Source organism: Chryseobacterium sp. HNCC26DJ239 (genome assembly GCF_057180445.1).
Genome location: NZ_JBXUGJ010000007.1, coordinates 1 through 57,671, shown reverse-complemented (window position 1 = coordinate 57,671; position 57,671 = coordinate 1). Strand labels below are relative to the sequence as shown.

At 34.0% G+C, this 57,671-nt stretch carries 52 protein-coding genes, 2 tRNA genes and 1 other RNA gene; 31 read left to right on the top strand and 24 right to left on the bottom strand.

What is annotated here, in order from left to right; genetic code table 11:
* The first annotated feature begins 366 nt into the window (after positions 1-366).
* The 4 genes from AC2A1D_RS15445 to AC2A1D_RS15430 all read left to right on the top strand — a co-directional run bounded on the left by AC2A1D_RS15445 (position 367) and on the right by AC2A1D_RS15430 (position 3,469).
* A complete protein-coding gene (locus AC2A1D_RS15445; RefSeq protein WP_484044473.1) occupies positions 367-2,025 on the top strand; it encodes a ribonucleoside-diphosphate reductase subunit alpha in 1,659 nt (552 codons plus the stop codon).
* 188 nt (positions 2,026-2,213) lie between these two features.
* Positions 2,214-2,669, top strand: a complete 456-nt coding sequence (locus AC2A1D_RS15440) for a hypothetical protein (RefSeq protein WP_484044472.1) — start codon at positions 2,214-2,216, stop codon at positions 2,667-2,669.
* Positions 2,666-2,866 carry a helix-turn-helix transcriptional regulator gene (locus tag AC2A1D_RS15435; protein WP_484044471.1) on the top strand — a complete coding sequence of 67 codons (201 nt, stop codon included), beginning with the start codon at positions 2,666-2,668 and terminating at the stop codon, positions 2,864-2,866. The genes AC2A1D_RS15440 and AC2A1D_RS15435 overlap by 4 nt, the downstream gene beginning before the upstream one ends.
* A gap of 3 nt (positions 2,867-2,869) precedes the next feature.
* Positions 2,870-3,469 carry a hypothetical protein gene (locus AC2A1D_RS15430; protein ID WP_484044470.1) on the top strand — a complete coding sequence of 200 codons (600 nt, stop codon included), beginning with the start codon at positions 2,870-2,872 and terminating at the stop codon, positions 3,467-3,469.
* A gap of 191 nt (positions 3,470-3,660) precedes the next feature.
* Here the strand turns inward: AC2A1D_RS15430 and AC2A1D_RS15425 are convergent, their stop codons facing one another.
* On the bottom strand, positions 3,661-5,409 hold the full coding sequence (locus AC2A1D_RS15425; protein WP_484044469.1) for a T9SS type A sorting domain-containing protein: 1,749 nt from the start codon (positions 5,407-5,409) through the stop codon (positions 3,661-3,663).
* 249 nt (positions 5,410-5,658) lie between these two features.
* On the opposite strand from AC2A1D_RS15425, the gene AC2A1D_RS15420 reads away from it, so the two are divergent.
* From AC2A1D_RS15420 to AC2A1D_RS15410, 3 genes are read left to right on the top strand one after another with little or no spacing between them, the layout of a single operon-like run.
* Complete coding sequence (locus AC2A1D_RS15420; protein ID WP_484044468.1) at positions 5,659-7,248, top strand: helix-turn-helix domain-containing protein; 1,590 nt, start codon at positions 5,659-5,661, stop codon at positions 7,246-7,248.
* Positions 7,245-8,378 (top strand): tetratricopeptide repeat protein, encoded by a 1,134-nt coding sequence (locus AC2A1D_RS15415; protein WP_484044467.1) that lies wholly within the window; start codon positions 7,245-7,247, stop codon positions 8,376-8,378. Before AC2A1D_RS15420 ends, AC2A1D_RS15415 begins: the two co-directional genes overlap by 4 nt.
* A gap of 35 nt (positions 8,379-8,413) precedes the next feature.
* The gene (locus AC2A1D_RS15410) at positions 8,414-9,304 is read left to right on the top strand and encodes a DUF72 domain-containing protein (RefSeq protein WP_484044466.1); all 891 of its coding nucleotides are present in this window, start codon (positions 8,414-8,416) and stop codon (positions 9,302-9,304) included.
* Here the strand turns inward: AC2A1D_RS15410 and AC2A1D_RS15405 are convergent.
* The 5 genes from AC2A1D_RS15405 to AC2A1D_RS15385 form a co-directional block, all read right to left on the bottom strand.
* Positions 9,301-9,894 carry a hypothetical protein gene (locus AC2A1D_RS15405; RefSeq protein WP_484044465.1) on the bottom strand — a complete coding sequence of 198 codons (594 nt, stop codon included), beginning with the start codon at positions 9,892-9,894 and terminating at the stop codon, positions 9,301-9,303. The genes AC2A1D_RS15410 and AC2A1D_RS15405 overlap by 4 nt on opposite strands.
* Positions 9,895-9,931: 37 nt before the next feature.
* The gene (locus AC2A1D_RS15400; protein ID WP_484044464.1) at positions 9,932-10,576 is read right to left on the bottom strand and encodes an HD domain-containing protein; all 645 of its coding nucleotides are present in this window, start codon (positions 10,574-10,576) and stop codon (positions 9,932-9,934) included.
* The gene (locus AC2A1D_RS15395; protein WP_484044463.1) at positions 10,573-11,418 is read right to left on the bottom strand and encodes an alpha/beta hydrolase family protein; all 846 of its coding nucleotides are present in this window, start codon (positions 11,416-11,418) and stop codon (positions 10,573-10,575) included. The genes AC2A1D_RS15400 and AC2A1D_RS15395 overlap by 4 nt, the downstream gene beginning before the upstream one ends.
* A 315-nt stretch (positions 11,419-11,733) precedes the next feature.
* On the bottom strand, positions 11,734-12,369 hold the full coding sequence (locus tag AC2A1D_RS15390) for a DUF4241 domain-containing protein (protein WP_484044462.1): 636 nt from the start codon (positions 12,367-12,369) through the stop codon (positions 11,734-11,736).
* Between the two features lie 69 nt (positions 12,370-12,438).
* Positions 12,439-15,069: a valine--tRNA ligase gene (locus AC2A1D_RS15385; RefSeq protein ID WP_484044461.1), complete on the bottom strand. Its 2,631-nt coding sequence runs from the start codon at positions 15,067-15,069 to the stop codon at positions 12,439-12,441.
* Positions 15,070-15,196: 127 nt separating this feature from the next.
* On the opposite strand from AC2A1D_RS15385, the gene AC2A1D_RS15380 reads away from it, so the two are divergent.
* Both AC2A1D_RS15380 and AC2A1D_RS15375 read left to right on the top strand, forming a co-directional pair.
* Complete coding sequence (locus tag AC2A1D_RS15380; RefSeq protein WP_484044460.1) at positions 15,197-15,691, top strand: DUF1573 domain-containing protein; 495 nt, start codon at positions 15,197-15,199, stop codon at positions 15,689-15,691.
* An 80-nt stretch (positions 15,692-15,771) separates the two neighbouring features.
* Positions 15,772-16,641, top strand: coding sequence for a PPK2 family polyphosphate kinase (locus AC2A1D_RS15375; RefSeq protein ID WP_484044459.1), 870 nt, complete (start codon positions 15,772-15,774; stop codon positions 16,639-16,641).
* 88 nt (positions 16,642-16,729) lie between these two features.
* Here AC2A1D_RS15375 and rnpB read toward each other — a convergent pair.
* An RNA gene (rnpB, locus tag AC2A1D_RS15370) (RNase P RNA component class A) lies at positions 16,730-17,057 on the bottom strand.
* Positions 17,058-17,212: 155 nt separating this feature from the next.
* Between rnpB and AC2A1D_RS15365 the strand changes: the two genes are divergently transcribed.
* On the top strand, positions 17,213-17,701 hold the full coding sequence (locus AC2A1D_RS15365; RefSeq protein WP_484044458.1) for an RNA polymerase sigma factor: 489 nt from the start codon (positions 17,213-17,215) through the stop codon (positions 17,699-17,701).
* On the top strand, positions 17,694-18,368 hold the full coding sequence (locus AC2A1D_RS15360; protein WP_484044457.1) for a beta-carotene 15,15'-monooxygenase: 675 nt from the start codon (positions 17,694-17,696) through the stop codon (positions 18,366-18,368). Before AC2A1D_RS15365 ends, AC2A1D_RS15360 begins: the two co-directional genes overlap by 8 nt.
* Positions 18,369-18,419: 51 nt before the next feature.
* On the opposite strand, the gene rpoN is transcribed toward AC2A1D_RS15360, so the two are convergent.
* The 3 genes from rpoN to AC2A1D_RS15345 all read right to left on the bottom strand — a co-directional run bounded on the left by rpoN (position 18,420) and on the right by AC2A1D_RS15345 (position 22,366).
* Positions 18,420-19,883 carry an RNA polymerase factor sigma-54 gene (gene rpoN / locus AC2A1D_RS15355; RefSeq protein ID WP_484044456.1) on the bottom strand — a complete coding sequence of 488 codons (1,464 nt, stop codon included), beginning with the start codon at positions 19,881-19,883 and terminating at the stop codon, positions 18,420-18,422.
* Between the two features lie 300 nt (positions 19,884-20,183).
* Positions 20,184-21,632 (bottom strand): asparagine--tRNA ligase, encoded by a 1,449-nt coding sequence (gene asnS, locus AC2A1D_RS15350; protein WP_484044455.1) that lies wholly within the window; start codon positions 21,630-21,632, stop codon positions 20,184-20,186.
* 134 nt (positions 21,633-21,766) lie between these two features.
* Complete coding sequence (locus AC2A1D_RS15345; protein WP_484044454.1) at positions 21,767-22,366, bottom strand: CDP-alcohol phosphatidyltransferase family protein; 600 nt, start codon at positions 22,364-22,366, stop codon at positions 21,767-21,769.
* Positions 22,367-22,475: 109 nt separating this feature from the next.
* Here AC2A1D_RS15345 and AC2A1D_RS15340 point away from each other — a divergent pair, with 109 nt between their 5' ends.
* On the top strand, positions 22,476-23,408 hold the full coding sequence (locus tag AC2A1D_RS15340; protein WP_484044453.1) for an XRE family transcriptional regulator: 933 nt from the start codon (positions 22,476-22,478) through the stop codon (positions 23,406-23,408).
* Positions 23,409-23,463: 55 nt separating this feature from the next.
* Here AC2A1D_RS15340 and rimM read toward each other — a convergent pair whose 3' ends face one another.
* The 5 genes from rimM to AC2A1D_RS15315 all read right to left on the bottom strand — a co-directional run bounded on the left by rimM (position 23,464) and on the right by AC2A1D_RS15315 (position 26,930).
* Positions 23,464-24,006, bottom strand: a complete 543-nt coding sequence (gene rimM / locus AC2A1D_RS15335) for a ribosome maturation factor RimM (protein WP_484044452.1) — start codon at positions 24,004-24,006, stop codon at positions 23,464-23,466.
* Positions 24,007-24,096: 90 nt separating this feature from the next.
* Positions 24,097-24,654 (bottom strand): 30S ribosomal protein S16, encoded by a 558-nt coding sequence (locus tag AC2A1D_RS15330; RefSeq protein ID WP_484044451.1) that lies wholly within the window; start codon positions 24,652-24,654, stop codon positions 24,097-24,099.
* Between the two features lie 327 nt (positions 24,655-24,981).
* Positions 24,982-25,506 (bottom strand): nitroreductase family protein, encoded by a 525-nt coding sequence (locus AC2A1D_RS15325; protein WP_484044450.1) that lies wholly within the window; start codon positions 25,504-25,506, stop codon positions 24,982-24,984.
* Positions 25,507-25,807: 301 nt separating this feature from the next.
* Positions 25,808-26,257 (bottom strand): hypothetical protein, encoded by a 450-nt coding sequence (locus AC2A1D_RS15320; protein WP_484044449.1) that lies wholly within the window; start codon positions 26,255-26,257, stop codon positions 25,808-25,810.
* 142 nt (positions 26,258-26,399) lie between these two features.
* Complete coding sequence (locus tag AC2A1D_RS15315; RefSeq protein ID WP_484044448.1) at positions 26,400-26,930, bottom strand: SRPBCC family protein; 531 nt, start codon at positions 26,928-26,930, stop codon at positions 26,400-26,402.
* Between the two features lie 176 nt (positions 26,931-27,106).
* Between AC2A1D_RS15315 and AC2A1D_RS15310 the strand changes: the two genes are divergently transcribed.
* The 6 genes from AC2A1D_RS15310 to AC2A1D_RS15285 all read left to right on the top strand — a co-directional run bounded on the left by AC2A1D_RS15310 (position 27,107) and on the right by AC2A1D_RS15285 (position 34,501).
* Positions 27,107-29,161 (top strand): M3 family metallopeptidase, encoded by a 2,055-nt coding sequence (locus AC2A1D_RS15310; RefSeq protein ID WP_484044447.1) that lies wholly within the window; start codon positions 27,107-27,109, stop codon positions 29,159-29,161.
* A 312-nt stretch (positions 29,162-29,473) separates the two neighbouring features.
* Complete coding sequence (locus AC2A1D_RS15305) at positions 29,474-30,442, top strand: hypothetical protein (RefSeq protein WP_484044446.1); 969 nt, start codon at positions 29,474-29,476, stop codon at positions 30,440-30,442.
* Positions 30,443-30,592: 150 nt separating this feature from the next.
* Positions 30,593-30,847: a GNAT family N-acetyltransferase gene (locus AC2A1D_RS15300; protein ID WP_484044625.1), complete on the top strand. Its 255-nt coding sequence runs from the start codon at positions 30,593-30,595 to the stop codon at positions 30,845-30,847.
* A gap of 39 nt (positions 30,848-30,886) precedes the next feature.
* The gene (locus AC2A1D_RS15295) at positions 30,887-31,270 is read left to right on the top strand and encodes a hypothetical protein (RefSeq protein ID WP_484044445.1); all 384 of its coding nucleotides are present in this window, start codon (positions 30,887-30,889) and stop codon (positions 31,268-31,270) included.
* Positions 31,271-31,360: 90 nt separating this feature from the next.
* A complete protein-coding gene (alaS, locus tag AC2A1D_RS15290; RefSeq protein WP_484044444.1) occupies positions 31,361-33,964 on the top strand; it encodes an alanine--tRNA ligase in 2,604 nt (867 codons plus the stop codon).
* Between the two features lie 297 nt (positions 33,965-34,261).
* Entirely contained in the window at positions 34,262-34,501 is a 240-nt protein-coding gene (locus AC2A1D_RS15285; protein WP_484044443.1) for a hypothetical protein, read from the top strand.
* Between the two features lie 105 nt (positions 34,502-34,606).
* On the opposite strand, the gene AC2A1D_RS15280 is transcribed toward AC2A1D_RS15285, so the two are convergent.
* Complete coding sequence (locus tag AC2A1D_RS15280) at positions 34,607-35,029, bottom strand: hypothetical protein (RefSeq protein ID WP_484044442.1); 423 nt, start codon at positions 35,027-35,029, stop codon at positions 34,607-34,609.
* Positions 35,030-35,308: 279 nt separating this feature from the next.
* Here AC2A1D_RS15280 and AC2A1D_RS15275 point away from each other — a divergent pair, with 279 nt between their 5' ends.
* A complete protein-coding gene (locus AC2A1D_RS15275) occupies positions 35,309-37,765 on the top strand; it encodes a DUF5686 family protein (RefSeq protein ID WP_484044441.1) in 2,457 nt (818 codons plus the stop codon).
* Between the two features lie 184 nt (positions 37,766-37,949).
* Positions 37,950-40,097: an outer membrane beta-barrel protein gene (locus tag AC2A1D_RS15270; RefSeq protein ID WP_484044440.1), complete on the top strand. Its 2,148-nt coding sequence runs from the start codon at positions 37,950-37,952 to the stop codon at positions 40,095-40,097.
* 115 nt (positions 40,098-40,212) lie between these two features.
* Here the strand turns inward: AC2A1D_RS15270 and AC2A1D_RS15265 are convergent, their stop codons facing one another.
* The 6 genes from AC2A1D_RS15265 to AC2A1D_RS15240 are packed head-to-tail and all read right to left on the bottom strand — an operon-like array spanning position 40,213 to position 47,472.
* The gene (locus AC2A1D_RS15265; RefSeq protein ID WP_484044439.1) at positions 40,213-40,575 is read right to left on the bottom strand and encodes a response regulator; all 363 of its coding nucleotides are present in this window, start codon (positions 40,573-40,575) and stop codon (positions 40,213-40,215) included.
* Positions 40,576-40,600: 25 nt separating this feature from the next.
* Positions 40,601-41,179 carry a chemotaxis protein CheB gene (locus AC2A1D_RS15260; protein WP_484044438.1) on the bottom strand — a complete coding sequence of 193 codons (579 nt, stop codon included), beginning with the start codon at positions 41,177-41,179 and terminating at the stop codon, positions 40,601-40,603.
* Entirely contained in the window at positions 41,179-42,009 is an 831-nt protein-coding gene (locus tag AC2A1D_RS15255) for a CheR family methyltransferase (protein ID WP_484044437.1), read from the bottom strand. Before AC2A1D_RS15255 ends, AC2A1D_RS15260 begins: the two co-directional genes overlap by 1 nt.
* The gene (locus AC2A1D_RS15250) at positions 42,009-42,374 is read right to left on the bottom strand and encodes a response regulator (RefSeq protein ID WP_484044436.1); all 366 of its coding nucleotides are present in this window, start codon (positions 42,372-42,374) and stop codon (positions 42,009-42,011) included. The genes AC2A1D_RS15255 and AC2A1D_RS15250 overlap by 1 nt, the downstream gene beginning before the upstream one ends.
* Before the next feature lie 12 nt (positions 42,375-42,386).
* Entirely contained in the window at positions 42,387-45,998 is a 3,612-nt protein-coding gene (locus AC2A1D_RS15245; protein WP_484044435.1) for a response regulator, read from the bottom strand.
* Between the two features lie 4 nt (positions 45,999-46,002).
* Entirely contained in the window at positions 46,003-47,472 is a 1,470-nt protein-coding gene (locus tag AC2A1D_RS15240) for a hybrid sensor histidine kinase/response regulator (protein WP_484044434.1), read from the bottom strand.
* Between the two features lie 174 nt (positions 47,473-47,646).
* On the opposite strand from AC2A1D_RS15240, the gene AC2A1D_RS15235 reads away from it, so the two are divergent.
* The 3 genes from AC2A1D_RS15235 to AC2A1D_RS15225 all read left to right on the top strand — a co-directional run bounded on the left by AC2A1D_RS15235 (position 47,647) and on the right by AC2A1D_RS15225 (position 51,616).
* On the top strand, positions 47,647-48,945 hold the full coding sequence (locus AC2A1D_RS15235) for a DUF389 domain-containing protein (protein ID WP_484044433.1): 1,299 nt from the start codon (positions 47,647-47,649) through the stop codon (positions 48,943-48,945).
* 70 nt (positions 48,946-49,015) lie between these two features.
* Positions 49,016-51,241 (top strand): hypothetical protein, encoded by a 2,226-nt coding sequence (locus tag AC2A1D_RS15230; protein ID WP_484044432.1) that lies wholly within the window; start codon positions 49,016-49,018, stop codon positions 51,239-51,241.
* 138 nt (positions 51,242-51,379) lie between these two features.
* Complete coding sequence (locus tag AC2A1D_RS15225; protein WP_484044431.1) at positions 51,380-51,616, top strand: hypothetical protein; 237 nt, start codon at positions 51,380-51,382, stop codon at positions 51,614-51,616.
* 25 nt (positions 51,617-51,641) lie between these two features.
* On the opposite strand, the gene folP is transcribed toward AC2A1D_RS15225, so the two are convergent.
* A complete protein-coding gene (folP, locus tag AC2A1D_RS15220; protein ID WP_484044430.1) occupies positions 51,642-52,493 on the bottom strand; it encodes a dihydropteroate synthase in 852 nt (283 codons plus the stop codon).
* A 113-nt stretch (positions 52,494-52,606) separates the two neighbouring features.
* Between folP and AC2A1D_RS15215 the strand changes: the two genes are divergently transcribed.
* From AC2A1D_RS15215 to tpiA, 4 genes are all read left to right on the top strand, one after another.
* Positions 52,607-53,146, top strand: coding sequence for a DUF1599 domain-containing protein (locus AC2A1D_RS15215; protein ID WP_484044429.1), 540 nt, complete (start codon positions 52,607-52,609; stop codon positions 53,144-53,146).
* Positions 53,147-53,172: 26 nt separating this feature from the next.
* Positions 53,173-54,285: a BT_3928 family protein gene (locus AC2A1D_RS15210; RefSeq protein WP_484044428.1), complete on the top strand. Its 1,113-nt coding sequence runs from the start codon at positions 53,173-53,175 to the stop codon at positions 54,283-54,285.
* A 33-nt stretch (positions 54,286-54,318) separates the two neighbouring features.
* Positions 54,319-54,672: a TerB family tellurite resistance protein gene (locus AC2A1D_RS15205; RefSeq protein ID WP_484044427.1), complete on the top strand. Its 354-nt coding sequence runs from the start codon at positions 54,319-54,321 to the stop codon at positions 54,670-54,672.
* Between the two features lie 64 nt (positions 54,673-54,736).
* The gene (gene tpiA / locus AC2A1D_RS15200) at positions 54,737-55,495 is read left to right on the top strand and encodes a triose-phosphate isomerase (RefSeq protein WP_484044426.1); all 759 of its coding nucleotides are present in this window, start codon (positions 54,737-54,739) and stop codon (positions 55,493-55,495) included.
* 75 nt (positions 55,496-55,570) lie between these two features.
* On the opposite strand, the gene AC2A1D_RS15195 is transcribed toward tpiA, so the two are convergent.
* Positions 55,571-56,392 (bottom strand): peptidoglycan-binding domain-containing protein, encoded by an 822-nt coding sequence (locus AC2A1D_RS15195; protein ID WP_484044425.1) that lies wholly within the window; start codon positions 56,390-56,392, stop codon positions 55,571-55,573.
* Between the two features lie 445 nt (positions 56,393-56,837).
* Between AC2A1D_RS15195 and AC2A1D_RS15190 the strand changes: the two genes are divergently transcribed.
* The 4 genes from AC2A1D_RS15190 to AC2A1D_RS15175 form a co-directional block, all read left to right on the top strand.
* Positions 56,838-56,915: transfer RNA gene (locus AC2A1D_RS15190), tRNA-Pro, on the top strand.
* A 98-nt stretch (positions 56,916-57,013) separates the two neighbouring features.
* Positions 57,014-57,087 (top strand) — tRNA-Arg (locus AC2A1D_RS15185).
* Positions 57,088-57,109: 22 nt separating this feature from the next.
* Positions 57,110-57,388 carry a GIY-YIG nuclease family protein gene (locus tag AC2A1D_RS15180; RefSeq protein ID WP_484044424.1) on the top strand — a complete coding sequence of 93 codons (279 nt, stop codon included), beginning with the start codon at positions 57,110-57,112 and terminating at the stop codon, positions 57,386-57,388.
* A 72-nt stretch (positions 57,389-57,460) separates the two neighbouring features.
* Positions 57,461-57,671 (top strand): GIY-YIG nuclease family protein (locus AC2A1D_RS15175; RefSeq protein WP_484044423.1); only part of this gene is annotated, 211 nt, incomplete at its 3' end.

Genomic DNA, 57,671 nt, shown 5'->3' with positions numbered 1-57,671 from the left:
AATGTAGAAAAAACATCATTAGGAACGGGCTTTAGCCCGTTTTCAATGATATAAAAAGTGAATTTGGCTTTAGCCAAAATAAAAAAGACAACTTCCTTTCCCTTGAAAAGATAAACGGAAACGTCTTTTTAGCCCCGATGGAAGTGGCATCCTTTTTTCTTGGTGACCGAGCACACTTTCGCGGTGACTGAGCGTACTTTCAAATTGATTGAGTGTACTTTCACGGTGACTGAGCGTAACCGAAGTCACCAAGAAAAAAGATAAAACGGACAGCGGGACCGACAGTGAAAAGAGAAACTACAATTTCTCGCTCCTAAAAAAATAAAAAAACAGTGTACATCGTACATTTTGATAATTGAGATGAATATGGAAGAACAAAATACAAATATTTGGTGGCTCAACGAAGAATCTGAGCAAATGTTGAACAGAGGTTACCTTCTAAAAGGTGAAACCGTAGAAGGAGCCATCGACAGAATTACCACTGCAGCGGCAAAAAGACTTTACAAGCCTGAATTACAACCGGCTTTCAAAGAAATGATTACCAAAGGATGGATTAGTTTCTCTTCTCCGGTTTGGGCAAATATGGGAACGCAGAGAGGTCTTCCAATCTCATGCTTCAACGTACATATTCCAGACAGTATTGAAGGAATTACCCACAAAATGGGCGAAGTGATTATGCAAACCAAAATTGGTGGCGGAACTTCTGGATATTTCGGAGAACTTCGTAACCGTGGAACTGCGGTAACAGACAATGGTAAATCTTCAGGAGCAGTTTCTTTCATGAAGCTTTTTGATACTGCGATGGATGTGGTTTCTCAAGGTGGGGTAAGAAGAGGTGCTTTTGCTGCATATTTGGATATTGACCACGGCGATATTGAAGAATTTTTATCAATTAAAGATATCGGAAGCCCAATTCAGAACTTATTTACCGGTGTTTGCGTTCCAGATTACTGGATGCAAGACATGATTGACGGTGATATGGAAAAACGTAAAGTTTGGGCAAGAGTTTTGGAAAGCCGCCAACAAAAAGGTCTTCCTTATATTTTCTTTACCGACAATGTTAACAGAAACAAACCTCAAGTTTATAAAGACCTTGGTTTAGCGGTTAATGCAAGTAATTTGTGTTCAGAAATTATGCTTCCGTCTACAAGAGAAGAATCTTTCATTTGCTGTCTTTCTTCTATGAACTTAGAATTGTACGACGAGTGGAAAGATACAGATGCCGTAAAATTGGCAATCTATTTCTTAGACGCTGTTTTATCTGAATTTATCGACAAAACCGAAGGAAACTATTACTTACAAGGTGCAAGAAACTTTGCAATGCGTCACAGAGCTTTAGGTTTAGGTGTTTTAGGATATCATTCTTACCTTCAGAAAAACATGATTCCGTTTGAAAGTTTTGAGGCAACACAATTCAATGCAAGAGCTTTCAGAAGAATTAAAGAACAGGCTGAAATCGCTTCAAGAGAATTGGCAAACATCTACGGTGAACCAGAAATCTTGAAAGGATACGGTTTAAGAAATACAACCGTAATGGCAATTGCTCCTACAACGTCAAGCTCGGCTATTTTAGGGCAAACTTCTCCTGGAATTGAGCCATTTGCTTCCAACTACTACAAAGCTGGTTTGGCAAAAGGAAACTTCATGCGTAAGAACAAATATCTTGCAAAATTATTGGAAGAAAAAGGTTTAGACAACGAAGAAACTTGGAGAACAATTATGTTGAACCACGGTTCTGTACAGCATTTAAAAGAGTTGACAGACGAAGAAAAAGCAGTATTTAAAACGTTTAAAGAGATTTCTCCAATGGAGATTATTTCTCAGGCGGCGCAAAGACAGCAGTATATTGACCAAGCTCAGTCTTTGAACCTCCAAATTCCTTCTACAATGCCTGTAAAAGACGTAAACTATCTTTACATTGAAGCCTGGAAGAAAGGCGTAAAAACGTTATACTACCAAAGAAGTTCTTCTGTTTCTAAAGAATTAATGGTGAATTTCGTGAGCTGTTCAGCTTGTGAAGCTTAACCCTTCGACTTCGCTCAAAATTTAGAGCCAAGTAAAAAGTAAAAAGAGCCAATTTTGATGGCTACTAAATATATAATTAACCGTAGAAAATTTTTCTGCGGTTTTTTTTTGAATTAAAAATGTAAAACATTTTTTACATTTTGTAAAGTTTTTATTACATTTGAATTATCAATTTAAAAATATTAGATATGAAAACATTACAGCTTTTTCCGCATGGCTTTAAAAAGATGGGTTGGTTTATTTTTATTCCGTCATTAATCATGGGAATTCTGACACTTTCTGATGTATTGAAGAATGTTGAAATTTCAGTTCCTGTTTTCTTTAACAATGGATTGTCATTTACAGGTGATGATGTTGGTTTCTTTAAAACGACAACAATCGATTTATTTCCGAATCTTTTTGGAATTTTAATTATCATCGGAGGAATTCTTGTTGGTTTCTCGAAAGAACAAACAGAAGACGAGTACATTTCAAGCCTCAGATTGCGATCTGTTTTTTGGAGTCTCATTGTTTCGTACTCTTTTATTTTGCTTTTATTTGTAACCGTTTTCGGAAGCGTTTTCTTTACAATGATGATTCTTATTATGTTTTTACCTTTGGTTTTGTACGTTTTTAGGTTTAATTATTTACTGTTGAAAAAATGAAAAATACCATCAAAGTAGAACGAGCATTAAAGAGCATCACGCAGGAAGATTTAGCCAAAATCATTGGAGTTTCCAGGCAAACCATCAATGCTATGGAAGCCGGAAAATACGTTCCATCCACAGTTTTAGCCTTAAAAATCGCTAAACATTTCGGTAAAAAAATAGAAGATATTTTTGAATTGGAACCTGAAGATTAAAACATGATGAAGCAAATAATCACCATAGTTCTTTTATTAATTTCAACTTCTTTATTTTGTCAATCGAAAATTTACGCTTTTATAGGCAAAAAAATATCTGTTGAAAGAGTTCCTTCTGGAAATAGCTTCTATTTGAAATACAAAAATGTGTACAAGGTTGAAAAATCTTTTGACGAAGAAATTAGTACCGACACCATTAGTTTTGATTCTTATACGCACATGAATCAAATTCAGTATTCATTTTACGATTATGTTATTATTTATTTGGTAAAAGACGAAACTGGAAAATTAGTGCATAAAAGAACGTATTATACCCCAATTATTTTAAATGAAAATAGAACTTGGTATGGCTTTAATATATCTGACAATGATTTTGAAAATTATAAATCGTTTTCAAGCAAAAAACTGAGAATTAGAAAAAACCTTAAAATCGTTAAACAGAAATATTCGGAGATTAAAAAAAGAAAATATTTGATTCAAGCTTCTTTTCCTGAAAAATTTTTCACTCCACTCAATCGAAACACGGTAAAAGTAAAAATGCTCAAGAACGCAGATAGTCTTTATCATGAAAATAAGAAAGCTATTTTTGGATTGAAAAATTAAATGAAAAATAAGATTGAGCTCCCGCGAAATTCTGTTTCTACAACAAAATATATCGTTACAAAGGTTTTGCTCCTCCGGAGCAAAAAATAATTTAACCAACGGAATCCTACTAAGATTCCGTTTTATTTTACATAAAAAAAACCACTGCGAAAATTCGCAGTGATTCATTAAAATAGGAATATGATGAAAAATTACTTTTTAATTAATTTGTGAGAGATCCAAGAATCTCCAACTTTTATATTCATGATGTAGTTTCCGGTTTGAAGTTGTGCTACATTTACGGTATTGTTTACAACTTCTCCTTTTCCTACGACTCTACCTTCCATTGAGAAGATTTCGTATTTAGTTACTTTTTCGTTTGTTTTGATGGTTACAAAATCTACGGCTGGATTTGGATAAATTCCAAAATTCTTTGGTGTTTTTGTAATATCATTGGTTGCTAAGAAAGATTCTGAAATTACCGACCAGAAAATATCTCTTTGCGCAATATTTGAGAATGCAGCAACACCAGAGAAAGGATTTACATCGATACCTGTAGATTGGAAAGCTCCATAAACCATAATTTTATTACCGTTAAGGATTTCTAATTTCCCATTATCTTCAGTTCCTAAATCTCCATACACTAAATGTTGCATATAACCTCCAGTTGAAGAAATTTTAACCAGGAAAATATCCGTTCCGTTTGCAGTTGCAGAAGCTACCCCCGCTCCTGTATCGAAGTCTGCTGTTCCAGCAAAATCACCCGTAATTAAAACAGTTCCATTCATTTCTTCAATATCATTTACCTGGTCTATAGAAGTTGTTGCACCACCATAGGTATTGGTAAACTGATACGTTCCAGAAGTTGAAAATTTACTAACAAACCCATCTATAGAACCACTCGGAGTGATTGAATTTACACCAGAAGAAGGATCGAAATCTGTTACTCCAGAAACATAACCTCCAATATAAACACCACTAGATAGAACTTTTACTACATTAGGAATATCTGCGGCAGTACTTCCGAACGTATTTGCCCAAAGATAATTTCCGTTGGAGTCGTATTTCGCTAGGTAAACATCATAATTACCATTAGAAGTGAAATTAGCAGTTGCAGTTGGATCTGGATTAAGATCAATACTTCCAATAAATTGACCAACAATATAAATGTTGTTTGAAGCGTCGATAGCAAGATCATTAGGTTTTGTAATACCTCCTGTTCCAATAAATGTCTTTACCCAAGCAAAAGCTCCACTCGATGTAATTTTTAGCAAGAAACCATCTGCATTACTTGCTGCACCATTATCTGCAGTTAAAACGTTAGAAACATTTGGGTCTGGATCAAAATCTGCAAGAATATAATTTCCTACCATATAAATATCACCGTTACTATCAACTCTAATAGCTGTAATATCCTCGTTTGCGGCAGCTCCTGTAGGATTACTAATTTGCCTTGCCCAAACAAAATTACCATTGCTGTCTAGTTTAATAATAAAACCATCACGACTTTGGATTATGGCAGGTTGAGACAACCAATACTCATCAGAATTAGGTGTAGAATACAGACCATCATCATCTAAACTCGCTGGGTTTGCATCGAAAGAGTTACTTCCAGAACCTTGAAAATATCCTACCAAATAAATATTATTATTACTATCTACTGCTACATCTACAGCTGCATTTGCTGGAATCCCTTGAAAACTTTTTACCCAAACTGGGTTTCCGTTAGCATCATGTTTTGTTAAATAACCATCGGCTGTACCTCCTACAGCATTTATTACATTTGCACCAAAATTGATTGATCCCTGATAAATTCCTGTAGTATACACATTACCATTAGAGTCTTTTGCAGCTTTATTGGGAAAATCCATACCTGCACCTCCATACACTCCTCCCGTATAATAAGTTTGCCCGAAAACGGTAAAACCTATAATTAAAAAAAGAAAAGAAAAAATTTTCATTAGATCGTTTTAGTTCGTTTTTAATGATATTTAACAATGCGAATTTACTCTAGTTACTTATCATAAGAAAGAAATAGGGTTTGTAAATTCTAGAAATTCAGTATTAAAAAATACACAACACATTACATTTCAATAATTTACAAATAAACTTGAAATATTATGTAAAAACCAACATTCCCGAATTATGTTAGGGAAATAGATATTTTTTAACTCAAAAAAAACCTGTATTTTTGTCACCTAAAGGATATTTTGAAATACATACTATCATATACATTACTACTGATCTCTTTTTTTGCGCATGCGCAAGGAAAAGAAGATTATCAATATTTTTTAGATAAAGCGATTGGGAGTATCTACAGTAATCCCGAAACAGGATTGAAGCTCACCCAAGATTTGATGATGAATGATAAAAAAGAAGACCGTCTCTTTTATCAGCACATCGAGGCTCAATCTTATGCATTGCAAGGCGACTACGTAAACGCTGCTAAATCTGTTTTTGATAAAGAAGAAACCCTAAGTAAAGATCACACTGCATTTCATCAGTTTTTTCTTAGTTTTTGCGTTGCAGATCAGTATCAAAACATTGGGCTTTACGAACAATCTCAAAAAGTTATCACCCAACTTTTAGAAGAAGGAGACTTTCCTGATCACCCACAAAGAGATCTTACACTTGCAAAAATTTATCAGTTACAAGCTATTAATTTTGCCATTTTAAAGAAATATGATACCGCTTTAGAGTATTTGGAAAAAAGCAACGCATTAATTCATTCTGAAAGCCAAGAAATTTATATTTTAAGGACTGAAAATCAGCTTTTAAAAGGCACTTCTTATCTCAATCAGAAAAAATTCAAGGATGCTGAATACGAAATACAATCTGTTTTAGACCATAAAAATTTATCCAGATATGTCTTTTTACAAGCTTTAGCTTTAGAAAACTTGGCGAGATTACGTTTTATGCAGCAGCGTTACGCAGAAAGTATAGATCTTCTCCACCAAGCGCAAACTAAAATAACAAATCTAAATTATGACATCTTAGATCTTAAAATTTTTGAAGGACTTTCCAAGGCATATCTTGCAACCAATAATAACACAGAGTTTCAGACCAACAGAGAGCAATATGAAAGTCTGAAAGATAAAATCGATGAAAATAAAAAATCTGCAACAAGCTATTTAGTAGGAATTCTTGAAGATGTAAATAATAAAGAACTGGATTTTTATGAATCAGAATCCGCTTCCAATACAAAAATTATTGTTCTAACAGGGAGTTTCCTTATCCTTTTACTAGGCGGAATTTACTACGCGGTTCATCGAAAAGAAAAAGATCTACAAAAACAGGTAAGTTTCTTTAATAATTATTTTGAAAAAGCAAAAGTAAAAGCAAAAAACGCTCAAAAAGCGGCTTTAAAAGAAGAAAAAATTATTGAAGAAGAGAAAAAGGAAACCATTCCTCCTGCTAAAAAGACAAGTTTGCTTTCACCGGAAAAAGAGCAGGAACTTATTGATAAATTAGAAGATTTTGAAAATTCTGAGCTATTTTTAAGCAAGCAAATGTCTCTTCCTCTACTCGCTTCAGAGCTGGAAACCAATATAAAGTATCTTTCTGAAGTTATTAAAATTCATAAAGAAAAGAAATTCAATTCGTACATCAATGATTTAAGAATTAGACACGTTATCAATCTGCTGAAAACCGATCCTGCGTATCTAAATTACAAGGTAAGTTATCTTGCAGAGATAAGTGGTTTTTCTTCTCACAGCGCATTTACAGCCGTTTTTAAATCTATTACCGGTATGTCTCCGAACGATTTTATTCAACAAATAAACACACAAAAAAAAGCATGAGAAAGCACACTGTTTTATTTTTGATGTTGATGTTGTTTCTTCCTTTAACGACGAAGGCACAAAACAAGTCCAACGATTCTGTATTTAAAGAAATACAGCATTATTTGTATGAAAATCCAGACAAAGCGATAGAAATTTCTAACCAAATAATTGATTCTGAAAAAGATCCTGATAAAAAATTAAAGTATTACCTTTTTCTTGCCAAAGCGTACACCGCAAAAAGAAATTCTGATGCATCTTACAAGACTTTGCTAAAAGCGCAGCAGCTTTTGAAAGATTCTAAAGATTTCACCGCAAAAATTGATGCAATGATTCTTATTGCCATTCAGTATGAGCAAATGGAATTGTACACCAAGAGTTTTGAAATTTTAGATCAAGTAGACACTCTTTGCAATAATCTAAATGCTGAATATGATCTTCAAAAAAATAGTTGGCTAGGCAAAAGCTATGCGATTAAAGGAATTATCTATAAGTCACAAAAAAACAACGAAATTGCTTTAAAGAAATTTTTTACTTCTATTCAAAACTTTGAAAAAGCAGAACAAAACGGACCTACCATTAACAATATAAGCATCGTTTATTACAACATTGGCTATACTTTTATTAACGTAAATAATTTTGTTGAAGCAGAGAAATACTTCAACAGATCTTTAGACTATGCAAAAAAGTCGCAAGCACATAGTTTGGAGGCTTATGCACTGAAAGGTTTAGCAGATCTGAATTCGCAGAGAGACAATCCTCAAAAAGCGGTCGAGCTGCTCGAAATTGCTAAAGTAAAAGCTCAAAATATTGGCGATTTGGTTTTAAGTGAAGGAATTTATAAAGGTTTAGCAGATAATTATTTAAGTCTTGGAAACTTTCAAAAGCATGTAGAAAATAATGATTTCTATAAAAAAACTCAATTTCAGAGAGAGCAAAACGAACTAAAATCGATCAATTCTTTTATTAATAATTCTGAAAAGGAAAAAACTGAAAAACTGAATTCTGATAACAGAAAACATCTTATAATCAATATTTTAATCTCAGCATTTGTATTTTTAATCTTGAGTTTCTTGTTGTTGAAGATATTTAAAACGCGTAAGAAAAATCAGGCGCTTAGAAAGCAAATTCAGGAGTTGATTACGCAGTAGTTTACCAAATTTTCTTATCACAAAAAAACATAGCTATGAAATTCGGACAAGTTGAAGATCCTTCAAAAGTAGATTTCACTCTTCCAAAAGACCATTCAAGAACGAAGGAAATTTTAAGCAAAAACAAAAAAGGCTTAGAAAACATCTCGATAGGTTGCGCAAAATGGAACAAAACCGATCTTAAAGGCTTTTACCCAAAAGGTACGAAAGACGAATTGGGATACTACTCTACTCAGTTTAATTCCATTGAATTGAACGCCACTTTCTACGGAATGCCAACTTCTGAACAAGTACAAACCTGGAAAGAAAAAACTCCGAATGATTTTAAATTTTTCCCGAAAATCACCAACACTGTTTCGCATTTCAGAAGACTTTTGAATATTGATGATGTGGTAACGCAATTTGCAACCGCTGTGTTAAATTTTGATGAAAAGCTAGGAATGGTTTTTCTACAGCTTCATGATAATTTCAAACCGAAAGATTACGAAAGATTGGAACAATTTGTAAACAAATGGCCTCAAGAAGTTCCGCTCGCTATCGAACTAAGAAATACAGATTGGTTTACTGATGAAGAAATTTTCGATAAAACCTGTCAGCTTTTTGAAGAGCACAACATTACCAATATTATCGTAGATACAGCGGGAAGAAGAGATATGCTTCACATGAGATTAACGACGCCAACTGCGTTTATAAGATATGTTGGAGCCAATGCAGAAAGCGATTACCAAAGACTTGATGACTGGTTGAAACACCTTAGCGTTTGGAAAGAAGAAGGTTTGCAAAATCTTTACTTTTTCGTGCATCAAAACTTAGAAAAAGCGTCACCGCTTTTGTCTGCGTACTTCATCAAAAACATGAATGAAGAATGGAAAACAGAGCTACACATCCCAATAATGGCGCAAACCACCACTCAGACTTTATTTTAACTTTTTTTGCGTAAAATAAGAACGAGATTAAGGAAAATCAGTAATAAATTCATGGTAACCCAAATTCCTGAAAACATGGTTTCATAATTATAGGCCTCAATCTCTTTTTTTGCTTTTGCCGAGAGTTTTTCGCTTTGATTAATGTAATTCTGAACTTCAACCATTTGGTCGATGTTTTTATTCGGAACAGAATGTTGTGAGAAATAGACCATATTTTTCTTTCCGAGATAACCGGCAATCCAATATTCATCAGAATTTTTCATGTTCAAGTATTCAACCATGTAATATTCAGGTCTAATTTTTCCTACATGAGTGGTTTCTAAAAGAGATCCCGAAGGACTTTTGTTAACTTTTATCAGATAGAAATCTAATGTTTGAGGTAATTTATTAATCAGTTGAAGAGACACAGAATTCTCTACCATTGCAACTGTACTTTTTTTAACAAACCAATACGTAAAAATCGATATAGATACAACAAGACTCAAAATCCTGAAGAGTTTTGACAGTTTTCCTGCCTTTCCGTTTTTTACTTTAGAAAGGAAAAGAGAAAGTACGAGGAGAAAAAAAATCAGTGAAAGAATAAATCCCATAGAGCAAAGATAAGAATTGATTTTTTTAAACTAAAAATTAATCAACATTCCACTCGTTATAAAATTGATCGAGGAAATTGAGCATAAATTGATGTCTTTGTTCTGCAATTTTTTTGCCTTCTTGAGTGTTCATCAAATCTTTTAAAAGCAAAAGCTTTTCGTAGAAATGATTAATGGTTGTACCGTTCGATTTTTTGTATTCTTCTTTCGACATATTTAGCTTTGGAGCAATATCAGGATGATACATCAAATTATTTTTAAAACCACCAAAATTAAACGTTCTGGCAATTCCGATAGCGCCAATTGCATCAATTCTATCGGCATCTTGAACGATTTTCAATTCAATTGGTAAATCTTTTGGAGCTTCGTTTCTGTTTTTAAAAGAAATATTCTGAATCACAAATAAAACTTGAGCAATAGTTTCTTCGTCTACGCTAAAACCTTCCAACAATTCTCTGGAAATTTTTAACGCTAAAGTCTCATCACCATTATGAAATTTCGGATCTGCAATATCGTGCAGCAAAGCTGAAAGTTCTACCACTTCTCCATTACAATTTTCGGTTGCAGCGATTTTTTTTGATAATTTCCAAACCCTTTCGATGTGAAACCAATCGTGGCCTGCTTCTGCCCCTTCTAATTGTTTTTTTACAAATTCTACGGTTTTATCTATTGTTGTAATCATGTTTTATTTAAAAATTCAAAAATAATGTTCCAAAGCTTTTCATTATAGCTTCTAAAGAAATTGATATGCCCAATTTCACCTTTTTCAGATTCCGAAGTTTTTATCAGACGATATTCAGGTTTTAAATTAGAATATGCTTTTTCCAGAAGACTTTTTACACCTTTCTCTGTAAGCCAAACATCGTCTTCTGCATAAACCACAAGAGTTTTCTGATGCAGTTGCTTAGAAAAATCGTCAGTTTTTTCGAGTAATCTGCTGGTAGATTTTCGGTTCAAAATTAAGGTTCTCCAGTCGTAAGCGCAATTTTTTGGAAGACTTTCTCCTAAACCAAACCAATTTCCAGGGAAATATCCTAATAACCAAGTTGATAAAGGCTGTGCAATTCCGAAACCTAAAAATGCTTCAACTTTTGTTTTCGGTTTTAAATTTCCAACGTAAGCGGTTTGAGTTGCAACAAAAATAAATTGTTTGAAGATTTCAGAATTAGGATTCATCCCTAAAATTAAAGCGCCAACAGAATGACCAAGGCAAAACTTGTTGTGATGAGGAAAATTTTGAGTGATAAACTCGGTTATTAATACAAAATCGGTATTTCCCCAAGACCTCATCGATGCTTTGGATTTCTTCAAATTAACCGGTTTTGAAAGCCCAATTCCTTCATAATCGTAGGTAATCACCGTAAAACCTCTTCTTTTAGCGCTTTCTGCAAAAGAAAAGTAAATCTGTTGTCGAACTCCAGTCGCCGAATTAATAAGCAAAAGCTTTGTGGATTCAACTTCCGGACTGAAAATATGAAGACAAATTTTGGCTCCGTTTTGATTGGTGAGAAATTTTCGTTCCATAGCATAAAAACATTCCACCATAAAGGTGGAAAATTATGTTGGTTTAAAAATACGCAATTGCTTTTTTAAGTATGCACTAAATAATTTTGAATGTAAAATTTATAATAAACATCTGTTTTCAATTATAAAAAAATTAACGCAAAGAGCGCAAAGATTTTTCTATGCTATTCGCTGTTTTCAAGTTCACAAAGGCAGAACTACGTTCGTAAAACTGCGTTTTATACTCAGCAAAGCTCTCAAAGTATTTCCAAATATGAAAAAAGAACAGACAAACAATAAAATTATTTGCTTAAGACATTTCCAAAAATTTAAAAACTACTGAATTTCAATAAATTCTGTAACTATTTTCACAGGATTTTTTTGTGCATCAAAACCGATGTAGCTTGCATAAAAACCTTCGCCATATCCTGCTTCAAAAGCAAAAATATTGCCTGCTTTATTTTCAGAAGGCTTAAGAAGTGCAAACTGATCTATCGCTCCATTTTCATCAAAGAAATGATCATGAAAGAACTCTTCATAAATTCCCATGAAATCGTCTCCTTTTCTTTGGAAAAGCTTTTGTTCAAGCTCATTAAGGCTATTTTGAGTATCAACATCCATAAAACAAGCCATTCCGCTTTCTACAGGATACCCAAAAACCTCTTCATCTGTAAGTTCTTTTACATTTTGACCTTTTGTGGTCGCCATTTGCCAATCGCTTACGTCAGAATTATTAAAAATAATCTCTGCATACGCTACGCAATTGCTTTCTCTTTCTTTGTGAAGCAAAACTTGAAAGTCTCCCTTTGGAAATTCTGTTGTAAAAGGAAGCATATCGCTTGTAATCACAGGGTCACAAGCAACCAGTTTACCGCTCGAAAGGTAAATTTTCCCTACTTCAAAACTCTCTAACAATGGGCTTTCCACAAAGTTTTTTGAGAATAATTTTGATATGTTTTTAATGTGTGTCATTATTAATTTTAGGCTAAGATTAAGGTTTAGGCTAAGCCAGAAACTCAACCTTAACCTAAACCTTTTAAATTATAAACTCTTCAGCTTCTCTTCCAAAATTGCAATTTTGTCTAGCGCATCTTTTTGTTTTTTACGCTCTACTTCTACAATTTCAGGTTTTGCGTTGGCAACAAACTTTTCGTTTGAAAGTTTTTTATCTACAGAAACCAAGAAACCTTTTAAATACTTCAATTCTTCCTCAGTTTTAGCTTTTTCTTCAGCTAAATCTAAGTTTTCACTCAAAGGAATTGAAATTTCTGTCGCTCCAACCAGGAAAGTAAAACTAGGTTTATCAGTTTTTGTTCCGAAATGAATTTCAGAAACGTTGGCTAATTTTTTAATCACCGATTCGTTGGCAAATTCTGAAGCATTAGTATAAACTTCCACAGCTTCTCTTGGCGAAATTCCTTTTGTTTGACGGTAATTTCTAACACCAGAAATAATTTCTGAAGCTGTTTCAAAGTTTTGGATGATTTCTTCGCTGAAATTTTCAGCTTTTTTCTGTTGAGCGATTACTAACGCTTCATCAGTTTTTCTTTCGGAAATCAACTGCCAAATTTCTTCCGATTGGAAAGGCATAAATGGATGAATCAACTTCATTAATTCTTCGAAAAGTGAAACCGTTTTATTGTACACTTCTTTAGAAATTCCTTCACCATAATTCGGTTTAATGGCTTCCAAATACCAACCACAGAAATCGTCCCAAATTAACTTATAAATTAAATGTAAAGCATCAGAAATTCTGAATTTTTCAAACTGGTCATTAATTTCAACAATGGTTTTGTTTAATTTATTTTCGAACCATTCAATCGTTTGAAGTTCAGTTGTATTGGCAGGTTTATCTTCATGATTCCACATGTTAATCAAACGGAATGCACTCCAAATTTTCGTCATGAAATTTCTTCCCTGAAGCATCAAATCTTCATCAAAAAGAAGGTCATTTCCTGCCGCAGAACTCAATAAAATCCCAACACGAACTCCATCTGCTCCGTATTTATCCATCAATTCTAAAGGGTCTGGAGAATTTCCTAAAGATTTAGACATCTTTCTTCTTTGCTTATCTCTTACAATCCCTGTAAAATAAACATTTTTGAACGGAACTTCTTTTCTGTACTCCAATCCAGCCATAATCATTCTAGCTACCCAGAAAAAGATAATATCCGGACCTGTTACCAAGTCTGAAGTCGGGTAATAATAATTGATGTCTTTATTTTCAGGGTCTAATAAACCGTCGAAAACCGACATTGGCCACAACCAAGAAGAGAACCATGTATCTAAAGCGTCTTCGTCTTGTCTCAAGTTTCGAGTTTCGAGTTCTGAGTTGCCAGTTTTTTCTTTAGCTAAAGCTAATGCATCTTCGATAGTTTCTGCAACAACGAAATCATTTTCTCCGTCTCCGTAATAGAATGCAGGAATTTGCTGTCCCCACCAAAGCTGACGAGAAATATTCCAATCGCGGATGTTTTCCATCCAGTGTTTGTAGGTGTTTTTAAACTTTTCGGGATAAAATTTCACCTCATCATCCATTACAACATCCAAAGCTGGTTTTGCAATTTCAGACATTTTTAAGAACCACTGAACAGAAACTTTAGGCTCAATAACAGCGCCTGTTCTTTCTGAAGTTCCTACTTTATTTACGTAATCTTCTGCCTTCAACAAAAGATCATTTTCTTCTAATTCTTTAGCAATCTGCTTTCTAACCTCGAATCTGTTTTTACCTGCGTAATGTAAACCGTGTTCATTTAAATTACCATCATCATCCAAAGCATCAATCATTTGAAGATTGTGTTTTTGTCCGATTTCGTAATCGTTGATGTCGTGCGCAGGCGTAATTTTTAAAGCGCCCGTTCCGAATTCAATATCAACATATTCGTCTTCAATGATAGGAATTACTCTGTTTACGATAGGTACGATTACTTTTTTACCTTTTAAATGAGCGTATCTCTCGTCATTTGGATTGATACAAACTGCAGTATCTCCAAAAATCGTTTCAGGACGCGTTGTAGCCACCGATAAATATTCTTCGGTATCTGAGCCAGCCGAAGATTCGATTTTATATTTAAGGAAATATAGTTTTCCGTTTTGTTCTTTGAAGATTACTTCTTCATCAGAAATATTTGTTTTTGCTTCCGGATCCCAGTTTACCATTCTGTAGCCACGATAAATCAATCCTTTATTGTATAAATCAACAAAAGATTTGATCACCTGCTGAGAAAGTTTAGGCTCCATCGTAAAACGAGTTCTATCCCAGTCGCAAGAACAACCTAATTTTTTTAATTGTTCAAGAATGGTACCTCCATATTTATCAGTCCAATCCCAAGCGTGTTTCAAGAATTCTTCTCTGGTAATATCAGACTTGCTGACTCCTTCTGATTTCAGTTTAGCAACAACTTTAGCTTCAGTAGCAATTGAAGCGTGATCTGTTCCCGGAACCCAACAAGCATTAAAGCCTTGCATTCTTGCACGACGGACCAGAACATCTTGAATAGTATTATTAAGCATATGCCCCATGTGTAAGATCCCCGTAACGTTTGGAGGAGGAATTACAACAGTGTACGGCGGCTTATCATTGGGCTCTGAATGGAAGTATTTGTTTTCCAACCAGTAATTGTACCACTTTTGTTCTGTTTCCTGTGGATTGTACTTTTCTGAAATCTGCATAAAATTCTGTTTCTTTACTTTACAATTTGCAAAAATAGTTTAATCTAAAAAAATCCAAGCATTAATTAAAATAATTTTTAACTTTGTTCTTCAAAATTTATCTAACAAACATATTAACATTCAGAATATGAAAAATTTATTGGCAGGAATTGCTTTAATGGGAACATTTGCTTTTGCATCTGCACAAACTATCACTTTTGATACTACTACTTTCGATTATGGTACAATTAAACCAGGATCTGAGGGAACAAGATTCTTTACTGTGACAAATACAGGTGACAAACCTTTGGTTCTTTCTAACGTAAAACCTTCTTGCGGATGTACAGTTCCTGAATGGAGCCAAGATCCTATCTTACCTGGAAAATCTGCGAAAATTAAAGTTGGATACAACACTGCTAATCAAGGACAGTTCAACAAAATGATTGAGGTATTTTCTAACGATCCTGCAAACAGCAGAAGCGTAATCTACATTAAAGGAAATGTAGATCCAAACGCTCCAGAACCAAAACCTCTTACACCAGAAGAATTGAAAGCAAAAGCTGAAGCTGAAAAAAAAGCAGCAAAAATCGCTGAAAAAGAAGCTAAAAAAGCAGCGAAAGCAGCAAAAAGAGCAGCAAACTAATTAGTAAGCATTCAAAAAAATAATAGAAACCATCTCCTATCGAGATGGTTTTTTTGCTATTTTAGTTTAAAATATAGAACATGGACAAAGATTTTTCAGACGATTTTAAGATCAGTAAAAAGTTTTCGATAAAAAAAGCAGATACCGATTATAAAGGTAAATTAACCAAAGAAGAAGGTGAGCAAATTATTATTCAAGAAAAACAAAAACTTCACGAACTTCAAGAAAAACTTTATGCAGACGGAAGCAAATCTCTCTTGGTTGTGCTTCAAGCAATGGATGCAGCAGGAAAAGACAGTTTAATTGAGCATGTTTTCGGTGGTGTAAATCCGCAAGGTTGCCATGTCACAAGTTTTAAAACACCAAGCACAAAAGAGTATTCTCACGATTTTCTGTGGAGACATTATTTAGCATTACCTCAAAAAGGAATGATTGGAATTTTCAACCGTTCTTACTATGAAAGTGTTCTGGTTTGCAAAGTACATCCTGAATATAATCTCAGCGAAAAAACATGGAAATCTGTAGAAAGTTTCGACGAAAAATTTTGGGAAAACCGATATGAAAGCATCAGAAATTTTGAAAAACATCTTGCCAACAACGGAACTACCATTATTAAAATTTTCCTTCATGTCTCTAAAGCTGAACAAAAGAAAAGATTTTTAGACCGAATTAACGAGCAAGAAAAAAACTGGAAATTTTCTCTCGGCGACCTTCCTGAAAGAGCCGTTTTCGAGCAATACATGGAGTGCTACGAAACCGCAATAAATGAAACATCTAAAGAACACGCGCCTTGGTTTGTAATTCCTGCAGACAATAAATGGTTTGCAAGATTAGCCGCCATTCAAATCATTATTGATACTTTAGAAAAAATGGATTTGCAATATCCTGTACTTTCAGAACAAGACCGAAAAGAATTAGATGAAGCAAAGAAACAATTGGAAAACGAATAAGTAAAACTGCCAAGAAAAAGTAAAAAGATTGCAAGAAAATGCTACGACTATGCAAATTACATGTAAAATTTGTGTATTCGTGGCATTAAAAACGAGAAAACCTATAAGCCGGATTCTGTATTCCGATAAATCGGAACGCTTGTTATTTATCTACGTTTTACATTGCTGCAAAACTTGAGCTGATTACCCCTCGGTTTTCGGAACGGGCCGCTCCTATTTTCATTACTGAAAAACACCGATATACTTACCATTGCACCGCAAAGAGTTTACCTGGTTTCACTACAGCCGAACTGTACATACTTTCTGTTGCACTTGTCCTATCCTCACGGATGACGGATGTTATCCGCTTTGCCGCCCTTTGGTGTCCGGACTTTCCTACCCTCACCGAAGTGAGAATCAACAAGCCGGTTTTCTCGTGGCCGCAAAGATACAATTTAATCTAACAAAGTCGTAGCATAACTGTTTACCAATACAGAAAACTATTTTTTATTTTAACAATTGTTACACTGCAACATTGTTATATTATTACATTAAATTATTATCTTCGTGCCGTTGTAAAACAATAAAATAGGTGTCGAGAGAAAAAGAATTTGCGCAACTCATTAAAAATAATCAGGGTTTGGTTATTAAGGTGTCGCGTCTCTACACCAATTCTCCCGAAGATGAAGAAGATCTTTTTCAGGAAATCGTACTTCAACTTTGGAAAAGCTACGACTCCTTTAAAGGAAATTCAAAAATTTCAACCTGGATGTATCGTGTGGCGTTAAATACCGCCATTACGCTATTCAGAAAAAAAACGAAATCTTTACCAACCAACGAGCTAGATATTAACATTAGAGACTTTGAAGAAGACGACGATGATAAGCAACAGCAAATCTCGCTTCTTTATAAAGTAATAAAAACGTTGCCCAATGTAGAACGTGCGATTGTAATGATGTATTTGGACGACCTCCCTTACCGAGATATTGCCGAAAACCTTGGTATTACGGAAGTAAATGCCCGTGTAAAGATGAACAGACTGAAGAAAACCCTTAAAGAAAAGATGGAAAAGTATGCCTGATTTTGACTTAGATAGCTTTAAAACTACATGGCAAAAACAGCCTGTTGAAAACAAATATGACGATAATGAGATCTTAAAGATGCTCAATAGAAAGTCGCGAAATTACATGAAATATATCTTCTGGATTAGCGCAGCAGAGTTTCTATTTTTTACATTATTTGGCTTCTATTATATCATTCAGGATAAAGATTCTAATTCTTTTATGGCATTATTGCTTAGACTTGGGGTAGAAAAAAATACAGAATTAACGAATAATTTAGAGGTTATCTATCTCATCATAAAAATTACCACACTTATCGTGACGGGGGTTTTTGTCATTAAGTTTTATCAGAATTACCGAAAGATTAAGATTGAAGAAGATCTAAAAGCATTCATTACGCGAATTATTAACTTTAAAAAGACGGTAAATGCTTTTATTTTAACAAATATCGTTCTGTTTATCCTCTTTACCACCGTCTTTACAGGATTTGTTTTCTACGTGGTAAACCATCAAAACATACAGCTAGATTCTTCTACAAAAAACGGATTCATTATGGCCATTATTGTAAGTACACTTTTATGCGTGGTTCTAATATGGCTGTATTACCGACTGGTTTACGGAATTATTATGGGAAGACTCGATAAAAACTTAAAACAACTAAAAGAGATAGATTCTCAAGAAAATTAAATAAAAAAAAGACTGCCTTTACTTAAAGACAGCCTTTTTTTATGTTTGAATCTACAATTCTTTTCTCAATCTCGCCACTGGAATATTGAGCTGTTCACGATATTTTGCAATCGTTCTTCTCGCAATATTATATCCCTGCTCTTTTAGAATAACCACTAATGCATCGTCTGTAAGCGGCTTTCTTTTATTTTCCTTATCAATAACTTCCTGAAGATGGGTTTTAATTTCCTTTGTAGAAACCTCTTCGCCATCATCATTCGTAAGAGAATCTGAGAATAAATCTTTCAGATAGACAATTCCGTTGGATGTATCTGCGTATTTACTTTTCACCACTCTAGAAATTGTTGAAATATCAAAACCGGTAATATCTGCAATATCCTTTAAAATCATAGGTTTTAAAGACTTCTCGTCTCCAGTAAGGAAATAATCTTTCTGAAATTTAGCAATAGCCGTAATTGTCTGCAAAAGCGTGTTCTGACGTTGGTTAATTGCATCAATATACCATTTTGCAGCGTCTAATTTTTGCTTGATAAACAAAGCAGCTTGCTTATGTTCAGCCGATTTTTTATCGTGAGAATAAGTAGATAAAATATCTTTATACTCTTCAGAAACTCTTAAAGTAGGCGCATTTTTACTATTCAACATCGGGATTACCTGTCCGTCTTTAATTTGAATAACGAAATCCGGGATAATCTCCTGATTAATGGTAATTGTTTGGGTATCGAAGTTCCCTCCTACTTTTGGTGAAAGTCTGGAAATTTCGTCTAAAGCATCCTTCAAATCTTCTTCTTCAATATCGTATTTCTGGATAATTTTGTTGTAATGCTTATTCGTTAAAGCCTCAAACTGATTTCTCAAAATATTTGCAGCCAAAGAAACTGATTTTTCAGAACTTACCTTCTTTTCAATTTGTAAAAGAAGACATTCCTGAAGATTTCTCGCACCCACTCCAGGTGGATCCAGCTTTTGAACGTAATTTTCAAGCACATCTTCCACTTTTTCTTTTGTGGTGTAGACTCCTTGTGAAAACGCAAGATCATCTACAATAGATTTTACTTCTCGGCGCAAATACCCATCTGTATCTAAGTTTCCGATTAAATATTCTGCGATTTTCAATTCTTCTTCACCGATATTTATTAAGTGAATTTGCTCTGTTAAATAGTCATACAAAGACTGCCCTTCTGTAAGAAGACTTTCATTATCAAACTCTTCATCGTCTGCAGAATAGTTACTCGATGCCGTTTTATAACTTGGTTCGTCATCATAAAGGTACTGATCTACATCAAAATCCGTTTCTATACTTTCGTTCCCTTCGTTTTCGTAAGTATCATCAGAAGAAGGATACTCATCCTCTGCATTATCGTCTTTTGCGATTTCAAGGGCTGGGTTTTCTTCCAGCTCTCTTTCTAGCTCTTCTTCAAATTCCAGAGTGTGAAGCTGAATCAACTTCATCAACTGAATTTGTTGCGGTGCCAACTTTTGTCCTAACTTAAGTTGTAAATGTTGTTTTAGCATATTATTATCTGGTGTTTTTAAATCTTATGCTACGAAATTATAAAAAATTTTTGATAAAAAATATTTTTAGCACGATTTTTGATATAATAGTTTCATAATAAACTACTAGGAACATATAAAAGCCTCAACTTCATGGAGTTGAGGCTTTTCTGCTAGAAATATCAAACGCTTAAAAACATGCTTTAAACGTCTTTAAATGATGATTTAAACAAAATTTAATATAGAAAATTTATTTTTTCGCAACAAAAAAAATCCTCCCATAAAAATGGAAGGATTCTTTTTATATTTTTTAATCTTAAATTAAAATTCCGCATTTTTTGGAGTTCTTGGGAAAGGAATTACGTCTCTAATGTTCGTCATACCCGTTACAAAAAGCACCAATCTTTCCAACCCTAAACCGAAACCAGCATGTGGCACAGAACCGAATTTTCTAGTATCCAAATACCACCACAATTCGTGCTCATCAACGTGCATTTCCGCCATTTTTTGTTTTAAAACATCCAATCTTGCCTCTCTTTCAGAACCACCGATAATTTCGCCAATTCCTGGGAAAAGTACATCCATTGCGGCAACTGTTTTATTATCGTCGTTCAGTTTCATGTAGAATGCTTTAATTTCCTTTGGATAATCAAACAAAACTACCGGGCTTTCGAAATGTTTTTCAACCAAATATCTTTCGTGCTCAGATTGAAGGTCTGTTCCCCATTCTTCAACAGGATATACAAATTTTCCTTTTTTATTTTCTTTCGAGTTTAATAAAATCTCAATAGCTTCCGTATAAGAAACTCTCTTGAAACGCTTAGCAACAACGTTTTCAAGCTTTTCAATTAAACCTTCTTTTGCTCTTTCTTTTTCTGGCTTAGATTTTTGCTCTTCCGCAAAACGCTTGTCTAAGAATTCTAAATCATCTTTACAATTGTCTAAAACATACTGAATAACATATTTCAAGAAATCTTCTGCCAAATCGATGTTGTCTTCCAAGTTATTGAAAGCAACTTCCGGCTCAATCATCCAGAATTCAGCTAAGTGACGCGTTGTATTCGAGTTTTCTGCACGGAAAGTAGGTCCGAAAGTATAAATTCTACCCAATCCCATCGCTGCAGTCTCTCCTTCAAGCTGACCAGAAACCGTCAAATTCGTTTTTCTTCCGAAGAAATCTTGAGAAAAATCAATTTCACCTTGCTCATCTCTCGGAATGTTATTCAAATCGAAATTTGTTACTCCGAACATTTCACCCGCTCCTTCTGCATCAGCTCCGGTAATTACAGGGGTGTTGATGTAGAAAAACTGGTTTTGGTTGAAGAATGAGTGAATCGCAAAACTCACGGCATGACGCACTCTGAAAACCGCACCAAACAAATTGGTTCTAAATCTAAGGTGAGCCTGTTCTCTCAACACTTCTAATGAGTGTTTTTTAGGCTGAAGAATGGTTTTATCTCTATCTTCCGTAAAGTTATCTCCTAAAATGATAATTTTTTTCGCGATAATCTCCACAGTTTGCCCAGCTCCTTGGCTTTCAACTACTTCACCAACAACTTTCAAAGATGCAGCAGTGCTGATTTTTGAAATAACTTCTTCATCAAAATTTTCAAAATCAACAACGATTTGCAAATTATTGATTGTAGAACCATCATTAAGTGCAATAAAACGATTAGAACGGAAGGCTCTTACCCACCCGTAAACCGTAATGTCATGATGTAATACTTTCTTGTAATCTTGCAGGATTTCCCTGATTGTTTGCTTTTTCATTTGTTGATTAATAAATTTCTCTTTAAAAATTAATGAGTGCAAAGTTACAAAAAAACAGCGCAATATAAAGTTTACACTGTCATTTTACTATCGTAATCAATTATTTAATCTAAAAAAGGGCTCTAAAGCGTGATTTAATTAAAAAACATAGTCTTTTTCCGCTCTTTTCCTTGCCTAATTTTCCATGCATGAAACGCACTCGGAACATCGTAATGCCATTTTGGAAGTATTAAAATGATTAAAATAACATCAACATGTGCGATAAATCCTAAAACCACGGTGAGATAAAAAGCAAACCCAGCCTGATGAAATGCTATTAAAAAAGTAAATGCAAGGAGCAAACTCACTCCCCATAATTTCGACAACCAAGCATGAGTACACGTTTCCTTACCAAATTTTATCCAACTAATAATGTAACAAAGTGCTTCCATGATGAAGATTAAAACAACTCCTTTCCATTCACTTGTAATGAGATTAGGATTTAAAAAATAGGCAGCAAAACCAAGCGACAACCAAAAAATCAAATCAACCTGACTGTCTAATCTTCTCAACTTTTCTGAAGAAACACCCACTTTTCTGGCAATAATTCCGTCAAAAATATCGGTAAACAAACCGAAATACATTAATGAGACTATCAAAAAAGATGAGTTTTCAGGTTTAAAGTAAGATAATGCGATGATAATTGGCGCAAGAAGAAATCTTGTAGCAATGAGTAAATATGGAAGTGTTTTCATGATTTAATTTTAAAATTACACTTCAAAACTACCTTCGAAAACCATTTTTCTCAATGCGAAAAAAAATTAAAATAAATAGCTACATTTGTGAAAATCACAAAAAAAAAAAATGCATCAAGAAAATTTATTAAGACAAATAAGAAAAAAAATCGGCAGTAAATCTCTGAATGACGAAATTGCCAACATTCTCAACATCAGCTACGATGCAGCACACAGAAGAACTTCTCTGAAAGCGAAATTCAGTTTTGATGAAGCTTTGGAATTGGCAAAATATTACCAAATTTCTTTAGACCAATTTATGGGAAGCGACCTGCAACTTGTTGTTCAAAAAACCAGCGCAGTAACGAATACCGACGATTTGCAGTCTTTTTTCCAAAATAATCTGAGAATTTTTGAAAGCCTTCCTCTTTCCGACGACATGACGATTTATTATTCTGCGAAGGATATACCGTTTTTTTATACGCTTTCAGACACTTTATTGTCTAAATTTAAAATCTACGTTTGGATGAATCTCTTGAATGTAAAACAAGTTTTTGTTCCTTTTCAACAGTTTTCGCCGCCAGATTTTGAGCTTAACAATCAGGAATTAAGGAAAAATTACGAAAAGCAAAATGTTATAGAGCTTTGGAACGACCAAACTGTTTCTAGTATTTTACAACAAATTGTTTACTATTTTGAAACTGGACTTTTACAAAAAACCGAAGCAAAAATCATTTTAAAAGAAGTTAAAGAATTAATAGAATATATCGAACAAAAAACTGAAAACAATCCTAAGTTTCATCTTTATGAGAATGAATTAATGCATTTATCCAACGATATTTTCCTTCATCATCCTAAAAAATCATTAATTGCCGTTCCGCTGAATACGTTTGGATATATTTTAATTAATGATGAAAAAACCTGTCAAGAAACTTACAATTACTTTGAGCATCAAATTAAAAACTCAAAATCATTAACAACATCAGGAAATCGGGACAGAAAAATATTTTTTAATAAAATGTATTTACAGATTGACAACGTTGTATCGAGACTTGGAATTTAAATAGAAAAGCCCTTATAAAAAAATAAGGGCATATTATATTTTGTTTGAAAATCTTTTACTCATCCTTCTTCGAAGGCACCAAAAAGACATCAATTAAACCTTCCGGAAGCTGCATTTTAATTTCTTTTTCTTCTCTATCCACTTCCAAAATCCAGTCTTTAATCATAGGAATTACCACTTCTTTCCCATCCAAATTGGTAATAAAATATGCTTGTGCCGTTTGATCGTTTACAGATCTGATTACACCACAATCGTTATTATTCTCATCCAAAATAGAATATCCGATAATTTCATGGTAATAAAATTGCTTCCCTGTAAGTTTCGGCAAACTCGTGAGAGGCAAATACACATCTTTTCCCAAAGACTGATCCACCAAAGCTTCCGAAGAGTTTTTGAAAGAAATATTCAAAGCATCAGTTTTACTATAAGAAGTTTTTTCAATAAAAAAAGGGACCAACAAACCGTTGATTTCCACAAAAATGGAATCCAATTTATTGTAAATTTCAGGTTGATCGGTATCTAGCTTCAGAATAACATTTCCTGCAAGACCATGTCTTCTCGTTATTTTTCCTAATAAGTAGCAGTCTTCTTTTTTCATTTTGCAAATATAAGAGAAACCATTAAGGTTTAAAATTAAAAAAGACACGAAAAGAATTTCGTGCCTTTGTTTTGTATTTTCTTAAAAAGATTAAGCTTGAGCTTCTTCAGTTCCTTCTGCTTCAGCAGTTGGCTCTTCAGTAGTAGCTTCTTCAGCAGGTGCATTTGCAGCCTCTTCAGCAGCTTTCGCATCAGCTTCAGCTTGTGCAGCAGCAGCAAGTCTAGCTTCGTTTACTTTTTGCTCAGCTTCTAAAGCAGCTTTCTTAGCATCAGCTTTAGCAGTAGCTAAACCTTCAACTTTACCTTGTACTTTAGCATCTTTAGCTTCAACCCAAGCAGCAAATCTCTTTTCAGCTTCAGCCTCATCAAAAGCACCTTTAGCAACACCACCTTGTAAGTGTTTTTTGTAAAGAGCACCTTTGTAAGAAAGAATCGCTCTTGCCGTATCAGTTGGCTGAGCTCCGTTGTTTAACCACTTTACAGCAGAATCAACGTTTAATTCAATCGTTGCAGGGTTAGTAATTGGGTTGTAAGTTCCTAATTTTTCGATGAATCTACCATCTCTTCTAGCTCTAGAATCTGCAACCACGATATGGAAGAAAGGTCTCCCTTTTGATCCGTGTCTCTGTAATCTGATTTTTACTGACATAAAATTAAAATTTGTGGGATCACGTCCCGGTTAAATATTTAAGAGTGCAAAGATAATAAAAATTTTCAATTCTGAAAATTTTGTTGGATGATAGAAGCTAGATGATGGAAGTTTTTTTACTTTTCAATTTTTTTAGGAGCCGGGAACCTGTTTTCACTACTCGCTTTTTTGCCCCTTTCCGCTCCCATTTCTTGCAAAAAGAGCTCAAACATGCCGTTCAACCAGGGCTAAAAAAGCACGAATCTCCACAACTCTTACCTTTATTTATTCATCATAGCACCATAAGAATGAATTGTTACATTTTTACATTGTTACATTGTTACATTGCTACATTGCTACATTTTCTAAGCTTCCCAAATAGAAAAGTCCTAAGCATTTTTGATTTTCTTCAATCGTTAAACATTCTTTTAAACCATCAACGATTTTTGGCGAACTCCAATAACAACCAATATTATTTGCCGTACAAGTAAGATACATATTCTGAACCGCCATAGAAACTGCCGCAATTTCTTCCCATTCAGGAACCATTCCGCTGAAATTAACTACGATTGAAATCACCGCACCCGCTTTATTGATTTTAAAACCAATATCATTATATTTTTTCTCTAAAAAAACTTGAGGTGCCGTTGTAGACTTATAAATCTCCTGCATTTCTATAGCCAGTTTCGCTTTTTCTTCACCTGTGAAAATTTTGAAACGCCAAGGTTTTGTACGTTTGTGATTGGGGGCAAAAGTTGCCGAGTTTAGAATTTCTTCAATAATTTCTGGTGAAATTTCGTTTTCAGAATAATCTTTTGGGAAAATACTTCTTCTTTGTTCAATAATCTCTTTTAATATTCCTGCTCTATTCATGTTGCAAAATTACAGAAAAGAAGTGAGAAGATGCGGGAGACGAGATGCGGGATGCGAGATGCGAGATGCGAGATGCGAGATGCGTAGCGAATTTAAATTGGAGAGCTTCTTTCACAAAGTTTTTTAAGGAATTAAATTACCAGTAATACATTAATTTCAATCAATGTTTAAACAAAATTCGTGCGTTCGTGGCTATACCATTTTGTTTCGTTCAATTTCATGGATTTCATCGCGACTACTATTTCTTGACCCAAAAATAATCGTCCCGAAGTTGGCTCTTTTTACTTTTTACTTGGCTCTTTTAAACCACTTCTTCAATTTTTTGGTGAATTTTATTCAAAACAAATTCGTCGCCGGCTTTCATTCCCATCATTTTTTGCGCCATCGGACTTTCAGAAGAAATGGCATAAAAACGGTCGCCTTCAAAGAAAAACTCTCCCAAAGAAACAGAAATGTAAAATCTTGCCTTATTGGTAATTACCACCGAACCAAGAACTACACGTTCAGATTCAGAATTCAAAACTTTTCTCATTTGCTGTTGCATGATTTTCAAGTTCGCCATTTGTCGGTCCAAATGATAAATTTCTTCCTGAATTTCTTCCCGAATAGAATCGTATTTCGAAGTTTTTTTGATTTCCCGACTTGCCTCCAAAGTAAAATTACGGTAGAATTCCAGTGTTTTTACCTTTCCCGATAGTAAATCTCGCACGAAAGTGCGCAAATCGTTTTTATTATAGGTCGCCTTCTGCATACATCAAAATCTTTAGTTAAAGATAATGTTTTAATTTAAAATGAAAATTCATCCCTATAAAAAAAACTGTTTCTCAATTTGAAAAACAGTTTTTCTTTATTATAAGGTTAAAGGTAAAAAACGATAACAATAAAAGGAGAAATTACTCCACCAATTTCTTCAAATTTTGTAAACCTTCTTCGTAAGATTTGCCCATATTATAATCCATCATCGGTCTCATTATTTTCATCCAGCTTTCCTGTTTCGTATCCATGCTCCAAGTTACTTTTGTAGCATTTCCTTCTGCAGTTAAAACTAAATCTGAAGTAGCATCGCCTTCAAAAGGTCTTTTAAAAATCATTTTTGTAGTTTGCTTTTCGCCTGGAACGATCGCGGTAATTTCCTGACAACCGGCTCCTGCTTCATCCTTTTTACTATCCCAACAATATTTATCCCCTACTTCACCTGCATTTCCACTGTACGTAACCGTCATGTTTTTATCTAATTTCATCCAAGGATTCCATTGGTTAAAGCCTTTCATAGAGCTTACTTGCACCCAAACCTTATCTTTCGGAGCATTAATTACCATCGATTTTTCGTAGTGATAATTTTCGCCAAAAGCGAGGACAGCAATAATAGAATACACGATAAAGAGTAGGATAAGACCACCAATCAGTTTTAAAATTGTTTTCATAAGTTATAAGTTTATTTTATATAAAAGTTTGTGTCAAAAATAAATAATTTACAGGCATCTGTTCTTTTCTTATGACAAGAATGCTACAATTTGTCAGATAAAAAGACAAGGCATTCTTTTTGAGGAAATGAAACCGTAAAATTCAATTACCTAAATTTACATTAAAAGATAAAACAATGAATATTTTAACCGAAAAATTTAACACTCCATATCACTCGGCGCCATTTAACGAAATTAAAAACGAAGATTATCTTCCTGCTTTTAAAGAATTAATTCAAAAGTCAGAAGCGGAAATCGACGCTATCATCAACAATCCCGAAGAACCGACGTTTGAAAACGTTATTGAAGCTTTAGCTTTTTCAGGCGAACAGTTAGATGTAGTTTCGAATATATTTTTCAACTTAAATTCTGCCGAAACCAGTGATGAATTACAACAAATCGCACAGGAAGTTTCACCAATTCTAACTGAATATTCATCAAAAATCTCTCAAAACGAAGCACTTTTCAATAAAATTAAAAAAGTGTACGACGAAAAAGAGAAATACAACCTGAACGAAGAACAAAAAATGCTTTTAAACGAAACTTACAAAGGTTTTGTAAGAAGCGGTGCTTTATTAAATGATGAAGACAAAGAAAAGTTGAAGAAAATCAGCATGGAATTGTCGGTAAAATCACTTCAATTTGGGCAAAATGTTTTAGCATCAACCAATCAATATTTCAAGCACATTACCCACAAAGAAGATTTGGCAGGAATTCCGGAGGCAATTTTAGAACAATATGCCGAAGAAGCCAAAGAAAGAAACCTGGAAGGTTGGGTTATCACATTGCAATATCCAAGTTACATTCCGTTTATGACGTATGCTGAAAACCGTGATTTGCGTAAAGAAATTGCGTTAGCCAACGGTAAAAAATCATTCGACGGCGGTGAATTTGACAATCAAAATTTAATTAAAGAATTGCTGAATTTAAAACAGCAAAAAGCAGAATTGTTAGGGTATCAAAACTATGCAGATTATGTTTTGGAAGAAAGAATGGCAAAATCTCCAACGAAAGTTATCGATTTCCTGAACGAACTTCTCGTAAAAGCAAAACCGTACGCCGACAAAGAAATTGAAGAACTAAAATCTTTAGCAAAAACTGATGGAATCGAGGAAATGCAAGGTTACGACCACGCTTTTTATGCCGAAAAACTTCGCAAAGCTAAATTTGATTTGAATGATGAAGAATTAAAACCCTATTTTCCGTTAGAACAAGTTCAGGAAGCTGTTTTCGGACTTTCAGAAAAACTTTTTGGGCTAACTTTTGTGGAAAGAAACGATATTCCGAAATACCATGAAGACGTGAAAGTGTATGAAGTTTTTGAAGCTGGAAGAAATGAGCAAGAAGCCAAAAGCCAAAAGCCAACGGCATTTAAAGCTTTGCTTTACGTTGATTATTTCCCAAGAAAAGGCAAAAGAGCCGGAGCTTGGATGACGAGCTATAAAAACCAATATCAAAAAGATGGAGAAAATTCTCGTCCGCACATTTCTATTGTTTGTAATTTCAGCAAACCTACGAAAGATACGCCGAGTTTATTGACGTTTCAGGAAGTTACGACTTTGTTCCACGAGTTTGGGCACGCGTTACACGGAATGTTGGCGAACACACAATACCCAAATCTTTCCGGAACATCTGTAAAATGGGACTTTGTAGAATTGCCATCACAGTTTTTAGAAAACTTCTGCTACGAACCGGAATTCTTAAAAACATTCGCGAAACACTATAAAACAGGAGAAATTCTTCCCGACGAAAAAATTGAAAAAATCGAGCAATCGAAAAACTTCATGGAAGGCTATCAAACCTTAAGACAACTTGGTTTTGGATTATTAGACATGAATTATCACACTAAAGTTGGTGAGTTAGAAAATAAAAGTGTGAAGGAATTTGAGGATTCTTACACGAAAGCGACACAATTATACCCTGTAAACCCTGAAACTGCGATGAGTCCTAGTTTTTCTCACATTTTCCAAGGTGGATATTCTGCAGGATATTACTCTTACAAATGGGCAGAAGTTTTGGATGCAGATGCTTTTCAATACTTTAAAGAAACGGGAATTTTCAACCCAGAAACGGCAGTAAAATTCAAAGTTCTTCTTTCTTCTGGCGGAACCAAAGACCCGATGGAATTATACAAAAACTTCAGAGGAAGCGAGCCAAAAGTAGAAAGTTTACTAAAAAGAGCTTTTGGATAAAACCAGAAAAATATTTTGAAAACTCCAAAAGGTGAAAGCTTTTTGGAGTTTTTTATTAACTAAACGTTCCATAAAATAATTTGAATTTAGAAATTTAATGTTTAAAAAGTAAAAACAATTTTAAAATTCTTCTTCACCACATTTTATTTCACTCTTTTTTGTAATTTGGTATTTTGAAAAAGCATTGGCTCAGTTTGGTCGAAACTGGATTTTGATTCTGTTGAACCACTTCGTTAGGTTTCAGTTCATTTTTTGCCTGCCTTTGCGAATACTTTTTCGTTAGCTGTAATGCTAAAACAACTACACTTATAAATGAAACAACAAATTCCACCAATTGATAATGATAAAATTTTTGAGGATTTAATTTGTGAACTTTTTAATAAAGAATACAAATCTATTACCTTCAAAAAATTTGGAAAACAAGGACATAATCAAAAAGGAATTGACATTTTCTCATCAGAATTTGATGTCGCAATTCAATGTAAAAAGAAAGACCTGTCTAGAAAAAAATCCTTAATAAAAAGAGAATTATTCAATGATATAGAAAATGAAGTTAATAAAATTAAAACGCAAAATTTAGAAATTTCTATAGACAAACTTTTTATCGTAACTACTTTTGAAGATCATCCAGACTTTGATGAATTCTGTGAAAAAATGAAAAATCAATATAAATGTGATTTTGAAATAATATTTTGGGGTTGGAATACTATTCAAGAAAAAATTTTAAATCATAAAGAGTTATTACAAAAGTTTTATTCCAATTTTATAATCAATGTAGAAAGCTCTGAGGAAAAATTCATGAAAATTCAAGAGCTAAAAAAAAGAATAAAAAATGATTTTGGACCTTGGATAAATTATTCGGCTGAGAATAGAAGATTTAATTCAAGAATGCTACTTAGGAAATATGATGATATAAGTTATCCGAATTTTAACGAACCAAATGAATTCAAAGAATATAATTGGTTTAAAGCAGAACTACATCGTTCTTTTCATAAAGGATTAGAATTTATAATTGGAATTCATGATATTATTCAATTACCAGACAATAAATGGAGATTCTTAAAACATGATGAGGAAAATTTAGAATCTTATCGAGTTTATTCAATTGGAAAGATAAATTATAATGAAATAATGGATTATGAAATTGATGGAAATGAATATGATATTTGTCCTCATATTTATTGTAAATTTGTTCATAATGGGACTCCATTTGAGGATATTTATTATGAAGATGTAAAGAGAGTCTATAATAAATTTGTTAAAGAAAATCAAGTAAAATAGCACTACAGCTAATAACCAAGTTTTTGTTGGGCTTGCAAAGCCAACAATGAAAACCCTGCTGAATCTCGATGTCGCGGATTTACAATCCGTGACTTTACATTTTGGTAGTGAGCACGAGTTAAAAATCCGCGCTATCAAAATCTATTTGAACTGGAAATAGCCTACTCTATTCTTCCCCAGTTTCTTGGGCAAGGTTTTGCCTTTGAAGCTGCTCAAAAATGTCGGGATTTTGCTTTTGAAAACAACTTTCTTGAAAGATTAATTTCAATTATTCATCCTGAAAATGTCAAATCTAAAAAAGTTGCCTTAAAAAACGGAATGACTTTCAAAAAACAGATTGAATATTCCGGAAATATGATGGATATTTTTGAGATTAATAAATCTGATTGGGAAAACTCAAATTAATTTGTACATTGTAAAAAAATCAATTCAGGAATTACAAAAATGAGCAGCATTACGCAACGATTAGAAAATGTAAAAAAACTTCAGGCAAAAAGACTACTAAACGAAGATTATTGGGACGAAATCAACGATTTGCTACTCAAAGAATTAGAAGATATTCTTTCGATTGAACCTCAAAACACGTCTGCGTTAATCAATCTTGGAGCTGTTTTATCGGATGCAGGAGAACACGAAAATGCTTTATCTGTGCTAAAAATTGCGCTCGATTTGGGTTCTGAAGACAAAAATTTGTACACCAATATTGCCATCGTAATGGTCGGTTTGGGAATGCACCCCGAAGAATACCACGAATATTTGGAAATCGCCGAAAATATGAGCGAAAATCCGCTTACTTTCAAAGCAGATTTTGAGCCGTTGTCGTATTAACTTTTTACGTATCGAAAAATCACTTAAAATCATTAAATTTGCCAATCAAAAAGCGAATAGCCATTTGCTAGTCGCCAAAAGCTATTAAGAATGACTTCACAAGAAATAAGACAAAAGTTTTTAGATTACTTTCAATCAAAAGGGCATCTAATCGTTCCTTCAGCTCCTATCGTGCTTAAAGACGACCCTACTCTCATGTTCTCCAACTCTGGAATGACGCAGTTTAAAGATTATTTTTTAGGTTACAAAGAGCCTAAAGCCACAAGAATTGCCGATACACAGAAATGTTTAAGAGTTTCAGGAAAGCATAATGATTTGGATGATGTTGGGCGTGATACGTATCACCACACGATGTTTGAAATGCTTGGAAACTGGTCTTTTGGCGATTATTTCAAGAAAGAAGCGATTTCTTGGGCTTGGGAATTGTTGACAGAAGTGTACGGAATTCCAAAGGAAAATCTTTACGTAACGATTTTTGAAGGCGACGCAAACGAAAACCTTGAAAGAGACACCGAAGCTTACGATTACTGGAAAGAATTTATTTCTGAAGACAGAATCATCAACGGAAACAAGAAAGATAATTTTTGGGAAATGGGCGCAAGCGGACCTTGTGGACCGTGTTCTGAAATCCATGTTGATTTGAGAAGCGCAGAAGAAAAAGCAAAAATTTCTGGTCTTGAATTGGTAAATAATGACCATCCTCAAGTGGTAGAAATCTGGAATCTTGTATTCATGCAATTCAACAGAAAAGCAGACGGTTCTCTAGAAAATCTTCCTGCAAAACATATCGATACCGGAATGGGCTTCGAGCGTTTGTGTATGGCGTTACAACAAAAAGAATCGAATTACGATACCGATGTTTTCACGCCTTTAATTGCTAAAGTTGAAGAACTTTCCGGAAAAAAATATACCGGAATTTTAACAGACGAAAAAGACATTGCGATTCGTGTGGTTGTAGACCACATTAGAGCGGTTTCTTTTGCGATTGCAGACGGACAATTGCCTTCCAACGGAGGAGCAGGTTACGTCATTAGAAGAATTTTAAGAAGAGGAATTTCTTACGCGTACCGATTCTTAGACAGAAAAGAACCTTTCCTTTATCAATTGGTTGCAGTTTTACAAGAGCAAATGGGTAAATTCTTCCCAGAGCTTGAAAAACAAGGAACTTTGGTTACAGAAGTCATTAAAAGTGAGGAAGAATCTTTCCTAAGAACCATCGAAACTGGTTTAATTAGAGTTGAAAAATTAATTCAGCAAACGATTTCTGAAGGTAAAAAAGTATTGCCAACAGAAGAAGTTTTCGAATTGTACGATACTTACGGTTTCCCGGATGATTTAACGAGAATTATTGCGGAAGAAAAAGGTTTAACCATTGATGAAGCAGGGTTTGAGCAAGCTTTAAATGAACAAAAGCAGCGCTCAAAAGCAGATTCTGCACAAAAGGTTTACGACTGGGTAACTTTGGAAGAAAAACCAGAAAACTTCGTAGGTTACGACAAAATTGAGTCTGAAACTTACATAACAAGATACAGAAAAGTAGAAAATAAAGACGGAGAATTTTATCAGGTTGTATTGAGCGAATCGCCTTTCTATCCAGAAGGTGGTGGACAAATCGGCGATAAAGGGACACTTGAAAACGCTATTGAAAGCTTTGAAGTTCTAGAAACCAAAAAAGAAAACGGATTGATTATTTCTTTAATCAACGGTCTTCCAAAAGATGCGGGTTCTGTTTTTTATGCTAAAGTAAATTCAAGCGACAGAAAAAATTCTCAGGCAAACCATTCGGTAACGCATTTGTTACACGAAGCTTTAAGAGACGTTTTAGGAACTCACGTTGAGCAAAAAGGTTCTTATGTGGGACCAGATTATCTGCGTTTCGACTTTTCTCATTTCAATAAAATGACAGAGGAAGAATTGGCTTTGGTAGAAGAAAAAGTAAATGCAAAAATCAAAGAAAGTATTGCATTGCAAGAGTTCAGAAATATCCCAATTCAGGAAGCTTTAGACAGAGGAGCAATGGCTTTGTTTGGCGAAAAATATGGTGACAATGTGAGAATGATTCAGTTTGGAAGTTCAAAAGAACTTTGTGGAGGAACTCACGTGAAAAACACCAGCGAAATCGGTCATTTTAAAATCGTTTCTGAAAGCTCTGCAGCAGCAGGAATCAGAAGAATTGAGGCTATTTCAGGAGAAAAATCTGAAGAATATTTCAAAAATTTAGAAAAGCAAATTGCAGAACTTTCTCAGTTGTTAAAATCTAAAGATGTTGTACGTTCTATCGAAAAATTAATTGAAGAAAATGCTTCTTTAAAATCTGAAGTTGATGCCTTGAAAAAGGAAAAAGCAAAAGGTGAAATTGGCGACTGGAAAAATGCTTACGAGCAAAAAGGCGACAAACAACTTTTGGTAAAGAAAACCTCTCTGGATGCAGGTTCCGTAAAAGATATTGTCTTTCAATTGAAGAGAGAAATCCCAACTTCGGTTACCATTATTCTTTCTGACGCAGACGGAAAACCAATGATTACGGTTGGTGTTTCAGATGATTTGGCCGCTAATTATCAAGCAGGTGCCATTGTAAAAGATTTGGCAAAAGAAATCCAAGGTGGTGGTGGTGGAAACCCAGGTTTTGCAACTGCCGGAGGAAAAAATCTTGATGGTTTAGAAAATGCTTATCAAAAAGCTTTAACGCTTTAAATACCCTATTATAAAGGTTCTGCGGCGGCGAAGCCGCCGCAGAAATATAAAAATCCTGAATTTTTTTTCAGGATTTTTTTTGTTTTATTACATTTTGGAACAATAAATGATTAGTAAGAAACAGACAGCTTTTAAATTTATTCAATATTCAATTAAAAATAAATTATAACATATTTAAACCAACTAAAACAAAACAATAGTAAAATAACTATGTTAAAAATTGATTTTTAGTATAAAAATAATATTTACATGCTTTTTTTTTAAATTAATACTAACTACACACAAAAAATAAACATTATGAAACCAGCAAATTTTCTTTCAAAAATTCAAATTTTCGCATTAGTGCTAATTTCTAATTTTGCCGTTGTTTGGGCAAAAGCTCAAGAAAAAGCAGCCGATTTAAAAGTCGACGTAGATCTCGACAAAGGAGGTTCTCAATCTGATTGGATGAGCAACCCTTTAGTTTGGGTAATCGGAGCATTAGTTCTGATTCTTATTATAGCTCTTGTCGCTAGAGGCGGTGGAAGCAAAGCATAACTAGAAGAAACATCTACATTTTACGGCGGCGGCGAAGCCGCCGCCGTAAAAAAAAAAAAAAAACAGTCTCAAGCGAGACTGTTTTTTTTTTTTGTAAATAGTAAATTACTTCTTTTTGATTTCTATTTCGTATTTAGAACCCTCCATTTTATTGATGATTTTCTTAATATCAGATTCAATACCTATAATTTTTTCGTTACTCTTGTGAAGACTTTTATTGGCTGCTTCAGCTTTTTTCAGAAGTTTTGCCGTTTCTTTAGCATCTATAGATGTAGAATTAGGATCCGAAGAAGTGAAGTCATCAGTTTTACGATCTGTCTTTTTATTTAGACTTTTTACCTCTTCAGCCAACTGTACATTAACTTCTTTTTCTTTGGCTAAATCTACATTTTTATCTAAAAGTGAAGAGTAAAGTTTCAAAAGCTCCTTTTTTTCTTTTATTTCGTTTACATTTTGAGCTTTTATATTCTGTGTAAAAGACGCAGCAACTGTGAACAGCACAGCTGCGAAGATATTTTTCATCATCATTTTATGTTTTTAATTAATTGCCCACAAAGGTACTAAAACTATTATATTCTATCTGAAAATTACCAAAAAAACGGTTTTTACTTTCATCATTAAAGGTCAACATTCGTTAAAACTATTAAGAAATTTTAAAACCAATATCAATTACCACCTAAAAGAGAATTAGAACAAACCCATAAACAATTCAAAAACAACGCATTAAATCTTTAACAAAAGATTATATTTTATCTTATAGTTTTGTAACTTTCTATTCAATAGTTTTGTCTAAACAATAAAAACTCCATGACAAAACTTCTATCCTCATTATTATTTTTTGCGGTATTCTTTTGTTTTGCCCAAAATCAAATTAAAATTCTTAATCAGAAAACACAACAACCCGTAACAGGCGCTGCTGTTTATTGTGACGACGATTTACTCGGAAAAACCAATATTTATGGGACTTTAAACTTCAAAAGCAAGTGTAAAAAAGTAGAAATTATCGCTAATAATTTTGAAGATGCCGTAGTTGATGTTAAGAAAAACATGGAAATTTCACTCGTTCCACTTTCTGAAAAGATGAGTAATATCGACAAGGTAATTATCACCAATAAAAGCGACGACAGAGCTCTAAAAATTTTGGATGAAGTAAATAAAAGAGAAAAAGAAAACTCTCCAAAATCTCTTGAATCTTACGATTTTAAAGCATACAGCAAATATTCTATCGATGTAGATAAAGATACCATCGATATTTATAAAAACTTTCTAGCGACAAGAAAAGATTCTCTTTCTAAAGTTGAAAAAAAAGACTTGAAAATGAAACCCAAAGAAATTAAAGATTCTTTGATGGGTGAAGAATTGATTGAAGCTACACAACAATCTCAAATGTTTCTTTGGGAAAAAGCGGCAGAGCATAAATTCTCAAAAAAATTTGGCGAAAAAACGAATATTTTAGACAACAGAATGTCGGGTTTCAAAAATCCTATTTATGAAGCTTTAGCCTTGAATATTTCTCACCTGAACAGAACGCCAAGACAGGTTTTGCCGGAAAACAGAAAATTGTTTCATTTTTATCTTTCAGACACTATTCAAATTGATGGAAGAGATACGTATGTAATTAAATTCAAGGAAATTACCGACAAGAAAAAGCAAAATCCCAGAAAATTTAACGGAAATATCTACATCGATAAAGCAACTTATGCGATAAAAAAATTCGAAAGCGTTAATAAAAAAGCCAATGCAGGAAATATTGTTTCGGTTTGGAAACCCATCAACGGAAAATGGTTTTTAGATTATGAAAACATTAAGCTAAAAATGGGCGATCAAAGCTTCGACACCTCCAAAAAAGACAGTGTGAAAGCCGGAGAACACTCTAAATACAACAAAAAAACCTTTGGAAATTATCTTTATGTAAAAAACCGTTATTTCGATTTTAAAATTAATGAAGAGCAAAAAGCAGAAGAATTTAATGGGTATTCTTTGGAAATGAAAAATTCTGACGGTACTCTTCTCGACCAATACAGAACAGATAGCCTTACTGCGAGAGAAAGCGCAACGTACACCAACATCGACAAGTTTGTAGAAAAGCATGATTTTGAAAAAAAACTGAGCTTTTTAACTCAATTAATGCGTGGAAATCTGCGTTATAAAATCATCGATTTTGATTTAACGAAATTCTTCAGTTACGATAAATATCAAGGTTTGCGTTTGGGAGCAGGTGTAAAACTGAACGAAAAATTCAACAAAACATTTTCTCCAGACGGTTATTTTGGCTACGGTTTTAAAGACCATCGTTGGAAATATGGTTTAGGTTTGGATGTAAAACTTTCGCAAAGAAGAACTTCGGTTTTCAGAATAGATTATAGCGACGATGTCTTTGCTGCAGGGAGATTCAGCAATACAATGTGGGACCAAATAATGAAAGTAAACGACTTGAATCTTGACCTTCATAACGCTAATTTTTACAGAAATCAAAAATTTGGGTTATACTATTCTTATGATTTGAGCAATTCTTTAAGCATGAAAGTCAGTTTGAATAAAGAAAAGCAAGATGCGCGTTTCAATTATCAATATCAAAACTTAGGAAATAGCTTCGATAATACAAGTGCGACTTTATCTTTTAAATTTTCGCCAAACGATAAAAATATCATGACTCCGACAGGAAAATATACTTACGAAAAAGGGTTTCCACAAGTGTTTGTTAATGCAGAAAAAGGATTCAACGCTTTTGGAGGCGACCTTGATTATCATAAATTGGATGCGATGGTTGTACATCAATTCAGAACAAAATTAGGGTTAAGTAATGTGAAAATATTTGGTGGAATTTCTTCTGGGAGAGCCCCAATTTGGAAGAATTTTGAAATTGCAGGGATGCGAGATGGCAATACAGACAATTGGTTTTCTAACGTAAATACGCCTTCAAATCTAGGATTTACCACCATGCCTTCTGGAACTTTTTATACTGATAAATTTGTTGGTTTTAAGTTTTCGCAAACTTTACCTTTCAGATTTAAAACACTCGGAAAAAGATATTCTAATATCGAACTTGAGTATCAATCGGCGATTGGAGATTTCAAAAATCCGGGTGACCATCAATTTCAGTTCCAGGTTTTGGACCATTATTATCAGGAAGCAGGTTTCATTTGGAACCGATTTTTGGGAACAAATTATGGTGTAGGTTTCTCTTATCGTTTAGGACATTACCGAACATCAGAGTTTAAAGAAAATTTTGGGGTAAAGCTCAGATTTAATATTGCGAATTAAGACAATAAAAATTTTATTCAATATTATACAAAAGACCTTTCATTGCGAAAGGTCTTTTTCATTTACTTGAAATCAAAAAAAAAACATCAAATCAGTCATCAAAAATCATTAACAAACTTTAACGTATTTGGATGTAACAAAATTTCCCTTTCAAGTGTCTTATATGTGAGTACAAAAATATTTAATGAAAAAAATACTAATACCCATCACTTTATTAATAGGAACTTTTGCTTTTTCCCAGGTGAAAAAAGATTCTGCAAAGGTAAATGAAATAAAAGAGGTAACCTTTGTCGCAAAAAAACCAACAGTAGAATCTAAGGTAGACCGTACCGTTTTTAATGTGGCAAACAGCTCTATTTTAGCAGGAAATACCACTTGGGACGTTCTTAGAATGACCCCTTTAGTAAGCATTGATAATAATGATGCCTTGAAAGCTGAAGGAGAATCTGTAACCGTCTATATTAATGATAGAAAATCGATTTTTACGGGAAAAGAATTAAAAGAATATCTGCAAACCATTCCTGCAGATAATTTGATGAAAATTGAGGTAATTACAAGCCCTTCCTCACGATACGATGCAACAGGAACTGTAATTAATATTGTTCTGAAAAAGCGTGATGATGAAGGTTTTAAAGGAAGCGTAACCCTGAATAACAGGCAAAACAGACAAAACTCTCAGTACACCAATCTTAATTTAAACTATCACAGAAAAAGCTTTACACAAACACTTGTAGGCAGTTATAGCGACAATACTTGGGTACAAAACAGTGCTTTTGTGAATACAATTTACGAAAACAATATCGTAACCGAAGGTTCTACAAAGAATATTTATAAAGGAAAAAATCCTTCCATTTCTTCTACTTCAGAATACGAAATCAACGAAAAAAATACATTGGGCGTTATTTTAGAATTGTACCAAGGAAAAGGAGTGAACACAACCGAACTAGAATCTTCGCAGTTTACCAATAATACTTTTACATTTCAGCGAAATCAAAGCCAAATTGCAGACAATATTTACCGAAATTTTGGGAGCAATATTTTCTACAAATATTACGACAAAGAAAAGAACAGAATCCTAGACATTAATTTTGGAAGCAATTACAACGGCCAGTCTGAAAACAATTATTTCCTTAGAAACACCGCATTTGTAGGCAATAACGAAGTACAGGAAATTGGTCTAATTTCAGATACAGAAAACCGAAATTATTATATTAAGGTAGATTATACACAGCCTTTAGGAAAAAATGGTGGGAACTTTGAAGTTGGAGGTAAAATTAACTTCAACAACAATGTCATTCCGAACGATTTATACGGAAATTTGCTTAATGGTCTAAGTACACATGACGTTTTTCATTACGAAGACAACATTACCGCACTATATTCAAACTATTCCAAAACGTTCTTCAAGAAATTAGAAACCAGAATTGGGGTAAGATATGAATACATCGATTACAAAATGCGACAAGATGTTGCCGGAACCTCTAGAAGAGATGCTTACGGAACTTTTTTGCCCAATTTTTTGGTTAAATATTCGTTTAACGACAAATATGATTTGAGTTTAACCTACAACAGAAATCTTTGGCGACCTTGGTATGCAGAATTCAACCCTTTTATGCAACCCACAAGTGATGGTTTTTACTCGAGAGGAAACATGAACCTTCTTCCCAATCCAAGCGACAGATGGTATATGAAATTTGGCTTTTTGAAGAAATATTATGTTTCTGCAAGGTATTATTTCACGAAACAAGATTATTGGCAAGCGTACACAACAGAAGGAGACAAAATTATTTCTGAACCTATGAACTTCCCTGGAAAAGTACAAAGATTGAATCTCTACGCCAATACCAACCAAACATTTTTTAAAAATAAATTGAATGTAAACCTTGGTTTTGGTTACAATTATGTAGACAATAGCGATTTTAATGCTAAAAACAATTTATCTGGAGCAGCAAACTACTTCAACTTTTGGAATGGTTCTGCCAACTTAAGTTACACCAATTTATTTAACAAAAACATCAATCTGAGCGCTTGGGTTGAAGTTTCTAACCAAAACAACGGAAACTCTTACGCTAATCTCACCAATGTTTTCCATAATATTTCGGCAACGAAAATTTTCCCTAAAACACAGATGGAGGTAAGTTTACAGTTGATGAATATTTTCTCAAGACCTAATTTCGACTCAACAACGTACAGCCAAATTGGAACTTTCAGAAACATGAACAGCTCCGATTGGTATGGTTGCTCGCTTACTTTTGTAAAGCGTTTCGGAAACCAAAAAGTAAAAGAAAACACCAAAACCGATGTAGAAAAAAACGGTGGAGGCGGAAAATAAACGCAGTATTTTTATAATTGAAACGGGCGAAGAAGCAATTCTTTGTTCGTTTTTTTTTATAAAAAAAATCCTTTCAAGAGAAAGGATTTTATGTATTTTAAGTTTTTCTAATCTTTTACTGAAGGTGTTTTGCAACTTTCTCTTCAATATCTTCCAGATTAAACGGTTTTGCCACAAAATCATCCGCACCAGCTTCTTTCGCAAGTTTTGCAATATCATTATTTGCGGTTACATAAATGACAGGAATGCTTTTAAATTCTGGATGACTTTTAAGCTTTTTTGTTGCCTCTACACCACCGATATTTGGAATCCAGTTATCCATCAAAATCAAATTAGGATTAAAAGACTCTACCCTTTCCAGAATATCGTGAGAGGTTTCCGAAATTTCGACTTCGTAGCCGTTTTCTTCGAAAATGATGGTAACAACTTCCAGAATTGTGGTGTCATCATCAAAAATTAAAATCTTCTTTTTGTTCATTTAGATAGTTTAGTTTGTATAATATTTATTGTTTTTGTAGCATTTCTGCCAATTGCTTTGGGGTAAAAACCTCATCATATTCTATTTGCGCTAAAGCGCTTTTCGGCATATAATCTACTTCTGCGGTTTTAGGATCCTGAATCCAGACTTTGCCGCCGTTTTTCTTAATATATTTTAAACCTTCAACTCCATCAGAGTTTGCTCCTGATAATAATACTGCAGTAACTTTCGTACCAAAAATTTCTGCACCCGATTTAAATGTGACATCAATCGACGGTCTGGAGTAGTTCATTTTCTCAGAACTATCTAAAGATGCGGTTTTTGTGTCTTCAAAAAGCAAATGATAATCTGCAGGTGCAATGTATATTTTATTTTTTTGAAGCTCTGTTTTATCTTCTATTTCTATCACTTCAATCTTTGTAAATTGCTGAAGCAATACAGGTAAAACACTGGTAGAATAAGGTTTTCGGTGTACCACGATTACTATGATAAAATCTAAAGCAAAATGAATGTTCTTCAACATTTCCATAATAACATGCAAGCTTCCTGCGGAACCTCCGATCAGCAACAAATCATGATGGTATATGTTGGTATTTTTATCCATTAAAAATGTTCAGACTTTTTCCAGATTTTATGTTCACTTACACTTTCATACGTTTTTTTAAGATTAGAAAATCTTAATGTTTCTTTTGAACCTAAAGCAAGATAGCCCAAATTCTCGAGACTGTCATCAAAAAGTTTAAAAACTCTTTCCTGAAGATCTTTTTCGAAATAGATTAATACATTTCTGCAGATAATGAGCTGGAAGCTGTTAAAAGAGCTATCCGAGACCAAATTATGGGTAGAAAGGATTAGTTTTTTTTGCAGCGATTTGTCGAACTGTACACTTTCATAATTAGCCGTGTAATATTCTGAGAAATCTTTTTTACCTCCCGAAAGTCTGTAATTTTCTGAATAAAGCTGCATAAGCTGCATCGGAAAAACCCCTGATCTCGCTTTTTCTAAGACTGATGGATTAATGTCTGTACCATAAATTAAACACTTGTCGTACAAACCTGCTTCTTTAAGCAAAATAGCCATAGAATACGCTTCTTCGCCCGTAGAACAACCTGCAACCCAAATTCTAATGAGCGGATATGTTCCTAAATGTGGCAATACACTTTCTCTCAACTCCTTAAAAAACAATGGATCACGAAACATTTCTGTTACATTTACGGTAATTTCTTCCACAAAACGTTTCAGATAATCTGGTTCTGTAATTACGGTGTAACGCAATTCGGCGAAACTGGTAAATTTATCTATAAGACACAGACGGTTTACTCTCCTTTTGAAAGAAGCACGGCTGTACCTAGAAAAATCGTAGCCATAGAGATCATAAACATCTTTAATAAGATATTCTACTTCTTCATCTTTTATAATACTCGGTTCAAGCATCACGAAATATTTTGAATAGCTTTTATTAAAAGTTCTACATTAATTGGTTTAGTTATATAATCTTTTGCACCTGCCTCCAAGCATTTTTCTCTGTCTCCGGGCATTGCTTGCGCAGTAACTGCGATGATGGGTACGGCAGACATTTCTGCATTTTTAGAGATAATATCAAGTGCTTCATAACCATCCATTTCAGGCATCATCATATCCATCAAAACCACTGCGATACTTTTATCTGTTTTTAAAATATCTATCGCTTCCTGTGCCAAAGAGGCAGAAATTACATCAAAACCTTCAGATTTTAAAGTTAATTTTAAAGCAAAGATATTTCGAGGATCGTCGTCCACAATTAAGATTTTCTTTTTCATATCATGATGAAATTAGTTTTCGTAAAGCCACACTCTCAACAGAGAAAGCATTTGGTCTAAATCTACCGGTTTAGAAATATAATCTGAAGCACCTGCATCTATACATTTCTGTCGATCTCCCACCATAGATTTTGCCGTCACAGCAATTACAGGAAGCTTTGCATATCTTTTATCTTTTCGGATCTGTCTTATGGTTTCGTAGCCATCCATTTCCGGCATCATCATATCCATCAAAACCACGTCTATGTCTGGATTTTCCTCCATTTGCTCTATTGCCTGTTTACCATCCATTGCGACGACCACTTCAACCTGATATTTTTCTAAAGCTTTAGTTAGAGAAAAGATATTTCTGGCGTCATCATCGGTAACTAATATTTTCTTTCCTGTTAAAACATCCGAAAGAGAGCCCAAACTTCTTGTGGAAGACACATTTTCACTATTGTCTTTTTCTTTTACTAAATGAAGGAAAAGCCCCACCTCGTCTAGAATTCTTTGATAAGAATGCGCAGTTTTTACTACGATAGAATCTGCATATTCCCTAATTTTCAGTTCTTCGGCTGCAGATAAACTTCTTTCTGCAAAAATAATTACCGGAAGATTTTCTAAACCTTCGTAGCTTTTTATTTTTTCAATGATTTCATATTCATTTCCTTTAGAAGCTCCAATGTCTAGAATTACACAGTCTGATTCGTTTTGAGTAAGTGCTTTCACGCTATCCTCTACATTGTGCTGCACCGAAAGCGAAATATTAAAATTACTCAAGAAATAAGACAGTGCGGATGCATGTTTCGCATTTTCTTCAACAATCAAAACTTTGGGAGATTTCCTTAATGCTTCTTCAAGTTTTCTGAAAACATCTGTCATTTGCTCGAGTGCTACAGGTTTCGAAATAAAATCTATAGCGCCCTTCATTATGCTCTCCTTTTTAACCTGTAAAACCGACATCATATGGACCGGAATATGTTTTATAGATGCATCAGATTTTAAAGCCTCCATTACTTCCCAACCATCCATTACAGGTAGCTGTACATCTAAAAGAATTGCAACAGGCTTGAATTTTTTAGCAAATTCTACAGCATAATCTCCTCGAACGGCCACTACTGCTTTGTAGCCATTTTTTCTGGAATATTTTAGCAGAGCTTTAGCAAAATTAGTATCATCTTCTACGATAAGAATTACCTTATCTGTCTCTGAAATCGTATTTCTGTCGTCTTCTACCTCATCCGGAATTTCATGTACAGGATTGGTAATTGCTTTAGAAAAATCTGGTGAAACTTCTGCAAGATTGATAATTTCTTCTACATCATTATGAATTACATCTAAAATTTCTTTATCTGAATTTTGATGCACTTCTTCCGTTAATTTCCTTGTAGGAATCGTTAATTTGAACTCACTTCCTTCATTTGGCTCGCTTTCTACCGATAATTCTCCTCCCAAAAGTTTTGCAATCTCTCTACTGATTGAAAGGCCAAGACCAGTCCCTCCATATTTTCTTCGTGTAGAACCATCTGCCTGTTGAAACGCCTCAAAAATTACCAATTGTTTGTCTTTTGCGATTCCTATGCCCGAATCTTTTACGCTGAACGTTATAAAGTTTTTCTTTTGAGGATGGGCAGAAATATTAACTTCGATTTGTCCTTGAGATGTAAATTTCAATGCATTCGAAAGAAGATTTCTAAGCACCTGATCTAGACGTAACCTGTCTGTTTCTATGCTGGAAACTGTATCTGGAGCTACTTCTATTTTAAAGTTCAGACCGCGCTCCTGAATAAGTGGCTGGAAAAGTTTTTTGAAATCCTGAACCACATCATTAATATAAACTTTTTGATATTCAAGCGTCATTTTACCAGATTCTATTTTCGCTAAATCAAGAATCTCGTCGATAAGCTGCAAAAGACTCGTCCCCGAACTTTGAATAACCTTTGCAGATTCTATTTGGTCTTCGCTAAGATTTTCTTCTGTATTTTCTGCCATTAATCTTGACAGTAGAAGGATAGAATTAAGCGGAGTTCTCAGCTCATGCGACATATTTGCCAAAAACTCAGATTTATATTTTGTACTCAGCGCAAGTTCTTCTGCTTTTTTCTGAATTTCAAGGTTTCTTTCTGCAATCAAATGATTTTTTTCTTCCAGAATTTTCGATCTTTCTTCCAATTCTGTATTAATTTGAATCAATTCTTCGTGCTGTACTTTGAGTTCTTCTTCAGAAGCCTGAAGTTTTTGAGTTTGCGCTTCCAATTCAGTATTTAGAGATTCTAATTCCGAATGTTGCACCTGTAATTCTTCTGCCTGAGTTTGCGTTTCTTCCAAAAGACGTTGTTCTTTTTCTCTACCTCTGGCTGCATTAATGGCAATTGCGATATTTTTGGTACTTTCTGTAAAATAATCTAAAGCACTCTGAGTAAAATTCTCTGTTGAAGACAACTCTATAACCCCATAAATTTGTCTTCCAGCCATGATCGGGAGCAAAGCAATACTTTTAATAAGCAAATCGCTTCCTGCAAAAGTTGCGGTAAAGTTTTCATCTTCCAAATCATTAAAAACGTTGATTTCCTTCTTCAAGAAAACCTGTCCTACCATACCTTCACCGGGTTCAAAAATAGGTTTCATGTTTTTTTCAAGACCGAACGCATACGAAAGTTTTAGAACGCCATCTTCCAAAAGATAGATTGCTCCATTAATGCAGTTGGTATAGCTAATAAGCTGCATTAAAGATTCTTGAGACACATCTCTTAAGGTTTTATTTCCAACTAAAGATTCGTTAAGAACGGCAAGACCTTTTTGCCTCCAGTCGCTCTCGGCAATGGTTTCAAAAGATACTCTTAAAGATTCTGTCATATTATTAAGAGATTCTACCAACTCTCCGAGATCATCTTTTGAATTATCATTTGCTTTTAACGTATAATCTCCACTTGCAACTCGGTTGGCAATTTCCTTAATTGCACTTACTCTTCTAGAAATTTCTATATCTTTTGCCTGAAGCTGTTTTTCTAATTTATCTCTTCTCAAAAGATCATTTCTCAGTTTTATGTAGAAAAAGATGGTTACTACAACTGCTGCCAAGGTAGAAAATAAAATAAAAATAAGCGTCGTGGTAGAAGCTGTATTGAGATTACGGCTTTTTTCGTCTAGTTGGCTTTCTTCATGCTTTACATACTCTTTGATAATTTTTCGGCAATTATCCATATAAGATTTACTGATAAGCATTTCTTTCTCATTCATGACAATCCCCTCTTTACGCTTATCTATGAAATCCTGAAGTCTACTAATTCTTTTATGAACATTTTCTTCTAGATCTTTAAGTCTCTGAATTTGTTGGGGATCTGTAACATCATCACTTTTAGCATTTTCCATTGCTCTTGGAAGTGCGCTAATACTTTCATTATATGGCTGTAGAAAACTGCTTTTTCCTGTAAGTTGGTAGCCACGGTTTCCGGTTTCTGCATCGAGCAAAGCAATCATTACATCTTTCATAGAAGTAATGGCCTTTTTTGCTTTTGCAAGCTCTTCCCTACTGTTCATCTGACGTTGATAGCTGAAATATGAAGCCACCGAACTAAGAACTAAAACCAAAAGAGAAAAACCTACTCCAACTTGTAAATTTCTTATAAATTTCTTTGCCATAAAATTAATTTAAAGGAAGTGTAAAATAAAATGTAGAGCCCTCGTTTACCACACTAGAAAGCCCAATATTACCATGATGTTGTTTTATAATTTCTGCACAGATATACAGACCAATTCCCATACCCTGAAACTGTAACGAAGACTCATCAACTCTGTAAAACTTCTTGAAAACGGCGTCTTGTTTAAAATCAGGAATTCCAATTCCAAAATCGGTAACACTTACCTTTACTTCATCATCATCTACAAAAGTGGTTACAATAATTTGATTGTTTTTAGGTGAGTATTTAATTGCATTGGTTAAAAAATTGATAATAACCTGCTCAATTCGCACTGCATCAAAAAGAAATGGTTGATTGGGTCTTATCCCATGCCAATCTATTTTTACATTAAGATGATCATGCGTTTGGATAATTGTATCGATTGCATTCTGGATTACATCGTCAAGATTCGCTACTTGCCTGTTAATTTTCAGCTTACCGTTATCAATTTTAGAAACATCCAAAAGATCAGTAATAAGATTACTTAGTTTCTCAATTTGATTCTGTGTTTTATTAAGATAGCTGGCTTCTGCTTGTTGGGGATCTAGTTTTAGTTTTCTTGCCAAAAGCTGGATATATGCTTTAATGCTTGTAAGAGGCGTTTTAAGCTCATGACTTGCGATACTCAAGAATTCGTCTTTCTCTTTCTCTACTTTTTTTTGATCGTTAATGTCGGTGAAAGTTCCTACCCAGTTTTTAACAACCTCTCCTTCCAAAACCGGGGACATCTTTAGTAAATGATATCTAAATTCTCCCGATTGAATATTTTTTATTCTGGCTTCCAATTCAAAAGCTTTCTTTTTCTTACGATACCTTTGAAATTCTTCTTCAATATTGAAATCATCAGGATGTGTTTCCGGGAACTCGGTTTCTTTATTAGAATATTGGTACCATTTTCCGTTTACAAAGTCTACTGTTCCATTTTGGTTTAAAGTGAAGGCTATCTGAGGTAAAGCTTCAAGCATGAGATGAAAGTGATCTATTTTAGACTTCATCGTCACCTGCATTTCTCTTCTTCCCTTAATTTCCAGCTCAAGATTTTGCTGATTCTTTTTAAGGGCAACGCTTTGCTGCTGTATATTATTGAAAGTCTTTATCTTGAGCAAAAGAATTTCAGGATCAACAGGTTTTGTTACATAATCTATTCCTCCAGAAGCGTAGCCTTTAGCAATAAATCTCTTATCCGTGTTTACAGCAGAAAGAAAAATTATAGGAATTTCTTTGGTTTTGCTGTACCCAGCAAGAGTTTCTGCCACTTCAAAGCCATCCATGTCGGGCATTTGTACATCTAGTATAACCAATGAGTAGGTCTTCTTTAAGGCTTTTGCAAGTGCCTCTTCTCCCGATGAAGCTGTATCTACAGGAAAATCCTGAGATTGAAGCAGCCTTTTGAGTGAGAAAAGGTTATTTTCATTATCATCTACTATTAAGATCATAAGGTATTAATTCTGATTCGAGTGGTTGTGTTGAATGTTCAAAAATAAAGCTAAAAAACGGAAAAACACTATCTTTTTACAAGGATAAAGAACTTGTGGTATCCAATTTTTCGTATATAAATATCATCTTCAAATTATTTTTCATTATATTAACAAAAGTTTTATCCTATATCTATGACAAATAAGATTTTTGATTTTATAGATCTTCATAACGGCGAAGAAGAAAAATCCAAAGTATTAGAAAACATTACCTCTAATATTTCCTTCCGAGGATCGAATCTTTGGATTTTAGCCTGTGCAATAATCATTGCCTCAATTGGTTTGAATGTAAATTCTACCGCCGTAATTATTGGCGCCATGCTAATCTCACCACTTATGAGCCCGATTCTTGGAGCTGGTTTCGCATTGGGAACATATAATTTCCCTCTTTTGAAAAAAGCGATAAAAAATCTCTTCATTGCAACCCTCGTTAGTCTTTTGGTTTCCGCGTTCTACTTTTACCTAAGTCCGTTTAAAGATGTACAATCAGAGTTATTAGCAAGAACTGCACCAAACATTTATGATGTGCTTATTGCGTTTTTCGGAGGTTTAGTGGGGGTCATTGCCATTACAAGAGTTGAAAAAGGAAATCCAATACCGGGTGTTGCTATTGCAACCGCTTTAATGCCACCTTTATGTACAGCCGGATATGGTCTTGCGACAGGAAATTTTTCCTATTTCGCAGGTGCATTTTACCTTTACACAATTAATTGTTTTTTTATCTGTATTGCTACATTTATAGTTATTAAGTATCTAAAATATCCCGCAGTAGCTTTAGTAGAAAAAAAATACGAAAAGAAAATACGTGTAGGAATTAGCGCATTAATCATCATCATGGTGATCCCCAGTTTTTATTTGGCTTACAATCTTTATCAGGAAAAAAAGTTTTCAAAATCTGTAGAGGATTTTATCGGAAGCGAATTTAACGCTAAAGGAATGACGGTAATTTATAAAAAAATAAGCTACAACTCGAATCCCAAAACCATCGACCTTGCATTTCTAAACAAGAAATTCAGCAAAGGCGAAATAGATATCCTCAATAAAACTTTAGAAGATCAAGGTTTAGAGAATACAAAACTTATTATTCGACAAAACGGCGAGGAAATGAAATCTAAAATTCTTGGTAAAATATCCCAAGAAGAAAATATGCTTTCAGAAAAAGATATTGTCATTAACAATCTAAGCCAAGAGCTCGGAAAATACAAAATTGACGACCCAATTCTAATGAAAGAAATAAAAATTCTTTTCCCTCAAATCTCAAATATTTCTCTTGGTAAAATTGAGCAATATCCATCTACAGACAGCACAAAAATACAACTTGTATTGCTCTATAAACAAAATGAAAAAATCGTAAATGATAGCAGCAAACTGAAAGGTTGGCTTTCTGCAAGACTAAGAAACCCGAACATAGCCGTAATTAATCTAAATAAATAATTTTAAGTTTTTTTTATCTTAAAATAAACATCAAGTTCAAACTTATATGCTTAATTTTGAATTGGTTTTTATGAAAAGGTTTTTTGCATTTCTATTTTTATTTTTGATAATCTTTGGTTTTGCGCAATCTAAGAGCGGTATCCCAAATTCCCAAACTGAAACAGTTCGGGATATTGAAACAGTGATCCTTGAAAACAACAGCGATCCACAAGCGTTAGAAATCCTAAGAAAAGCAGATTTATTATACCGATTCAATTCCCCGAAAAGCCTGGATTCTTATTCTTACAAAGCTTATGAAAAAGTTTCATTAGATATAGACCAAGACAGTATTTCGAATTTTAAAGAAGTATTCAACAAAAACATCAACCTTTTTAAAATTAAGAAAAAAAGAGATTCTTTAAGTGAAATCTCTGCACGACAAATTTTTGCCCGAAGCAAACTTTTTCTTTGGGAACGCGCCCAAGAATTCAAATACTCTAAACAGTATGGCGAAAAAATAAACATTTTAGACAACAGAATTTCTGGTCTAAAACAGCCCATCAACGAATTAATTGCTTTAGAAAGCAACCGAAACAGAATTCCCAATCAAATAAAGCAGGAAAACCGAAGACTTTATAGGTTTTTTCTTACTGATACAATAGAAATGGATGGCAGAAAGACTTTCGTCATTAATTTCCGTGAAGTAAATTACAGAAAACCTATTAAAAAAAGAAAATATACAGGAACAGTTTATATCGATACAGAAACTTTCGGGATTAAAAAAATAGAAAACCACAGCAAAGAAGTTGATGAAAGTATAATTTCAAGCACATGGAAATATTACAATTCCAAGTGGTTTCTTCAAGAAGAAAGCGTAAAATTAAAAATGAGTAAAATGGTTTTGGAGGAAGAATCTGAAAACGAAAAACACCCTCGAAAAACCAAAAAAAACTTCGGAACTTACGCCTATCTTTCGGCCCATTACTTTGATTTTCAATCGCCGATTGAAGTACATCAACAAGACTTTAGAGGATATACTTTCAGCATAAAAAATTCTGACGGCAGTACACTAAACCGCTATCGTAAAGAACCATTAAGCGCCCGTGAATTGCGCACCTACAAAACCATCGACAGTCTTGGTAGAATCTACAAAATCGATAATAAAGCAAGGTTTGCAACAGGTTTATTGAACGGGCAAATTAGAATAAAAGACCTGGATTTTGATGTGGGCGAAATCATCAATTACAACCTTTACGAAGGGATGAGATTAGGTTTAAAAGCCAAAGTAAACGAAAATTTCGATCCTTATGTTTCGCCAGATTATTATTTCGCCTACGGATTTAAAGATGAAACTTGGAAATATGGTCTTGGAATAGATTTTAAAACAACGCTAGAAAAAAATTCATTTTTTAGAGTTGAATATAATGATGATGTTTATGCTTCCGGAGAATTCAGTCGCCGACTTTGGAACTTCAAAATGCGAATGAACAACTACGGAAACAATATTAATAACGACAGATATTACCATTACAAAGGTGTTTCTGTTTCTTATTTGAATGATGTTTCGAATGGTTTAACTCTCGCTATTGCCGCAAGAAGAAATCTCGAAGAAGCCAATTTTGATTATAATTTCAAAAACGAAGGAAGCAGGTTTCATAATTTCAACACCCTATTCACGCTCAAATATTCGCCCAACTCTACGAATATTATGACGCCACAAGGAAAATCTTTAATCGAACAGAAAAACCCCGAACTCTACTTCAACATCGAGCAAAGTTATAAAGCTTTGGGCGCAGATTTTAACTATACCAGATTCGATGCCCTTTTCATTCACAACTTTAAAACAAGGCTTGGAACGACAGGTTTTAGACTTTACGGCGGTGTTCTTTTTGGCGATGGCCCAATTTGGAAGCATTTTACAATGAACGGACTTGCTTCTAACAGCAGAGATATTAATTTCAACCTTACTTCTTTCCTCGGATTTGCCACTTTGGAAGGCGGAAAATACTACAATGACCGCTTTATTGCGTATTATTTCACGCACCAACTTCCGTGGTATTTTAAAAGTATCGGACAAAATATATCAAGTTTCGACTTGGTTTTGAGAGGAACAATTGGCGACATGAAAAAGCCCCAATTTCATCAGTTTGAATTCCAAAAACTCGACAAATTATACCAAGAAGTTGGTCTTGAATGGAATAACATTCTCTCTAGCTACTTCAATTTGGGACTTTTTTACCGAGTTGGATATTATACGACAGGAAATTTCAAAGAAAATTTTGCGATTCAGCTTCAGTTGAAACTGCTTGAATTTTAGAGGAGGTTTCGGCGGCGGCTTCGCCGCCGCCGAAACCTAAAACATCTTAAAAAACACTGCATCAAAGCGCTATTTTTTTATTAGAATTACGCAAGTTTCATCAGAAATATTTAGCTTTGCACCTTAAATTTAATGTTGATGAAGACCATAGAAATAAAAGCAGATCAATTCTTCGAAATGCTAAAACTTAGAGATGTTTCGATGTGGGAAATTTTCGCACAAATGATTGACGGAGAAGAAAAAGAAATTATCTTTTTAAATGAAGACAACACAATTTTGTTCAACTATATTCTTCCTTCAAACAAAGAAAAACTAGAAGAAGACCGTAAAGAATTTTCTAAGCAATTTTCTGAAAAACTTGCAAATCTAAACTGATTTCAGTAACAAAATCGCCCTCTTTTTACTTTTCTAAAAGGAAAGATTTCAAAGTTTTTGCAGCTTCGGCTACATCATGAACACGAAGAATTTTTGCACCCTGTTCTAAAACTTTACGATGTAATTTTTGAGTTTCCTCATTAATTTCTAAAGGAGATTTCCCGAGAGGTTTATAAATAAACGACTTTCTTGAAATCCCGATTAACAAAGGATATTTACCAAAACCAAGAAAAGAAGTTTCATCAATCATTTTCATTTGATCTTCCACCGTTTTACCAAAACCAAAACCAGGATCCAGAATGATATCTTTCACGCCCAACTGAAGCAATTCCAAGGTTTTTTCTGAAAAATAACGGTTTATCGAAAGCGTAATATCATCATAAAAAATTTTATCGTGCATCTTTTGATAAGACGGATTTACGTGCATTAAAACATACGGAAGCTTTGTTTCGGCAACGGTTTCAAACATTTCACTATCAAATTGTCCGCCTGAAATATCATTCACCAAATCAATTCCTTCATTGAAGCCAAACTTCACCGTTTCTGCATAAAAAGTATCCAAAGAAATCAGCGATTCTGGAAACTCTTTTTTGATTGCCGAAATAATATTCCCCAAACGTTTTATCTCTTCATTTGCTGTTAAATATTCTGCATTGGGTCTTGTAGATTGAGGTCCGAGATCAAGAATTTCGGCACCGTCACTCAATAATTTTTCAGCATGTTTCAGAGCAGAAAATTCATCATTATAATTCCCTCCATCAGAAAAAGAATCTGGCGTAAGATTTAGAATTCCCATAATCTTTGGCGAACTTAAATCTACCAACCTCCCGTTGCAGTTTATTGAATAATTATTGATAACCGATGAATGATTTTCCATCCTGCAAAAATACTTACTTCTTCTCTCAAATCTACAATTTCCAACCAAAAAACTATCACCAGATTCCTGCTACCTAAAACCTAATTTGTATCTTTGAAAGATTAAGAAAATTTATGTCAAAAACTTCAGAACAGTTCGAGAAAATCATTGGGGAATGCCGTGATCTTTTTAGTAAAAAAATGCATGATTATGGTGCTGCTTGGCGCGTTTTAAGACCGAGTTCTATAACCGATCAGATTTACATTAAAGTCAACAGAATCCGCACGTTACAAATGACCGATGTGAAGATGATTGACGAGAGCGAAGAAGGCGAGTTTGTTGCCATCGTAAACTACTCTATTATTGGTTTAATTCAGCTAGAAAAAGGTCTTTCAAACGATTTACATGAAAATCCTGAAGAAATCATCAAACTTTACGACAAATATGCTTCTGAAGCTCAAGCTTTGATGGAGAAAAAAAATCATGACTACGGCGAAGCTTGGCGAGATATGAGAATTTCGTCTATCACCGATTTAATTTACCAAAAAGTATTGCGCACGAAACAAATTGAAGACAACCAAGGAAAAACTTTGGTTTCTGAAGGTTTAGATGCAAATTATTTCGACATGCTGAACTACGCTGTTTTTTGCTTGATTAAATTTTCTGAACAGTAAAAAAATTAAACCCAAAATAATTTAACATGATTAAAGGTCTATTACGTTTCATCATTGCCATCATTTTTATTCTTTCCGGTTTTGTAAAAGCGGTCGATTTGGTTGGTTTTTCGTTTAAAATGGAAGAATATTTCGCTCCTGATGTTTTCAACATGCCTTTTCTGGAAAAATTTGCACTTGTACTTTCAGTAATTATGGTGGTTTTGGAGCTTTGGTTGGGCTTTATGCTTTTGCTAAAACTTAAACTAAAATTCACCCTTTCTGCATTAATTGCGCTTTGTGTATTTTTTGGGTTCTTAACTTTTTATTCGGCATATTTCAACGTTGTAACCGATTGTGGATGCTTTGGTGATGCCATTAAATTTACACCTTGGCAAAGCTTCATTAAAGACATTATTCTTTTGCTGGGCTTAATCGTTGTTTTCGTTTTGTATAAAAATGAATTCAAAAAGAGAGACGAGTACAGCGATACTGAAATTCCAAAATCATATTCAAAAATTAAATATGCGTTTCTTGCCATTTGCTCTGTTATCATGATTTATATTATGACGATGGGAATTGTAAATGAACCTCTTATCGACTTCCGAGATTATAAAATTGGAACGGATTTAAAGGCTGAAAAGAAAAAAATTGAGCAAAATCCCTTCGAATATAAAACGATTTACTCGATGAAAAATTCGAAAACAAACGAGGTAAAAAAAGTAAACCAAGACGATTATATTAAAAATACAGAATATTGGCAAGAAGGCTCGCCTTGGAAAATTGAGGAAGGCAAAAATGAATCTCTGCTCATAAAAGAAGGCTACAAATCTGAGATTGCTAAATTTAAAATTGAAGATCCAACTGGAGCTGATCTTACCGCAGAAATCATCAATGCGCCAGAAGCTATTTTAATTTTCGCCTATCATCCAAAAGATGTTTCGCCTGATTTGCTAAAGCAAGTCGAAGCTAAAGTAAATGCTAATAAAAACGCCGTAAAGTATGGAGTTTCTACCATTCCGACCACATTTAAAACAGTGAAAAACACTATAATGGACGGAACGGCAATAAAAACTATTGCAAGAAGTAATCCTTTCGTTTTAACTTTGAAAAACGGAAAAATTATCGATAAACAACCAGCTAAGTATTATATAAAATAGCTGTTACACAAATAATTTAAAACATAAAAGAAAATGCAAAAATCTAATAAATCTATCGCTGGATATCATTTGCTAATGATTTTATCAGCTGTCGACGGTGAATTTTCACCACAAGAAGGAATGCTTATTCAAAAATATCTTGCGGAAGAATTTCCTTTCAGAATGAATCTTGACAACGAATTAGAAGTTCTAGCTCTTCTTCAGCCTGAAGAATGGAAAGATCATTTTGAGTTTCACGCAAGATGTTTTCATGATGATTCTACCGAAGAAGAAAGACAAAGCTTTGTACAGTTTGCAAAGTCATTAATTAAAGCAGACGAAAAAGTAACCGACGAAGAACACATCTTTTATATTTTGCTTAAAAATCTTTGGAATTTAAACCATTAAAATACGCTGATTTAACAGATTTTGCAGATAAATTAATTATAAAACCCTAATATTCTATACTAAAATGAGACGTAAAATTGTTGCAGGAAACTGGAAGATGAACAAAAATGTAATTGATGCACAACAGCTTATGGCAGATTTGCTTGATTACAAAAAAAATAACAACACCAACTGTGAAGTCTGGATTGCACCTCCTGCTTTGTATCTAATGATGGCTAAAGATCTTTTTGAAAACAACGAAATTGGAGTTTTCGCACAAGACATTAGCACACACGAAAGCGGAGCTTTTACAGGTGAAATCTCTGCAGACATGATTGAATCTATCGATGCTGAAGGAACTTTAATCGGGCATTCTGAAAGAAGACAATATCACGCCGAAACAGATGAAAACTGCAACAAAAAAGTAAAAATTGCTTTAGAAAAAGGATTAATCCCAGTGTATTGCAATGGTGAAACTTTGGAACAAAGAAAATCTGGGCAACATTTTGACGTAGTAAAATCTCAAACTGAAACGGCTCTTTTCACACTTTCTGCCGAAGAAATTAAAAAAGTAGTGATTGCTTACGAACCAGTTTGGGCAATCGGAACCGGAGAAACGGCTACTCCAGAACAAGCACAAGAAATCCACGCTTACATTAGAGGAATTATCGCTGAAAAGTACGGACAAGAAGTTGCCGATGAAGTGTCTATTCTTTACGGAGGTTCAGTAAAACCAGACAATGCGAAAGAAATTTTTTCTCAACCCGACATCGATGGTGGATTAATTGGTGGAGCAGCTCTTAAAGTAGAAGATTTTTCTAAAATTATTGAAGCTTTCAACTAATTTTTTTTCCATAAAACATAAAAAAAGCAGTCTCAAAACAGACTGCTTTTTCATTTTTTTATAGCGGTTTACGTTTTACACCAACCATTTATTTAAGCTAAAAACATCGAGAGTAGATTTTTTAAAATTTCTCACTCTTTTGTACACACCATCTCCGTTGCTAGAGCCATCGTTATTGGTATTTCCTTCGATAGTTACAAAAGTTTCTCCAGTTACATCCAGAACAATCGCCGTGTGAATCCAGTCATTCTGAGATTTCCTTACCAAAAGCACATCTCCTTTTTGTACGAGCGACGGGTTTAATTTAATTTTTTCATTACGAATTAAAGCACCCGTCTGAATCCCATGACTTCCAACGGTATCGCAACTATAACTTAATGGCATTACGTCTGTGAAATTTCTTCCGTGAAGCGACATGGCTTGATCTAAAATGGTTTGTACAAAACCCATGCACCAAAACCAAGGAGTGCCTTCATTACCTCCCATATAACTTCTCACCCACGGTCCGCAATTGCTTTGGTTTTTAATAACCAATTCAAAAGGAAATTGCTTCAAATGATTGTTGGCAACTTCGCAAATTGTTTCTCTCAAGTTCACTTTCCTTAAAGTTCCTTCGAAAGCTGTTTTCAAATTACTGCTCATTTTAGAAAAAAGAGAAGCATTTACTACTCCGTTTTGAGGCACATTTACGAATTTTTGATAATTCTTTACCGCTGTTTCTGTAGCAGAACCAAAATCACCGTCAATACCCGTCATTGTCCCGATTCCTCGATATTGCCTTTCCTGAAGGCAAAGCCAGGATTGTATTTTTTCAACATCTGCTTTTTTGTTTAGAATACCTCTTCTCACTTCAGAAGCTGAAAGTGAAAGCTCTTTTAAGTACTGAGTTTTTTTCATGATTAATTTATTTATGATGATAATTTTAGAAATTCAAAATCCAAAAAGCTTAAAAACTTTTTTTGGGCTTACCTTTTTCTTTCCAATTGAAAGAGAACATTCAAATTCTTTTTTAAAACTTAATTCCACTCATTATTTTGAAATTAAATTCTAAAAGAAACATCATTAAACCTTATCATTAAAACCTATTCAAAATTATTGATTATCTGATATTTAAACTCAGGAAAAACACCGAAAGCGTATCCGTTTTTTTACGGATAGGTTGTGAAGAAATTAAGAAGTTATTGTGAAAAAAGCTTATAAGCACAAGCTTTTCAAAGGAGGTAAGATTTTTTAATTGAAAAAATATTTAAAAATAATTCAGATTTTATTTTTAAATATGAAAAATTATTATATCTTTGCACCCACAAAAAACAAGGTAATACTTGTTAAAGATGACCTTAATCGGGGCGTAGCGTAGTCCGGTCATCGCGCCTGGTTTGGGACCAGGAGGTCGCAGGTTCGAATCCTGCCGCCCCGACCATTTTACAGTATTTTAGAGTGCGTAGCTCAGCTGGATAGAGCATCCCGATAAATCGGGACGGTAGAAGGTTTGAAAAGCGTATTTACAAAAGACACTAAGGGTGCGTAGCTCAGCTGGATAGAGCATCTGCCTTCTAAGCAGACGGTCAAAGGTTCGAATCCTTTCGCGCTCACTTAAAACTCACAACAGAAGTTGTGAGTTTTTTTGTTTATATTCATTTCATGTGTTTCTGCTATATTTTGTATTCAAAAAGTTTAGATCGATATTATATCGGTCATTCTTGTGAATCTATTGAAGAAAGACTCAGAAAACACTTAACAAACCACAAAGGTTTCACCTCCAAAGCAAAAGATTGGATTGTTGTTTTTAAAAAAGAATTTAATTCTAAAGAAGAAGCTTACCAACAAGAAAGAATTATTAAAGCTTGGAAAAATAAAGCCAAAATAAAAGAACTCGTAGCGAATACTGGATAGAGCATCCCGAATTATCGGGACGGTCAAAGGTTCGAATCCTTTCGCGCTCACTTAAAACTCACAACAGAAGTTGTGAGTTTTTTTGTTTATATTCGTTTCATGTGTTTCTGCTATATTTTGTATTCAAAAAGTTTAGATCGATATTACATCGGTCATTCTTGTGAATCTATTGAAGAAAGACTCAGAAAACACTTAACAAACCACAAAGGTTTCACCTCCAAAGCAAAAGATTGGATTGTTGTTTTTAAAAAAGAATTTAATTCTAAAGAAGAAGCTTACCAAC

Excerpts from the sequence above, each read along its gene's own strand:
- AC2A1D_RS15445 (WP_484044473.1), top strand. The coding sequence starts at position 367 with ATGGAAGAACAAAATACAAATATTTGGTGGCTCAACGAAGAATCTGAG.
- AC2A1D_RS15440 (WP_484044472.1), top strand. The coding sequence starts at position 2,214 with ATGAAAACATTACAGCTTTTTCCGCATGGCTTTAAAAAGATGGGTTGG.
- AC2A1D_RS15435 (WP_484044471.1), top strand. The coding sequence starts at position 2,666 with ATGAAAAATACCATCAAAGTAGAACGAGCATTAAAGAGCATCACGCAG.
- AC2A1D_RS15430 (WP_484044470.1), top strand. The coding sequence starts at position 2,870 with ATGATGAAGCAAATAATCACCATAGTTCTTTTATTAATTTCAACTTCT.
- AC2A1D_RS15425 (WP_484044469.1), bottom strand. The coding sequence starts at position 5,409 with ATGAAAATTTTTTCTTTTCTTTTTTTAATTATAGGTTTTACCGTTTTC.
- AC2A1D_RS15415 (WP_484044467.1), top strand. The coding sequence starts at position 7,245 with ATGAGAAAGCACACTGTTTTATTTTTGATGTTGATGTTGTTTCTTCCT.
- AC2A1D_RS15410 (WP_484044466.1), top strand. The coding sequence starts at position 8,414 with ATGAAATTCGGACAAGTTGAAGATCCTTCAAAAGTAGATTTCACTCTT.
- AC2A1D_RS15405 (WP_484044465.1), bottom strand. The coding sequence starts at position 9,894 with ATGGGATTTATTCTTTCACTGATTTTTTTTCTCCTCGTACTTTCTCTT.
- AC2A1D_RS15400 (WP_484044464.1), bottom strand. The coding sequence starts at position 10,576 with ATGATTACAACAATAGATAAAACCGTAGAATTTGTAAAAAAACAATTA.
- AC2A1D_RS15395 (WP_484044463.1), bottom strand. The coding sequence starts at position 11,418 with ATGGAACGAAAATTTCTCACCAATCAAAACGGAGCCAAAATTTGTCTT.
- AC2A1D_RS15390 (WP_484044462.1), bottom strand. The coding sequence starts at position 12,369 with ATGACACACATTAAAAACATATCAAAATTATTCTCAAAAAACTTTGTG.
- AC2A1D_RS15385 (WP_484044461.1), bottom strand. The coding sequence starts at position 15,069 with ATGCAGATTTCAGAAAAGTACAATCCACAGGAAACAGAACAAAAGTGG.
- AC2A1D_RS15380 (WP_484044460.1), top strand. The coding sequence starts at position 15,197 with ATGAAAAATTTATTGGCAGGAATTGCTTTAATGGGAACATTTGCTTTT.
- AC2A1D_RS15375 (WP_484044459.1), top strand. The coding sequence starts at position 15,772 with ATGGACAAAGATTTTTCAGACGATTTTAAGATCAGTAAAAAGTTTTCG.
- AC2A1D_RS15360 (WP_484044457.1), top strand. The coding sequence starts at position 17,694 with ATGCCTGATTTTGACTTAGATAGCTTTAAAACTACATGGCAAAAACAG.
- rpoN (WP_484044456.1), bottom strand. The coding sequence starts at position 19,883 with ATGCTAAAACAACATTTACAACTTAAGTTAGGACAAAAGTTGGCACCG.
- asnS (WP_484044455.1), bottom strand. The coding sequence starts at position 21,632 with ATGAAAAAGCAAACAATCAGGGAAATCCTGCAAGATTACAAGAAAGTA.
- AC2A1D_RS15345 (WP_484044454.1), bottom strand. The coding sequence starts at position 22,366 with ATGAAAACACTTCCATATTTACTCATTGCTACAAGATTTCTTCTTGCG.
- AC2A1D_RS15340 (WP_484044453.1), top strand. The coding sequence starts at position 22,476 with ATGCATCAAGAAAATTTATTAAGACAAATAAGAAAAAAAATCGGCAGT.
- rimM (WP_484044452.1), bottom strand. The coding sequence starts at position 24,006 with ATGAAAAAAGAAGACTGCTACTTATTAGGAAAAATAACGAGAAGACAT.
- AC2A1D_RS15330 (WP_484044451.1), bottom strand. The coding sequence starts at position 24,654 with ATGTCAGTAAAAATCAGATTACAGAGACACGGATCAAAAGGGAGACCT.
- AC2A1D_RS15325 (WP_484044450.1), bottom strand. The coding sequence starts at position 25,506 with ATGAATAGAGCAGGAATATTAAAAGAGATTATTGAACAAAGAAGAAGT.
- AC2A1D_RS15320 (WP_484044449.1), bottom strand. The coding sequence starts at position 26,257 with ATGCAGAAGGCGACCTATAATAAAAACGATTTGCGCACTTTCGTGCGA.
- AC2A1D_RS15315 (WP_484044448.1), bottom strand. The coding sequence starts at position 26,930 with ATGAAAACAATTTTAAAACTGATTGGTGGTCTTATCCTACTCTTTATC.
- AC2A1D_RS15310 (WP_484044447.1), top strand. The coding sequence starts at position 27,107 with ATGAATATTTTAACCGAAAAATTTAACACTCCATATCACTCGGCGCCA.
- AC2A1D_RS15305 (WP_484044446.1), top strand. The coding sequence starts at position 29,474 with ATGAAACAACAAATTCCACCAATTGATAATGATAAAATTTTTGAGGAT.
- AC2A1D_RS15295 (WP_484044445.1), top strand. The coding sequence starts at position 30,887 with ATGAGCAGCATTACGCAACGATTAGAAAATGTAAAAAAACTTCAGGCA.
- alaS (WP_484044444.1), top strand. The coding sequence starts at position 31,361 with ATGACTTCACAAGAAATAAGACAAAAGTTTTTAGATTACTTTCAATCA.
- AC2A1D_RS15285 (WP_484044443.1), top strand. The coding sequence starts at position 34,262 with ATGAAACCAGCAAATTTTCTTTCAAAAATTCAAATTTTCGCATTAGTG.
- AC2A1D_RS15280 (WP_484044442.1), bottom strand. The coding sequence starts at position 35,029 with ATGATGATGAAAAATATCTTCGCAGCTGTGCTGTTCACAGTTGCTGCG.
- AC2A1D_RS15275 (WP_484044441.1), top strand. The coding sequence starts at position 35,309 with ATGACAAAACTTCTATCCTCATTATTATTTTTTGCGGTATTCTTTTGT.
- AC2A1D_RS15270 (WP_484044440.1), top strand. The coding sequence starts at position 37,950 with ATGAAAAAAATACTAATACCCATCACTTTATTAATAGGAACTTTTGCT.
- AC2A1D_RS15265 (WP_484044439.1), bottom strand. The coding sequence starts at position 40,575 with ATGAACAAAAAGAAGATTTTAATTTTTGATGATGACACCACAATTCTG.
- AC2A1D_RS15260 (WP_484044438.1), bottom strand. The coding sequence starts at position 41,179 with ATGGATAAAAATACCAACATATACCATCATGATTTGTTGCTGATCGGA.
- AC2A1D_RS15255 (WP_484044437.1), bottom strand. The coding sequence starts at position 42,009 with ATGCTTGAACCGAGTATTATAAAAGATGAAGAAGTAGAATATCTTATT.
- AC2A1D_RS15250 (WP_484044436.1), bottom strand. The coding sequence starts at position 42,374 with ATGAAAAAGAAAATCTTAATTGTGGACGACGATCCTCGAAATATCTTT.
- AC2A1D_RS15245 (WP_484044435.1), bottom strand. The coding sequence starts at position 45,998 with ATGGCAAAGAAATTTATAAGAAATTTACAAGTTGGAGTAGGTTTTTCT.
- AC2A1D_RS15240 (WP_484044434.1), bottom strand. The coding sequence starts at position 47,472 with ATGATCTTAATAGTAGATGATAATGAAAATAACCTTTTCTCACTCAAA.
- AC2A1D_RS15235 (WP_484044433.1), top strand. The coding sequence starts at position 47,647 with ATGACAAATAAGATTTTTGATTTTATAGATCTTCATAACGGCGAAGAA.
- AC2A1D_RS15230 (WP_484044432.1), top strand. The coding sequence starts at position 49,016 with ATGAAAAGGTTTTTTGCATTTCTATTTTTATTTTTGATAATCTTTGGT.
- AC2A1D_RS15225 (WP_484044431.1), top strand. The coding sequence starts at position 51,380 with ATGAAGACCATAGAAATAAAAGCAGATCAATTCTTCGAAATGCTAAAA.
- folP (WP_484044430.1), bottom strand. The coding sequence starts at position 52,493 with ATGGAAAATCATTCATCGGTTATCAATAATTATTCAATAAACTGCAAC.
- AC2A1D_RS15215 (WP_484044429.1), top strand. The coding sequence starts at position 52,607 with ATGTCAAAAACTTCAGAACAGTTCGAGAAAATCATTGGGGAATGCCGT.
- AC2A1D_RS15210 (WP_484044428.1), top strand. The coding sequence starts at position 53,173 with ATGATTAAAGGTCTATTACGTTTCATCATTGCCATCATTTTTATTCTT.
- AC2A1D_RS15205 (WP_484044427.1), top strand. The coding sequence starts at position 54,319 with ATGCAAAAATCTAATAAATCTATCGCTGGATATCATTTGCTAATGATT.
- tpiA (WP_484044426.1), top strand. The coding sequence starts at position 54,737 with ATGAGACGTAAAATTGTTGCAGGAAACTGGAAGATGAACAAAAATGTA.
- AC2A1D_RS15195 (WP_484044425.1), bottom strand. The coding sequence starts at position 56,392 with ATGAAAAAAACTCAGTACTTAAAAGAGCTTTCACTTTCAGCTTCTGAA.